Here is a 56,239-nt window from a genome sequence, read left to right as displayed (position 1 = left end):
GCGTGGCCCACCGTGGACGTGCTGCGTGAGCTGCAACTGCGCCATCTTCAGACGGTGCCGTTCGAGAACCTGTCGATCCACCTCGGCGAGGAGATCGTGCTGGAGGAGAAGCGGCTGTGGGACAAGGTGGTGGGCGCGCGACGGGGCGGGTTCTGCTACGAACTGAACGGGGCGTTCGGGGCGTTGCTCGGCGCGCTCGGCTTCGATGTGACGCGGCTCGCGGGTCGGGTCTACGGCAAGGAGGAGCGGCTCGGGATCCCCTACGACCACATGGCGCTGAAGGTGGGGACCGTGGACGGGGGCGCGTGGCTGGCGGACGTCGGTTTCGGGGCGCACAGCCACTATCCGCTGGCGTTCGAGGCGCGGGGTGAGCAGCTGGATCCGGCGGGTGTGTTCCGGGTCGTGGAGGCCGGGCCGGACGCGGCCGGGGTGCGGGGCGGGCACGACGTGGTGGAGGCGACGGACCTGGACGTCGTCATGGACGGCAGCCCGCAGTACCGGCTGGACCGGCGGCCGCGGGCGCTCGGCGACTTCGTGGCGGGGGCGTGGTGGCACAGCACCTCACCGGTCTCGCACTTCACGCAGTCGCTGGTGTGCTCACGGGTGACGGAGGAGGGAGGGCGGATCACGCTCAGCGGCCGTACGTTCAAGGCGACGGCGGCGGACGGGACTCGTGAGGAGCGGGAGTTGGGCACGGACGAGGAGGTGCTGCGGATGTACCGGGAGCGGTTCGGGATCGAGCTGGACCGGGTGCCGACGGTGAGCCCGCCCGAGCGCGGTCGCTGATTGCGGGTGCCCGAGAATGGCACCGTGAGCGATGTGAGACATGTGCTGGTGCTGCCCGACCGTGATGCGGCGGAGGAGGCCGCGGAGGCGCTCGGGGAGCGGTTCGGCATCGACGAGGAGCCGCGGCTGGTACGCGACGCGCTGGCCGGGGAGGACGATGCCGAGGACGCGCAGTGGCTCGTACTGCTGCGGGACGAGAAGGAGCGGCTGGACTCCGGGGAGCTGGACGAGTTCGCGGGGGAGTGGGACGGGTGGCGGGAGGAGCCGTAGCCGGCGGAGCCGTAGCTCGGTGACCGCGGGGACGTCGAGCGCGGGCGCGGCATCACGATCGAGGCCGGAAGGTGCCGCTGCTGTGGGTCTTCCCGCCTCGGCAGGGGATGTCAGTGGCGCGTGCCATCCTTGTCGCGATGGCCAAGAAGAGTGCGAACGACGATCCCCTCGCCCCCGTGACCCTCGCCGTGGGTCAGGAGGAGCTGCTGCTCGACCGTGCCGTGCGGGAGGTGGTGGTCGCCGCCAGGGCCGCCGACGCGGACACGGATGTGCGGGACCTGACCCCGGAGCAGTTGCAGCCCGGCACGTTGGCCGAGCTGACCAGCCCCTCGCTGTTCGCGGAGCGCAAGGTTGTCGTCGTACGCAATGCGCAGGATCTGTCGGCCGACACGATCAAGGACGTGACGGCGTATCTCGCGGCGCCCGCCGAGGAGATCACGCTGGTGCTTTTGCACGCCGGGCAGGCCAAGGGCAAGAAGCTGCTCGACGCCGCGCGCAAGGTGGGGGCGCGGGAGGTGGCGTGCCCGAAGATGACCAAGCCGGCGGACCGGCTGGCGTTCGTCCGGCAGGAGTTCCGGGCGACCGGACGGTCCGCGACACCCGAGGCCTGCCAGTCGCTGGTCGACGCCATCGGAAGCGATCTGCGTGAGCTGGCGTCCGCGGTGAGCCAGCTGGTCGCCGACGTCGAGGGGACCATCGACGAGGCCGTGGTCGGGCGGTACTACACCGGTCGGGCCGAGGCGTCGAGCTTCACCGTCGCCGACCGGGCGGTCGAGGGGCGGGCAGCGGAGGCGCTGGAGGCGCTGCGGTGGTCGCTGACGACGGGCGTGGCACCCGTCCTGATCACCAGCGCGCTCGCCCAGGGCGTGCGGGCCATCGGCAAGCTGTCCTCGGCCCGCGGTGGCCGTCCCGCCGACCTGGCGCGTGAGCTGGGCATGCCGCCCTGGAAGATCGACCGCGTCCGTCAGCAGATGCGGGGGTGGACGCCGGACGGAGTCGCGGTGGCGTTGCGTGCGGTCGCCGAGGCGGACGCGGGTGTGAAGGGCGGCGGGGACGACCCGGAGTACGCCCTGGAGAAGGCGGTGGTGACCATCGCGCGGGCCGCTCGGTCCAGAGGGCGGGGCTAGGGCCTGTCGTTTGGATCATGCCGGCCCGAGCGGGGCCTGGCACGCACATCTGCCGCGTTGTCGTCACTCGCCGACGCTCCGCGTCGACTCCCTCCTCCGCCTTGCAGCTGCACGCATCAGACCCCGCTCGGTCCAGAGGGCGGGGCTAGGCCCTGTCGCTCGGATCATGCCGGTGTCGCAGGGTCTGCCGGAGGCGCGGTACCTCGCAGCCGACCTGATCCAAACGGCAGGCCCTGGGGGAGGAGAGGAGAATCGGGCGTATCGGCCGTAAATCGCCGGACCGTACGGAAGGTGGCGATCGGACATGGCTGAACACCCGCACGCAACTCTCGTCCGCAAGGGCTACGAAGCCTTCGCCAGCGGTGACATGGACGCCCTTCGCGGGCTGATGACAACGGACTGCACGCAGCATGTGCCCGGCAGCCACGCGTTGTCGGGTGACTTCAAGGGCCAGGACGCGATCATCGAGATGTACGGCCGGCTCTTCGAGGAGACCGCCGGGACGATGCGGGTCGAACCGCGCACCATACTCGTCGACGGCCGGGGCCATGTGGTCGCCGTACACCACGTCACGGCGGATCGGCAGGGCAAGCGCCTCGACGAGGACGCGGCCATTGTCTTCCGTGTCGTGGGGGACAAGGTCAGCGATCTCGACGAGTGCGTCGCGGACATGGACCGGATGAACGACTTCTGGTCGTGACACCTGCCTGGATGGGCAGGGCCAAAACAAGCAGGGCCCAGGAGCAGGGGCCCCGGGACCAAGGGAATACCGAAGGCCCCGGCACCCGTCCTGGGGAAGGACGGTGGCCGGGGCCTTCGGTTCACGATGTTGAGCCCGTACCCGCGTGGCGAACGCAGGCCGCGTACAGGCTCGGGGTGCCGGACGGGAGCGGATGAGAGAGGGCCCGCTCGATTCCCTCCGGCGGTCAGATCAGAGAGTGTCAGCCCTTGAGGGAGGTGACCTTCGAAGCAAGCGCCGACTTCTTGTTGGCGGCCTGGTTCTTGTGGATGACGCCCTTGGAGACGGCCTTGTCGAGCTGACGCGCCGCAGCGCGCTGGTACTCGGTGGCCTTCTCCACGTCACCCGCGGCAGCGGCCTCGCGGGCCTTGCGGATCGCGGTCTTCAGGGAGGACTTGACGGCCTTGTTGCGCAGCCGAGCCTTCTCGTTGGTCTTGATCCGCTTGATCTGGGACTTGATGTTCGCCACGAATGAGCCTTTTCAGGTTCTGGTACGAGGCCGCACGCGACCCGTACCGGTGATTTTCTTGGGGTGTGCCTCGCGCTGAGAGGGCATGAGACACAGCCACCCAGGCTACCAGTGGGCCGGAGAATGGCCCAAACCGGTCCCAGTCCGCCGCCCATGGGACCATGGAGCCTACGTATAGATCCGACCCGAGGCATAAGGCGCCTCAAGAGACAGGACCCTGCGTGCCCGCGACCCCTAAGAATGTGCCCGAGCCGAGCCGTACCGACCCGGCTCTGATCCGCAATTTCTGCATCATCGCGCACATCGACCACGGCAAGTCCACGCTCGCCGACCGGATGCTCCAGCTGACCGGCGTGGTCGAGCAGCGGCAGATGCGTGCTCAGTACCTCGACCGTATGGACATCGAGCGCGAGCGCGGCATCACGATCAAGTCCCAGGCGGTGCGTCTGCCGTGGGCTCCCACCCACGACGAGAACAACACGCACATCCTCAACATGATCGACACCCCGGGGCACGTCGACTTCACCTACGAGGTCTCACGGTCGCTCGCCGCCTGCGAGGGCACCATCCTCCTCGTCGACGCCGCCCAGGGCATCGAGGCCCAGACCCTCGCCAACCTGTACCTGGCGATGGAGAACGACCTCCAGATCATCCCCGTGCTGAACAAGATCGATCTGCCGGCCGCGCAGCCCGAGAAGTTCTCCGAGGAGCTCGCCAACCTCGTCGGCTGCGAGCCCGGCGACGTGCTGAAGGTGTCCGCGAAGACCGGTCTCGGCGTCGAGGCGCTGCTGGACAAGGTCGTCGCCGAGATCCCGCCGCCGGTCGGCGTCCAGGACGCGCCCGCGCGCGCCATGATCTTCGACTCGGTCTACGACTCCTACCGCGGTGTCGTGACCTACGTCCGTGTCATCGACGGCCAGCTCAACAAGCGCGAGCGCATCAAGATGATGTCGACCGGCGCCACCCATGAGCTGCTGGAGATCGGGACGAACTCGCCCGAGATGCTGCCCGCCGACGGCCTCGGCGTCGGCGAGGTGGGCTATCTGATCACCGGAGTGAAGGACGTCCGCCAGTCCAAGGTCGGTGACACCGTCACCAGCCAGCACAAGGGCGCCACGGAGGCGCTGGGCGGGTACAAGGACCCCAAGCCCATGGTCTTCTCCGGTCTCTATCCGCTGGACGGCTCCGACTACCCCGAGCTGCGCGAGGCCCTGGACAAGCTCCAGCTCAACGACGCCGCGCTCGTCTACGAGCCGGAGACCTCCGCGGCCCTCGGCTTCGGCTTCCGCGTCGGTTTCCTGGGTCTGCTGCACCTCGATGTGATCCGGGAGCGGCTGGAGCGCGAGTTCGGCCTCGACCTGATCGCCACCGCGCCCAACGTGGTCTACCGGGTCGTGATGGAGGACGGCAGCGAGCACACCGTCACCAACCCGAGCGAGTTCCCCGAGGGCAAGATCAACGACGTGTACGAGCCCGTCGTACGCGCCACGATCCTCGCGCCGAGCGAGTTCATCGGCTCGATCATGGAGCTGTGCCAGACCCGGCGCGGCACCCTGCTGGGCATGGACTACCTCTCCGAGGACCGGGTGGAGATCCGCTACACCCTGCCACTCGCCGAGATCGTCTTCGACTTCTTCGACCAGTTGAAGTCCAAGACGCGCGGGTACGCCTCGCTGGACTACGAGCCCACCGGCGAGCAGACCTCCAGCCTGGTCAAGGTCGACATCCTGCTGCACGGCGACAAGGTGGACGCCTTCTCGGCGATCACCCACAAGGACGCCGCGTACGCGTACGGGGTGCGCCTGGTCGCCAAGCTGCGCGAGCTCATCCCGCGGCAGGCCTTCGAGGTGCCGATCCAGGCCGCCATCGGCTCCCGGGTCATCGCCCGCGAGACCATCCGCGCCATCCGCAAGGACGTCCTCGCCAAGTGCTACGGCGGTGACATCTCCCGTAAGCGCAAGCTGCTGGAGAAGCAGAAGGAAGGCAAGAAGCGGATGAAGATGGTGGGTTCCGTGGAGGTTCCGCAGGAGGCCTTCATCGCCGTGCTGAGCAGCGATGACAGCGCGGGGTCGGGCAAGGGCAAGAAGTAACCGCAGGTAAGACCGGGTGACCCGGCAAATCGCCGCAACAGGGGTCCGCCGTACGAAAGTGCGGTGGGCCCCTGTATGTGTCGGAGGTGACGATCTGGAGGAAGTGACAGGCCGCGGGCTCTTACGCACCGGGCCGCCGACCTTTACTCTGATCCCTGCTCGATAGTTACTCGCGAGTTAAACAACGCGAGTGGAACCAGCCGCACGTCAGCCGCACAGTCGCGGGCCCCGGAGGATGTCGTGAGCGACACACAGACACTGATCGAGAACCGTCCGCCGAGCGTGGCGGCCCTCTTCCTGGAGCGTGTGGCGGCCACACCGGACGCCGAGGCATACCGCTATCCCGTCGCACCGCCCTCGGGGCAGGGCGCGGACGAGTGGAAGTCGCTGAACTGGGCGCAGGCCGCGGAGCGCGTCTACGCCATCGCGGCCGGGCTCATCGAGCTGGGCGTCCAGCCCGAGCAGCGGGTGGCCCTCGCCTCCTCCACCCGGATCGAGTGGATACTGGCCGACCTGGGCATCATGTGCGCCGGCGCGGCGACGACCACGGTCTATCCGCAGACCAACGCCGAGGAGTCGGCGTTCATCCTCTCCGACTCCGAGAGCCGGGTGCTGATCGCCGAGGACGCGGCGCAGCTGGCCAAGGCGGTCGAGAAGCGCGCCGAGCTGCCGAACCTCACCCATGTCGTGGTGATCGACCCGGCCGGCGTCGAGACCGCCGACTGGATCCTCACCCTCCCCGAGCTGGAGGCCCGTGGCGCGGCCCGGCTGGAGAAGGACCCCGAGCTGATCAAGCAGCGGGTCGGCGCGATCACCAAGGACCAGCTGGCCACCCTGATCTACACCTCCGGCACCACCGGCCGCCCCAAGGGCGTACGGCTGCCGCACGACAACTGGTCGTACATGGCGAAGGCGATCGCCGCGACCGGTCTGGTCGGCGCGGAGGACGTGCAGTACCTGTGGCTGCCGCTCGCGCACGTCTTCGGCAAGGTGCTCACCTCCGGCCAGATCGAGGTCGGGCACGTCACCGCCGTCGACGGCCGCGTCGACAAGATCATCGAGAATCTGCCGGTCGTGCAGCCGACGTACATGGCGGCCGTGCCGCGCATCTTCGAGAAGGTCTACAACGGGGTCGCCGCCAAGGCCCGCGCCGGCGGCGGCGCCAAGTACAAGATCTTCCAGTGGGCCGCCGAGGTCGCCCGCGAGTACGCCAAGGTCACCCAGGACAACTTCCGGCGCACCGGCAGCCACTCCGCGCCCTTCGGCCTCGCCGCCAAGCACAAGGTCGCCGACACCCTCGTGTTCGCCAAGATCCGCGAGGCCTTCGGCGGCAACCTGCGCGCCTGTGTCTCCGGCAGTGCCGCGCTCGCGCCGGAGATCGGCTACTTCTTCGCCGGCGCCGGTATCCACATCCTGGAGGGCTACGGCCTCACCGAGTCCTCGGCCGCGTCCTTCGTGAACCCGGGCGAGGCCTACCGCACCGGCACGGTCGGCAAGCCGCTGCCCGGCACCGAGGTCCGTATCGCCGACGACGGCGAGATCCTGCTGCGCGGCCCCGGCATCATGGAGGGCTACCACGGGCTGCCTGACAAGACCGCCGAGGTGCTGGAGGCCGACGGCTGGTTCCACACCGGTGACATCGGCGAGCTGTCGCCCGACGGCTATCTGCGGATCACCGACCGCAAGAAGGACCTCATCAAGACGTCCGGCGGCAAGTACATCGCGCCCGCCGAGGTCGAGGGACAGTTCAAGGCGGTCTGCCCGTACGTCTCCAACATCCTGGTGCACGGGGCCGACCGGAACTTCTGCACGGCACTGATCGCGCTGGACGAGGTCGCGATCCTCCAGTGGGCCGAGGAGAACGGGCTCGGCGGAAAGCCGTACGCCGACGTGGTGGCCGCGCCGACGACCGTGGCGATGGTCGAGGGATACGTCAAGCAGCTCAACGAGGGCTTGCAGAAGTGGCAGACCATCAAGAAGTTCCGGCTGCTGCCGCGTGACCTCGACGTCGAGCACGGGGAGATCACGCCCAGCCTGAAGCTGAAGCGGCCGGTCGTGGAGCGGGAGTACAAGCACCTGATCGACGAGATGTACTCGGGTACGCGCGAGGCCTGAGGGGTGGTGGGGGATCGCGTGGCGGCCGCCGGTCAGGCGTCGCCGGTCGCGCGGTCCCTCGCACCTGCGAGGGGTCGGGCACAGCGCCCCTCATCCGACCAGACGGCGTATCTCATGGACCCTCGCCCGCAGGTCGGTCAGGTCCGGGTCGGTGTCGGAGAGCTGTTCCTCCAACGCCGCCAACTGGGCGCTCAGCTCCTTGCTCTGGAGATGCTCACGGCTCAGCAGGCGCTCCAGCTGCCGTTTCTTGCGGTGCAGGTCCAGGAAGACCGTCACCTTCGCGCGTAGCACCCAAGGGTCGAACGGCTTGGTCAGATAGTCGGCGGCGCCCGTGGCGTAGCCGCGGAAGGCGTAGCCGGGCTCGTCCTCCGCGCCGGTCAGGAATATGATCGGGACGTCCTTGGTCTGGTCGAGGCGTTTGATGTTGGCGGCCGTCTCGAAGCCGTCCATGCCTGGCATCCGTACGTCGAGCAGGACCAGCGCGAAGCGCCGGCGCAACAGTGCCTTCATCGCCTCCTCGCCCGAACGCGCGCGGACGAGCGGCTCGTTGAGGGACCCCAGTACCGCTTCCAGCGCGATCAGGTTGTCCTCCATGTCGTCGACAAGGAGGATGCCGGCACGTTCGTCGGTCATTGCCTCAGCGCTCATGGTGAGTTGGCCTCATTCAGTCGTCGGCGGAACCGCCGTTTCCGTGGTGGCGTCCGGCGCCGTACCGGCCGCGCCCTCGGGGTCCAGGAGGTCGCAGACGACGGTGAGCAGCTGATCCACGTCCACCGGTTTCGGTACGTAGTCATTGGCGCCCCGGGCGATGGACTTCTCCCGGTCCCCGGGCATGGCCTTCGCGGTCAGCGCGACGATGGGCAGGTCCGTCCAGCGAGGGGTGCGGCGGATGGCGGAGATCGTCTCGTATCCGTCCATCTCCGGCATCATGATGTCCATCAGGACGAGTTCGACGTCCGGGGCGCGCTCCAGGGTCTCGATGCCCTCACGGCCGTTCTCCGCGTACAGGACCGGCATGCCGACCCGGCCCAGGACATGGGTGAGCGCGAAGACGTTGCGGATGTCGTCGTCCACGATCAGCACCCGCCGGCCCGGCAGCACCCGGCCCGCGCGTCCGGTCTGCCACGCCTCCAGCTTGGTCGGCGTCGGCCACGAGTCGTCCGCGTCGTGCGAGGCCTGGAACGGCTCGGCCGACAGCTGCTCCGGCACCGGCAGCGGACGGTTCTCAAGGGCCGGGCCGGTGGCGGCGTGACCGGGGCTGACGACCGGGACGTACAGCGTGAACGTGGAGCCCTTGCCGGGCTCGCTCTCGGCGACGATACGGCCGCCCAGCAGGCCGGCGATCTCGCGGCTGATGGACAGGCCGAGGCCGGTGCCGCCGTACTTGCGGTTGGTCGTGCCGTCGGCCTGCTGGAACGCCTCGAAGATCACCGGGAGCTTCTCCGCCGCGATGCCGATCCCGGTGTCGGACACCGCGAACGCGATCACCTCGTCGCCCTCGCGGACGTACTGGTGGTCGGGGTCCTTCACCCGGTTCACGCGCAGCTCGACCTTGCCCGAGGCGGTGAACTTGATCGCGTTGGAGAGGAGGTTGCGCAGGATCTGCTGGAGGCGCTGCTCGTCCGAGTACATCTCGCGCGGTACGTCCTCGCCGACCGCCACGTCGAAGGCCAGCCCGCGGTCCAGGGTGAGCGGGCGGAACGTGGCGTGGACGTAGTCGAGCAGCTTGATCAGCGGCAGCCGCTTCGGGCGTACGTCCATCCGGCCGGCCTCGATCTTGGACAGGTCCAGGATGTCGTTGATCAGCTGGAGCAGGTCCGAGCCGGAGCGGTGGATCGTCGTCGCGAACTGCACCTCCTGGTCGGAGAGATGGCCGTCCGGGTTGTCCGACAGCAGACGGGCCAGGATCAGCAGTGAGTTCAGCGGTGTGCGCAGCTCGTGCGACATGTTCGCGAGGAACTCCGACTTGTACTGGGACGACGTCGCCAGCAGGGCCGCCTTCTCCTCCAGTTCGGCGTTCGAGCGCTGCAACTCCGCCTGCTGCATCTGGAGTTCGTCCGAACGTTCCTGGAGCTGCATGGCCAGCCGCTGGGACTCGCCCAGCAGGGACTCCGTACGGGAGTTGGCGATGATCGTGTTGATCGCGACGGCGATGGTGTTCACGAACTGGTCGAAGAACGCCAGGTGCACATCGGAGAAGCGGGAGAAGGATGCCAGCTCGATCACCCCGAGCAGCTTGTCCTCGAAGAGGATCGGGATGATCACGACGCTGGACGGTGCCGCCTCGCCCAGCCCGCTGTTGATCTTGATGTAGTCCGGCGGTGCCTCCTCGACGAGAATCCGCTTCTTCTCGCGGGCCGCCTGCCGCACCAGGCCGTGCACCGGGAGGCCGCCGGTCTCGATGGTCGTGCCCTGGGCCGAGCCGTACCCCGCGATGAACGCCAGCCCCTTCGCCGGAACGGTGGTGCGCAGCGCGGCGCTCTCCTCGTCCGGGTCGGCCAGGAAGAACGCGCCGTACTGGGCGTTCACCAGTGGTGTCAGCTCGCGCAGCAGCAGGTCGGCGACCTCCATCAGGTCGCGGTGGCCCTGCATCAGGGCGGCGAGCCGGGCCAAGTTCGACTCCAGCCAGTCCTTGGCGCGGGTCGTCTCGCGCAGGTTGGCCACCATCAGGTTGATGTTGTCCTTGAGCTCGGCCACCTCGCCGCGGGTCTCGACCGTGATCGAGCGGGACATGTCGCCCTGGGCCACCGCGGAGGCGACCTCGGCGATCGCCCGGACCTGGGTGGTCAGGTTCGACGCCAGCTCGTTCACGTTGGTCGTCAGGCGCTTCCAGGTGCCGTACACGCCCTCCACCCGGGCCTGGCCGCCGAGCTGGCCCTCGGAGCCCACCTCGCGGGCCACGCGGGTGACCTCGGAGGAGAAGGAGGAGAGGGTGTCGACCATCGTGTTGATGGCGGTCTTCAGCTCCAGGATCTCGCCGCGCGCGTCCACGTCGATCTTCTTGGAGAGGTCGCCGTTGGCGACGGCGGTGGTGACCTGGGCGATGTTGCGGACCTGCGAAGTCAGGTTGTCCGCCATGTAGTTGACGTTGTCGGTCAGATCCCGCCAGACACCGGAGACGCCCAGCACCTGGGCCCGGCCGCCGAGCCGGCCGTCGGTGCCGACCTCGCGGGCGACACGCGTGACCTCGTCGGCGAAGGCACGCAGCTGCTGGACCATCGTGTTGACGGTGTCCTTCAGTTCGAGGATCTCGCCGCGCGCGTCGACGGTGATCTTCTTGGACAGGTCGCCGTTGGCCACGGCGGTCGTCACCTGCGCGATGTTGCGGACCTGCGAAGTCAGGTTCAGCGCCATGAAGTTGACGTTGTCGGTGAGGTCCTTCCAGACGCCGGAGACGCCTCGCACCTGGGCCTGACCGCCGAGGTTGCCCTCGGTGCCGACCTCGCGGGCGACCCTGGTGACCTCGTCGGCGAAGGCGGAGAGCTGGTCCACCATCGTGTTGATGGTCGACTTCAGCTCCAGGATCTCGCCCTTCGCCTCCACCGTGATCTTCTTGCCGAGGTCGCCCTGGGCGACGGCGGTGGAGACCAGGGCGATGTTGCGGACCTGCGAAGTCAGATTGTCCGCCATGAAGTTGACGTTGTCGGTGAGGTCCTTCCAGACGCCGGAGACGCCTCGCACCTGGGCCCGGCCGCCGAGGTTGCCCTCGGTGCCGACCTCGCGGGCGACGCGGGTGACCTCGTCGGCGAAGGCGGAGAGCTGGTCCACCATCGTGTTGATTGTCGACTTGAGTTCGAGGATCTCGCCCTGCGCGTCCACCGTGATCTTCTGCGACAGGTCGCCGTTGGCCACGGCCGTCGTCACCTGGGCGATGTTGCGGACCTGGGAGGTCAGGTTCGACGCCATGAAGTTGACGTTGTCGGTGAGGTCCTTCCAGACCCCGGAGACCCCTCGCACCTGAGCGCGCCCGCCGAGCTGCCCTTCCGTGCCGACCTCGCGGGCCACGCGGGTGACCTCGTCGGCGAAGGCGGACAGCTGGTCCACCATCGTGTTCACGGTCAGCTTCAGTTCCAGCAGCTCGCCGGTCGCCTCGACGGTGACCGTGCGGGTCAGGTCGCCGCGGGCCACGGCCGTCGTCACCGCCGCGATGTCCCGCACCTGGGCGGTCAGCCGGGACGCCATCGCGTTGACCGCCTCGGTCACGTCCCGCCAACTGCCCGACAGACCCGTCACCTTGGCCCGGCCACCGAGCCGGCCCTCGGTGCCCACCTCGCGGGCCACCCGCGTGACCTCGCCGGTGAACAGGGAGAGCTGGTCGACCATCTTGTTCACGGCCCGCCCGAGCCGGCGCAGGTCACCGCGTAACTGGCGGCTGCCGTCGTGCAGGTCGACGCGCTGGGTCAGGTCGCCGCCGGCCACCGCGTCGAGAACACGCGTAGCGTTCGCCGCCGGCGCCACCAGGGCGTCGAGCACATGGTTGACATCGTTGACGCGGGTCGTCCAGTCGCCCGGCCCGGGGCTCGCCGACAGCCGTTCGTCGAGGCGGCCGTGCCGGATCAACTCCCTTTTGACCCGCTGCACTTCACCGTTGAAGTGGGTGCTGCGGTCCATGATCTGGTTGAACACGGCCGTCAGCTCGGCCACCACTCCCTCACCGGTCTCCGGGAGCCTGCGGAAGTCGCCGTCCCGGGCCGCGGTCATCGCGGCGAGCAGCGGGCGCAGCTCCGATGCTCGAATTTGACCGTCTTTCTGTCCGTCTTCGAGCACACGCGTAGCACGGTTCTCACTCATGGCGGCCCACTTCGGTAACTCGGTGCTTATGGGCGTGGCCAGTCTGTCACTCTGTCGGCGTCCGCTGAGGCGTATTCGTGCGAACCGTTCGGGGAGCTGTAGATGGGGGCCATTCCGGCGCAACGGGAGACCGTCACCCGTGCCTGTGATGCGCCTGCGCAGGAGACCGGGCGCGCGATGACCCGCACCACGCTCCCCGGCACCCCTCTCTCCCCGGGCTCCGCTCGCACTCTTGTACGCAACGCCCTCACCGAATGGGCCGCCTCCGGTCTCCCCGGCACCGAGCACCTGAGCGACCGCCTCGTCGACGACGCGGTCGTGGCCGTCAGCGAACTCGTCACCAACGCCGTGGTGCACGCCGGTACCGATCTGGAGCTCACCTGCCACCTGGACGACACCGGCGCCCTGCTCGTCGAGGTCCTCGACCACCACCCCTCGCGCGCCCCCCGCGACGGCGAGCCGGAGACGCCGTACGAGACCCCGGAGTACGGGCGCGGGCTGCGGCTGGTGTCACGGCTCGCGGAGTCGTGGGGCGTCACCTATCGCACCGGCGCCAAGACCGTGTGGGCGCGGCTGCCCGCCGAGGACCCCGTGGCGGCCAAGGACGGCATAGAGGCGTACGCCGAGGAGCGCGCGCTGGAGCGTGGGCTGCGCGTCGCCGAGATCCTCGCGCCCGAGCCTCCCCCGCACTCGAATCCGCTCGATCGCGGGTACCCCCATCGCGCCGAGCGGGAGCGGGACTGGCTCAACCGGGGCGCCCTGTCCTTCCTCGCCGAGGCTTCCGACCTGCTGGCCGGGCAGCTCGACGAGAACCTCGTCGCCGCGCTCGCCGGGCAGCTGATCGTGCCGCGGCTCGCGGACTGGTGCGCGGTGTGGCTGGAGGACGAGGTCGCCGGGCGCTGGGGGTACCCCCGCTCCGGCGAGGCGGCGGGCGGGGCCGGCTGGGCGGCGGACGGCACCGCGGGCACCGGACCACGGCTCGCCCGGGTCTGGCACAGCGCCGAGAACCTCATCGAGGAGCTGCGCCGGACCCTGGAGAAGGAGCCGCCGCTGCCGGCCGACCACCACCGCACCGGGCCCGTCCCCTATCCCTGGCCGGGCGAGGCGCTCGGCGCACGCCACGCGCACGGCACGGCGCTCGCGTACCGCCTGATCGCGGGCGGTCACCCGCTGGGCACGCTGGTCATCGGGCGCAGCGATCTGGTGCGTTTCCCCGACGAGGTCACCGGGCTCGTGGAGGACCTCAGCCGCCGTGTGGCCCTCGCCATCGGGGCGGCCCGCCAGTACGCCCGCCAGGCCACCATCAGCCGGGTCCTCCAGCGCGGGCTGCTGCCCGGCGCCGTCGCGGAGATCCCCGGAGTGGCCAGTGCGCTGGTCTACGAACCCTGCGACAAGGGCGGTCCGAGCGGCGACTTCTACGACCTGTTCCCGGCCCGCGACGGCCGCTGGTGCTTCGCCATCGGTGACGTCCAGGGCAAGGGCCCCGAGGCGGCGGTGGTGATCGGCATCGCGCGCCCCTGGCTGCGTCTCCTGGCCCGCGAGGGCTACCGCGTCTCCGACGTCCTCGACCGCCTCAACCAGCTGCTCCTCGACGACGCCACCGAGGCCGCCGACGCCGCCGCCCGCGCCCTGGCCGGCCCGGCCCCGCCCGGCGACGGCCCGCAGACCCGCTTCCTGTCCCTGCTCTACGGCGAGCTGACCCCCTTCGAGGGCGGCATCCGCTGCACCCTCGCCTCCGCGGGCCACCCGCTGCCGCTGCTGCTGGGCGAGGACGGCGAGGTGCACACCGTCGCCCAGCCCCAGACCCTCCTCGGCGTCGTCGAGGACGCGACCTACACCAGCGAGACCTTCGAGCTGCGCTCCGGCGACACCCTGCTGTGCGTCACGGACGGGGTGACGGAGCGGCGCAGTGGCTCCCGCCAGTTCGACGACGGTGACGGCCTCGCGGCGGCGCTGGCCGGTTGTGCGGGGTTGAACGCCGAGCTGATTGCGGAGCGGATCCGGAGGCTGGTGCACGAGTTCGGGGGGCGTCCGCCGGAGGACGATCTGGCGCTGCTGGTGCTTCAGGCCGAGTAGTGCGGCGGGTACGGGACAATGGAACCCATGCCTTCCGCACTTCCCGACGGCGAGCCCGTCCCCGCCGACGGCGCGCTGCCGCCGACCGCACTCGCCGACGCCGCCGACCGCCCCCTCGGCTTCTACCTGCATGTCCCGTACTGCGCGACCCGCTGCGGCTACTGCGACTTCAACACCTACACGGCGACCGAGCTGCGCGGCACGGGCGGTGTGCTGGCGTCCCGCGACAACTACGCGGATACGTTGACCGACGAGATCCGCCTCGCCCGCAAGGTCCTCGGTGACGACCCCCGCGAGGTCCGCACGGTCTTCGTCGGCGGCGGTACGCCCACCCTGCTGGCCGCCGACGATCTCGTACGGATGCTGGGGGCGATCCGCGACGAGTTCGGACTCGCGCCGGACGCGGAGATCACGACGGAGGCGAACCCGGAATCCGTCGATCCGGCGTATCTGGCCCGGCTGCGGGAGGGCGGCTTCAACCGGATCTCCTTCGGCATGCAGAGCGCGAAGCAGCACGTACTGAAGGTGCTCGACCGCACGCACACGCCGGGCCGGCCGGAGGCGTGCGTGGCCGAGGCACGGGCGGCGGGCTTCGAGCACGTGAACCTGGATCTGATCTACGGCACACCGGGCGAGTCGGACGACGACTGGAGGGCGTCGCTGGAGGCGGCGATCGGCGCCGGGCCGGACCACGTCTCGGCGTACGCCCTGATCGTCGAGGAGGGCACCCAGCTGGCCCGCCGTATCCGCCGGGGCGAGGTCCCGATGACGGACGACGACGTGCACGCGGACCGCTATCTGATCGCGGAGTCGGCGCTGTCGGAGGCGGGCTTCGACTGGTACGAGGTGTCCAACTGGGCGACCTCGGAGGCGGGGCGCTGCCTGCACAACGAGCTGTACTGGCGGGGCGCGGACTGGTGGGGCGCGGGCCCCGGGGCGCACTCGCACGTGGGCGGCGTGCGCTGGTGGAACGTGAAGCATCCGGGGGCGTACGCGGCGGCGCTGGCGGAGGGACGGTCTCCCGGCGCCGGGCGCGAGCTGCTGTCGGAGGAGGACCGGAGGGTCGAGCGGATCCTGCTGGAGCTGCGGCTGAGGGAGGGGGTGCCGCTGGAGCTGCTGCGGGAGGAGGGGCTGGCGGCTTCCCGGCGGGCGTTGGGGGAGGAGCTGCTGGAAGCGGGGCCGTACGAGGAGGGGCGTGCGGTGCTGACGTTGCGGGGGCGGTTGTTGGCGGACGGGGTGGTCAGGGATTTGGTGGACTGATCACTCGGGTGGGTGAATCAGTGCTGAACGCCGGTTCGGCCCCTAACCTGGTTCGTAGGCCGCCGCTAACAGGACGCGGCGGATGTGGAGGGCCACGGAGATGACCGCTGTGGACGAGCGCGGGATGACCAAGTACTTCGAGGAGCTTGAGCCTCCCGAGGGCGTCAAGGTCGAGCTCCTCCGGGGGGAAATCGTGATGATGGCCGCTCCCGATCTGGTGCACAACCGGATCGTGGTGGACGTGCAGGACCAGATCCCGCGCAAGCCCTGGGAACGACTCCAGACGACGGACCTGGACATCTTCGACGAGGCCAGCGAGCCCATTCCGGACCTCGTGGTGCTGGAACGCGGTGTGGCCCCAGCCTCGGGCAACCTCGTGCCGTCCCAGCTGGTCACCTTGGTGGTCGAGGTGGTTTCGAAGACGAGCGTCGACCGGGACTACGGGCTCAAGCGTTCCATCTACGCGGCCGGCAGGATTCCCGCCTACCTGATCATCGACCCGATCATGGCGCACTGTGTTCTGCTCACCGACCCCATCGGCGATGGAGATCAAGCCGACTATCGCGGGCAGTGGATTACGAAGTTCGGTGACCCCGTGCCGCTCGAAGTGATCGGTGTGGAGCTGGACACGAGCGAGTTCGGAATCCTCACCGGGGTCAGGCGTCACCGGCTGCCGTGACGAAGTCGATCAACTCCTCCACCCGCCCCAACAACTCCGGCTCCAGGTCTTTGTAAGACCCCACCCGCCCCAGAATCGCCTGCCATACCGCCCCGGTGTTGTCCGACGGCCACCCCAGCGCCCGGCACACCCCGGTCTTCCAGTCCTGCCCGTGCGGGACGCGCGGCCACCCCGCGATGCCCAGTGACGCCGGCTTCACCGCCTCCCAGATGTCGATGTACGGGTGGCCCACGACCAGCGCGTGCTCGCTCGTCACCGACTGCGCGATACGCCACTCCTTCGTGCCCGGCACCAGGTGGTCGACCAGGACACCCAGCCTTGCGTCCGGACCCGGTGCGAACTCGGCCACGATCGACGGCAGGTCGTCGACGCCCTCCAGGTACTCCACCACCACGCCCTCGATGCGCAGGTCGTCGCCCCACACCTTCTCGACCAGCTCGGCGTCGTGCCGGCCCTCGACATAGATACGGCCCGCGCGGGCCACCCGGGCGCGAGCGCCGGGGACGGCGACGGAACCCGACGCGGTGCGGGTGGGGCGTGCCGGAGCCGCCCCCGACGGCCGTACGAGGGTCACGACCTTGCCCTCCAGCAGGAACCCCCGCGGCTCCAATGGGAACACCCGGTGCTTGCCGAAGCGGTCCTCCAGGGTCACCGTGCCCGCCTCGCAGCGGATCACCGCGCCGCAGAAACCGGTGCCGGGCTCCTCGACCACCAGGCCGGGCTCCGCCGGTACCTCGGGGACGGGCTTGGGCTTCTTCCAGGGCGGGGTCAGGTCCGGGGAGTACTGGCGCATTCGAGTGACGATAGGAGAAGCCGCCCGACCTTCACCGCGACACGCCGAATCTCGACGCGAGCTCGTCCCGCTGCCGTCGTACGAACCCCGCGTCCACCACCGCTCCGTGACCGGGCACGTACAGCGCGTCCTCGCCGCCCAGGGCCAGCAGACGGTCCAGGGCGGCCGGCCAGTGGGACGGTACGGCGTCGGAGCCGGCCTGGGGTTCGCCGGACTCCTCCACCAGATCGCCGCAGAAGACCACCTCCCGGTCACCGGCCACCTCGCCCGGCACCAGCACGGCCAGGTCGTGGGCCGTGTGGGCGGGGCCCACGTTCGCCAGCAGCACCTGGCGGCCGCCGCCCAGGTCGAGGGTCCACTCGCCGCTCACCTGGTGGTGCGGGCGGATCAGCGCGTCCACGGACTCCTCCGCCGCCGCCATGTCCAGGCCGTTGCGGACCGCGTCGTCACGCAGCTCCGCGCGCGCGTGCCGTCCGTCGAGGACCGTCTCCATGCCCACCGGGCCGTACACCTCGGTGCCCGCGAACGCCGCCGCCCCGAAGACATGATCGAAATGAGGATGGGTCAGCGCGAGATGAGTCACACGGTGACCCGCGAGCCACTGCGCCTGCGTACGCAACCGCGCGCCCTCCGCCAGCGACGACCCGGCGTCCACGAGCAAGGCCGTGCCCTCCCCGACGACCAGCCCGGCCGTGCAGTCCCAGACCGGAAGCCGACACCGGCCGACCCCCGAAGCCAGCCGCTCCCACCCCAGCTCTTCCCAAGTCACCGTCATACGGCGACGCTAGCCAAGAGGCCCCCGCCGAGCACGGCGGACCTGGCCCGGCCTTGCCCGGGGCGTACCCCACCGCCGTACACTGGCCGGGGACAGCTGGCACTCGGACGGACAGAGTGCCAGGAAAGGTGCCAAGGGAACCGACTTCTGGAGGTGCGCGCGACATGCTGAGTGAACGCAGGCTCCAGGTGCTGCGCGCCATCGTCCAGGACTATGTCGGGACCGAGGAGCCGGTCGGGTCGAAGGCCCTGACCGAGCGGCATAACCTCGGCGTCTCCCCGGCCACCGTGCGCAACGACATGGCGGCCCTGGAGGACGAGGGCTTCATCGCCCAGCCGCACACCAGTGCCGGGCGCATCCCGACCGACAAGGGCTACCGGCTGTTCGTCGACAAGCTCGCCGGCGTCAAGCCGATGACCCCGCCCGAGCGCCGCGCCATCCAGAACTTCCTGGACGGCGCGGTCGACCTGGACGACGTGGTGGCCCGGACCGTACGGCTGCTCGCGCAGCTCACCCGGCAGGTCGCCGTCGTGCAGTACCCGTCGCTGACCCGGTCCACCGTCCGTCATGTCGAGCTGCTCTCGCTCGCGCCCGCGCGCCTGATGCTCGTCCTGATCACGGACACCGGGCGGGTCGAGCAGCGGATGATCGACTGCCCGGCGCCCTTCGGTGAGAGTTCGCTCGCCGATCTTCGCGCGCGGCTGAACAGCAAGATCGCGAGCCGGCGCTTCACCGATGTGCCCCGGCTCGTCGAGGATCTCCCCGAGGCCTTCGACATCGAGGACCGGGGCACCGTCTCGACCGTGCTCTCCACCCTCCTGGAGACGCTCGTCGAGGAGAACGAGGAGCGGCTGATGATCGGCGGCACCGCCAATCTCACCCGCTTCGGACATGACTTCCCCCTCACCATCCGGCCGGTGCTCGAGGCACTGGAGGAGCAGGTCGTGCTCCTCAAGTTGCTTGGCGAGGCCGGGGATTCGGGCATGACCGTGCGCATCGGGCACGAGAACGCCTACGAGGGACTCAACTCCACGTCCGTCGTGTCGGTGGGCTACGGTTCGGGCGGCGAGGCAGTCGCCAAGCTCGGCGTGGTCGGACCGACCCGCATGGATTACCCGGGAACGATGGGAGCGGTACGCGCAGTGGCACGTTACGTCGGACAGATCCTGGCGGAGTCGTAAGTGGCCACGGACTACTACGCCGTGCTCGGCGTGCGTCGCGACGCGTCGCAGGAAGAGATCAAGAAGGCCTTCCGGCGGCTCGCCCGCGAGCTGCACCCGGACGTCAACCCGGACCCGAAGACCCAGGAGCGGTTCAAGGAGATCAACGCCGCTTACGAGGTGCTGTCGGACCCGCAGAAGAAGCAGGTCTACGACCTCGGCGGCGACCCGCTGTCCCAGGCGGGCGGCGCCGGTGGCGCGGGCGGCTTCGGCGCGGGTGGCTTCGGCAACTTCTCGGACATCATGGACGCGTTCTTCGGTACGGCGTCCCAGCGCGGTCCGCGCTCGCGCACCCGGCGCGGCCAGGACGCGATGATCCGGCTGGAGGTCGAGCTCGACGAGGCCGCCTTCGGCACCACGAAGGACATCCAGGTCGACACGGCCGTCGTCTGCAACACCTGTAACGGTGAAGGTGCCGCGCCCGGCACCTCCGCCCAGACGTGTGACATGTGCCGCGGCCGCGGTGAGGTGTCGCAGGTGACCCGGTCCTTCCTGGGCCAGGTCATGACGTCCCGGCCCTGCCCGCAGTGCCAGGGCTTCGGCACCGTCGTCCCGACCCCGTGCCCCGAGTGCGCGGGCGACGGCCGTGTCCGGTCCCGCCGGACGCTCACGGTGAAGATCCCGGCCGGTGTCGACAACGGCACCCGGATCCAGCTCGCCGGCGAGGGCGAGGTCGGGCCCGGTGGCGGTCCCGCCGGTGACCTCTACGTCGAGATCCACGAGCTGCCGCACTCGACCTTCCAGCGGCGCGGCGACGACCTGCACTGCACGGTGACGATCCCGATGACCGCGGCGTCCCTCGGCACGAAGGTGCCGCTGGAGACGCTGGACGGCATGGAGGAGGTCGACATCCGGCCCGGCACCCAGTCCGGCCAGTCGATCCCGCTGCACGGTCGCGGTGTGACGCATCTGCGCGGCGGCGGACGCGGCGACCTCATCGTGCACGTCGAGGTCCAGACCCCGACCAAGCTGGACCCGGAACAGGAGCGCCTGCTGCGCGAGCTGGCCAAGCTGCGGGGCGAGGAGCGACCTACGGGACAGTTCCAGCCTGGGCAGCAGGGGTTGTTCTCGCGGTTGAAGGACGCCTTCAACGGTCGCTGACGTGAGCTGTGGGCCGGCCGCTGGGGGTCCGGGGGTCGGCCCCCGGGTGGGCACAGTCGGCCTGGGCAGCAGGGGTTGTTCTCGCGGTTGAAGGACGCCTTCAACGGTCGCTGAGTCCTCGGGCTGTGGCGGCCTGTGCCAAGCGGCGCACCGGATTCGGACTTGTTCGGAGGACGTGACAACATGCGGTCATGTCCTCCGCACTGACCGATCTCTTCCCGCGTCCGATCGTGCAGGCCCCCATGGCGGGCGGCGTCTCCGTGCCGCAGCTCGCCGCCGCCGTGTCCGAGGCCGGGGGGCTGGGGTTTCTCGCCGCCGGGTACAAAACCGCCGACGGGATGTACCAGGAGATCAAGCAGTTGCGGGGGCTGACCCAGCGGCCCTTCGGCGTGAACCTGTTCATGCCGCAGCCCGAGTACGCCGACCCCGCGGCGGTGGACGTCTACGCGCATCAGCTGGCCGGGGAGGCCGCCTGGTACGAGGTCGAGCTGGGGGACCGCGACAGCGGACGGGACGACGGCTACGACGCCAAGCTCGCCGTGCTGCTCGACAACCCGGTGCCCGTCGTCTCCTTCCACTTCGGCGTGCCCAGCGGTGACGTACTGGAGTCCCTGCGCCGTGCGGGCACCCTCACCCTGGTCACCGCGACCACCCCGGACGAGGCCCTCGCCGTGGAGCGGGCCGGCGCCGACGCGGTGATCGTGCAGGGCGTCGAGGCCGGCGGCCACCAGGGCACCCACCGCGACAACCCCGAGACCGACGGCTCCGGCATCGGACTGCTGTCGCTCATCGCCCAGGTCCGCGAGACGGTGAGCCTTCCGCTCGTCGCCGCCGGCGGCATCATGCGCGGTAGCCAGATCGCCGCCGCCCTCGCGGCCGGTGCCGCCGCCGCACAGCTCGGCACCGCGTTCCTCGCCACCCCGGAGTCCGGCGCCAACGCCCTGCACAAGCAGGCGCTGACCAACCCCCTGTTCGTCCGCACCGAGCTGACGCGCGCCTTCTCCGGGCGTCCCGCGCGCGGCCTCGTCAACCGCTTCATGCGCGAGCACGGGCCGTACGCCCCCGCCGCCTACCCCGAGATCCACCACCTCACCTCGCCGCTGCGCAAGAAGGCCGCCGGGTCCGGCGACCCGCAGGGCATGGCCCTGTGGGCGGGACAGGGGCACCGCATGGCACGCGAACTGCCCGCCGGACAGCTCGTGGAGGTCCTGGCGGCCGAACTGGGCGCCGCCTCGACAGCGTTGTCGGTGTTCCCGCAGGGCGGTGCCGGACGATGACCGCGCCGGTGTTCGTCGTCGAGTCGTTGGAGCGGACCGCGCTGTCCGGCGGTGAGTACGTGCTCGACGGGCCCGAGGGACGGCACGCGGTCTCGGTGAAGCGGCTGCGGGCCGGCGAGGAGGTCGTCCTCACCGACGGACGGGGGCGCTGGGCCGAGGGGGTAGTCAAGGCGGCCGAGGGAAAGGACCGGCTGGTCGTCGACCTGGGCGCGGTGGCCGAGGAGCCGCCGGAGCTGCCCCGGATCACCGTCGTCCAGGCCCTGCCCAAGGGCGACCGCGGTGAGCTGGCCGTCGAGACCATGACCGAGACCGGCGTCGACGCGATCGTGCCGTGGGCGGCCGCCCGGTGCGTCACCCAGTGGAAGGGCGAGCGGGGCGCCAAGGCCCTCGGCAAGTGGCGGTCCACCGCCCGCGAGGCCGGCAAGCAGTCGCGCCGGGTGCGCTTCCCCGAGGTCATGGACGCGGCGACGACCAAGCAGGTCGCGGCACTTCTCGCCGGGGCCGACTTCGCCGCCGTACTCCACGAGGACCGCGACTACGGCAGCGAGCCGCTCGCGACCGCCGAACTGCCCGCCGAGGGCGAGATCGTGCTCGTCGTCGGGCCCGAAGGCGGCGTGGCGCCGGAGGAGTTGGCCCTCTTCGAGGAGGCGGGCGCGAAGGCGTACCGTCTGGGCCGTACCGTCCTGCGCACGTCCACCGCCGGGACCGCGGCGACGGCGCTGCTCCTCGGCCGTACCGGCCGCTGGTCCTGACCCCGGGAGGGACGTCCGCCGTGGAACTCGCCCAAGTACGACTGCTGGTCAGCGACTTCGCCGCGTGCTACCGCTTCTACGCCGACGTCCTCGGCCTCAAACCGCAGTCGGGCGCGACGAACGGGCCGTACGAGAAGTTCAGCCCCGTCACCGGCTCGGCGGGCATCGCGCTCCAGGACCGGGCGATGATGGCCGAGATCCTCGGCGAACTCGGCGACGACGCCACCGGCCACCGTTCCCTGGTCGTACTGCGGGTGGACGACCTGGACGCCTACTGCGCCCAGCTCACCGAACGCGGCACGCCCCTCCTGCACGGCCCCGCCCCCATGACCGACCGCATGCGCGTCGCCCACCTCAAGGACCCGGAGGGCAACGTGGTGGAGCTCCAGGAGTGGCTGCTGCTGCGCATCTGAGACCGACGGGCGCCACCGCTCCCGCGGTTGGGCAGGGAGTGGCCGTATGCGCTCTACCGCGTCGGCGGGGACAGTGGCAGGCTGCCGTCCCATGGGGGTTTTCGACAGGGTTCGGGGTCGCTCGGGGCGGCTGCCGCGTGGGGCGCGGGTGATGGGTGCCGCGGGGGTCGTGGTGCTCGCCCTCGGTGGGGCCGTCGGGTGTGATCCCGGGGGGCTGAACACCGCGACCGTGGCGTTCACGACCGATCAGACCGTGACCGCGGAGCTGGAGCGGCAGAAGGCCGATGTGCAGTGGCTCAACTGCACCGGCTCGTACGAGGGCGGTGGCGGCGACAGTTCGGCGACGGCCAGTGAGAACACCGTCGTCAAGGTGGACTGCGAGGGCGAGACCCGGGACGGCAAGGACATCACCGTCACCGGGCGGATCACCCGGGCCGTCAGCGGATCCTGTGTGCGCGGGGATCTCGTCGCCAAGATCGACGGCAAGGAGTGGTTCCACGTGAACGGGCTGGGCAACTGCGACGCCACGCCCTCGCCCGTCGATCCGGGCGGCGACGGCGGTCAGCAGCCGGGGCCCACCGTCACGGTGACCGTCACCAAGACCGTCTACTGCAAGCAGCACCCGAACTGCTGGCCGGAGGGCAAGTGACCCCACGGACGGGGGAGATGACCAAGTGATCCAAAGGACTGTCCTCGGACGTCGCCCCTGCTTATGGTGATCGGGTGACTCAGCCCGCGACCTCCGCATCGTCCTCGTATCTGCGGTATCCGCATCTGCACGGCGACCTGGTCGCCTTCACCGCCGAGGACGACGTGTGGCTCGCCCCGCTCGACGGCGGCCGGGCCTGGCGGATCAGCGCCGACAACGTGCCGGTCACCCGGCCGCGCATCTCGCCCGACGGGACGACCGTCGCCTGGACCTCCACCCGCGACGGCGCCCCCGAGGTGCACATCGCGCCCGTTGACGGTGGACCCTCCAAGCGCCTGACGCACTGGGGCAGTTGGCAGACCCGGGTGCGCCGCTGGACCCCCGACGGCAAGGTCCTCGCGATCAGTACCCGGGGCCAGGCGGGCAGCCGACGCACCTGGGCCCACACGGTCCCGCTCGACGGCGGTCCGGCCACCACCCTGCCGTACGGCCCCGTCGGCGACGTCGTGCACGGGCCGCACCTCGTGCTCGCCTCCGCGCCCATGGGCCTGGAGGCGGCCCGGTGGAAGCGCTACCGGGGCGGCACCGCGGGCAAGTTGTGGATCGACCGGGACGGGGACGGGGAGTTCGTACGGCTGCACGAGGAGCTGGACGGGAACCTCGAGGACCCCCTGTGGGTGGGCGAGCGGGTCGGCTTTCTCTCCGATCACGAGGGGGTGGGGGCGGTGTACTCGTCCCTGCCCGACGGCTCCGGGCTACGGCGGCACACCCCCGTCGACGGCTTCTACGCCCGGCACGCCGCGAGCGACGGCACCCGTGTCGTCTACTCCTGCGCCGGTGAACTGTGGCTCCTGGACGACCTCGACGGGGCCGAGCCGCGTCCGCTGGACATCCGGCTCGGCGGGCAGCGCACCGACCGGCAGCCGTACTCGCTGAACGCCGCCCGCGCGTTCGGGGAGGCCGCGCCCGACCACACCGCACGCGGCAGCGCCGTCGCCGTCCGGGGCGCGGTGCACTGGGTCACCCACCGCTCCGGTCCCGCCCGCGCGCTCGCCGCCGAGCCGGGGGTTCGCGCGAGACTGCCGCGCACCTTCCGCGCGGAGGGCGAGGAGTGGGTGGTGTGGGTGACGGACGCGGAGGGCGACGACGCGCTGGAGTTCGCGCCCGCGACCGGGCTCGCGCCGGGATCCACCCCGCGCAGGCTCGGCGCCGGGCAGTTGGGCCGCGTCCTGGAACTCGCCATGGCGCCCGACGGAAGCCGCGCCGCGGTCGCCTCCCACGACGGACGCGTCCTCCTCGTCGAACGGGAGAGCGGTGAGGTCCGCGAGCTCGACCGCAGCGCCGACGGCGACGTGTCCGGGCTGGTCTTCTCGCCGGACTCGGCCTGGCTCGCCTGGTCGCACCCCGGCCCGCGCCCGCTCAGCCAGCTCAAGCTCGCCAACACCACCGACCTGTCGGTCTCCGAGGCGACCCCGCTGCGCTTCCAGGACTACGCCCCCGCGTTCACACAGGACGGCAAGCACCTGGTCTTCCTGTCGACCCGCGCCTTCGACCCGGTCTACGACGAGCACGTCTTCGACCTCGCCTTCGTGGTCGGCTCCCGCCCGCACCTGATCACCCTCGCCGCGACCACGCCCTCCCCCTTCGGCCCGCAGCGCCACGGCCGCCCCTTCGACGCGCCGGACAAGGACGAGACCCCCGACAGCGAGGGCACCCCCACCACCCGCATCGACCTCGAGGGCCTCGCCGACCGGATCGTCCCGTTCCCGGTCGAGGCCGCCCGCTACACCCACCTGCGGGCCGCCAAGGACGGCGTGCTGTGGCTGCGGCACCCCGTGCGCGGCGCCCTCGGCGCCTCCCGGGCCACCCCCGACGACCCCGAGCCCAAGACCGAGCTGGAGCGCTACGACCTCCTCCAGCGCCGGGTGGAGCATCTCGCCGACGACGCCGACGACTTCGAGGTCAGCGGCGACGGCAAACGGGTGCTGCTGTGGACGGACGGCAGGCTCAAGGTCGTACCGAGCGACCGGCGGGCCTCCGGCGACGAGGACAGCGACACCAACATCACCGTGGACCTGACCCGCGTACGGCAGACGGTCGACCCGTCCGCCGAGTGGCGGCAGATGTTCGACGAGGCCGGCCGCATCATGCGGGACCACTTCTGGCGGCCGGACATGAGCGGCGTGGACTGGACGGCCGTACTGGACCGCTACCGCCCCCTGCTCGACCGGGTGGCCACCCACGACGACCTGATCGACCTGCTGTGGGAGGTCCAGGGCGAGCTGGGCACCTCGCACGCCTACGTCGCCGGGCGCGGCGGCTTCGGCGGCGGCCCCCGGCAGGGGCTGCTCGGCGCCGACATCTCCCTTCACGATGACGACAGTTGGCGTATCGACCGGATCCTGCCGTCGGAGACCTCCGACCCCGAAGCACGGGCGCCGCTGGCCGCGCCCGGGGTCGCGGTGCGCGCCGGGGACGCCATCGTGGCGGTGGCCGGGGTGCCGGTCGATCCGGTGACCGGGCCCGGACCGCTGCTCGTCGGTACCGCGGGCAAGGCGGTGGAGCTGACGATCTCGCCGGCCGGCGGCGGGGACGTACGGCACGCGGTGGTCGTACCGATCGCGGACGAGCAGCCGCTGCGCTACCACGCGTGGGTGGCGGACCGGCGGGCGTACGTCCACGAGAGGTCCGGCGGCCGGCTCGGCTATCTGCACGTCCCGGACATGCAGGCGCCGGGCTGGGCCCAGATCCACCGTGACCTGCGGGTCGAGGTGGCGCGGGAGGGCCTCGTCGTGGATGTCCGCGAGAACGGCGGCGGACACACCTCCCAGCTGGTCGTGGAGAAGCTGGCGCGGAAGATCGTCGGCTGGGAACTGCCGCGCGGGATGCGGCCGTACAGCTATCCGCAGGACGCCCCGCGCGGACCCGTGGTGGCGGTGGCGGACGAGTTCTCCGGTTCGGACGGGGACATCGTCAACGCGGCGATCAAGGCCCTCGGGCTCGGCCCCGTGGTGGGCACGCGCACCTGGGGCGGCGTGATCGGCATCGACAGCCGCTATCGCCTGGTCGACGGCACGCTCATCACCCAGCCGAAGTACGCGATCTGGCTGGAGGGCTACGGCTGGGACGTCGAGAACCACGGCGTCGACCCGGACGTGGAGGTGGTCCAGCGCCCGCAGGACTGGGCGGCGGGGCGGGACGCGCAGTTGGACGAGGCGATTCGCATCGCCCTGGAGAGCCTGGAGAACAGTCCGGCGAAAACACCGCCCGCTCTGCCGACCTGAGGGGCGCGGGCTGTGTCGACATGCGGCTCCGCCGCGTGGGCGCGATCAACCCCCACGAACCCGCACCCGGCGACGATACGATGCCCCCTGTAAACCGACCCGCTCAACCCCCGGAGGGAACATGGCAGGGGAACCGCAGGACGACTGCCTGTTCTGCAAGATCGTCGGAGGGCACGTCCCGGCGACGATCGTGCGGGAGACGGACACGACCGTCGCGTTCCGGGACATCAACCCCCAGGCGCCGACCCACATCCTGATCATCCCCAAGGCGCACCACGCGGACGCGGCCGCGCTCGCCACCGCCGAGCCGTTGCTCGCCGCGGACGTCCTGCGCGAGGCCCAGGCCGTCGCCGACGAGGAAAAGCTGGAGAGCTACCGCATCGTGTTCAACACGGGCACCGGTGCCGGCCAGACCGTCTTCCACGCCCACGCCCACCTCCTCGGCGGCCGCGGCATGCAGTGGCCCCCCGGGTAACTCGACATGTCCGTACGTGAATTGGTCGTCCTCGGAACCGCCAGCCAGGTCCCGACCCGGCACCGGAACCACAACGGCTATCTGCTGCGGTGGGACGGGGACGGCATCCTCTTCGATCCCGGCGAGGGCACACAGCGGCAGATGCTGCGGGCGGGGGTCGCCGCCCACGACCTGAACCGGATCTGTGTCACCCACTTCCACGGGGACCACTCGCTCGGGCTCGCCGGGGTGATCCAGCGGATCAACCTCGACAAGGTCCCGCACCCCGTCACCGCCCACTACCCGCGTTCCGGGCAGCGCTTCTTCGACCGGCTGCGCTACGCCACCGCCTATCGCGAGACCGTCGACCTCGGCCAGGCGCCGATCAGCGAGGACGGCGTCATCGCCGCCACCGGCGCCTACACCCTGGACGCCGCCCGGCTCTCGCACCCCGTCGAGTCCTACGGCTATCGCCTCGTCGAGCCCGACACCCGCCGCATGCTGCCCGAACGGCTCGCCGCGCACGGCATCAAGGGGCCGGACGTCGGACGGCTCCAGCGGGACGGGGAGCTCGGCGGGGTCTCGCTCGACGAAGTGAGCGAGATGCGGCGCGGTCAGCGGTTCGCGTTCGTCATGGACACCCGGCTGTGCGACGGGGTGTACACCCTCGCCGACGGCTGCGACATGCTCGTCATCGAGTCCACCTTCCTGGACGAGGACACCGAACTCGCCGTGGAGCACGGCCACCTGACCGCCGGTCAGGCCGCCCGCGTCGCGCTCGACTGCGGCGTACGGCATCTCGTGCTGACCCACTTCAGCCAGCGCTACACCGACCCCGACGAGTTCGAGCGGCAGGCACGTGACGCCGGCTTCGAGGGGGAGCTGACCGTGGCCCACGACCTACTGCGGGTACCGCTGCCGAAACGTCGGTAATACGGCCGTACGATGCTTTGATGTCCCTCCCCAAAGCAGAACTGCACCTCCACATCGAAGGCACCCTCGAACCCGAGCTCGCCTTCGAACTGGCCGCGCGCAATGGCGTCGAGCTGCCGTACCTGGACACCGACGAGCTCCGCAAGGCCTACCGGTTCGAGGACCTCCAGTCCTTTCTGAACCTGTACTACGAGCTCATGGCCGTCCTGCGCACCGAGCGGGACTTCGAGGACCTCGCGAACGCCTACCTGGCCCGTGCCGCCGCCCAGGGCGTGCGGCACGCGGAGATCTTCTTCGACCCGCAGGCGCACACCAAGCGGGGCCTGGAGCTGGGCACGGTCGTCGAGGGGCTGTGGCGGGCGCTGGGGAGCAGCGAGGCGAACCACGGCGTCTCCACCCGGCTGATCATGTGCTTCCTGCGCGACGACTCCGCCGAGTCGGCCATGGCGACGCTGCGGGCCGCCGAGCCGTATCTCGACCGGATCACCGGCGTCGGCCTCGACTCGGCCGAGGTCGGGCATCCGCCGGTGAAGTTCCGTGAGGTGTACGAGGCCGCCGCCGCGCTCGGTCTGCGGCGCGTCGCGCATGCCGGCGAGGAGGGGCCGCCCGCCTACATCACCGAGGCCCTCGACGTCCTCGGCGTCGAGCGGGTCGACCACGGGCTGCGCTGCATGGAGGATCCGGCGCTGGTCGAGCGGCTGGTGCGGGAGCGGGTGCCGCTGACGCTGTGCCCGCTGTCGAACGTGCGGCTGCGCACGGTCGACGTCCTCGCCGACCACCCGCTGCCCGCGATGCTGGATGCCGGGCTGATGTGCACGGTCAACTCCGACGACCCGGCGTACTTCGGCGGGTACGCCGGCGACAACTTCGACGCGGTGCGCTCGGCGCTCGGCCTCGATGGGGAACGGCTGCGGGAACTCGCCCGCAACTCCTTCCTCGCCTCCTTCCTGGAGGACGACGAGGAGTTGCGGGCGCGGTATCTCGCCGAGGTCGAGGGCTACGAGTTCAGGTAGCCGGCGTGAGGCGCTCGGGGGCGGCGGGCGCGGCCTCGACGGAGTCCAGGGGGATCTCGACGACCTCCACGACTTCGGTGATCTCGACGATCTCGACGGTCGCCGGGGAGCGCCTGCCCAGCGCCACCGCGGTCAGCGGTACGGCGATCACCAGCAGCCCCACCGCGAGGACCGCGCCCATCGCCGGGAACCCGGCCTGGGCCGACAGCACGCTCCCGGCCAGCGGGCCCGCCGCCGTGCCCAGCGACGACGCCGAGCCGACGAGGACCGCCCAGCGGCCGCGCGAGTCCAGGGAGGCGGCGAGGCCGATGACGTACGACAGGACGATCGGGTAGAGGGTGTTCCAGGCGATCTCGCCGGTCGCGAAGGTCGCGAGGTCGGTGGCGGACGCGCTCACCGCGATGCAGGCCGCGATGAGGACCGTGCCGCCGCCGATCGGCAGCGCGCGGCCGAGGCGCGGGCCGAGCGCGCCCGCACCCGTCACGCCGAGCAGCCCGGCGCCGAGCGCCACGGCGAACACCGCGCCCACCGTGGCCTCGGTCAGCTGTGCCTGCGTCAGTCCGATCCGGCCGCTGACGCCCCACAGGGAGTTCTGGGCGAGGGACCAGCACAGCATGCAGGCGGCGAGGACCAGGCCGGGGCGGCGGTGCGGGACACGGGAGGCGGCCCGTGACGCCTGGGGCTGCGGGGCGGCGCCCGAGGGCAGCCGGCTGGTCAGCGGCCATACGGCGAGTGCGGTGAGGGCGATGGCGGCCAGTGGCTGGCCGTGGCCCGCGCCGAGGTGCGGAACCGTGAGATAGACGGCCCCCGCGAGCGCGGAGACACCGAGCAGGCCGACCGTGGTGACCCGGTGCGGGTCGGGCTGGGCGGCGATGCGGGTGGCGGCGACCGCGGTGGCCGTACCGGATCCGAAGCCGCCGAGCAGGACGCCCAGGACGACGGCCGGAACGGCGTGTGCGAGAGCCGCGCCGCCGTAGCCGAACAGGGCCAGGGCGAGGCCGAAGCGGGCCAGCGCACGGGCGCCGATCCGGTCGACGCGGGAGGCCAGCAGGAAGCCGGCCGACGCCGAACTCAGCAGCAGCGCGCTGCCGACGGCGCCCGCCTGGGTGGGGGAGAGCGGAAGTCCGGAGTCGAGCCTGCCGACGACCGTCGGCAGCAGATAGGGGGCGAGGTACCCGGCCGTGAAAAGGGCGACGAGGGGCCAGGGAGTGGAGCGGGGGGCGAACACGGGCGTTCCCAGGGCATGCGAAAGGAGCGGCACAAGAAGGGGGAGGGGCGCAGGCCGTCGACGGACAGGAACGCGCGGGCAATTTGTATCAAGCAGGGGGACGTGCGAAAAAGCGGGGGCGGTGTGATCTGAGGCACGTTCTGTTTGGGGTGGGGCAACCCGGGTAGGAGTGCGGCCCTTGCCGACCCGGTGCAGGTGCTCTCACCTGCGCCAATGCACCGTCCCGCGCCCGCCGGGCACCGTCGCCTCGATCTTCGCCCTGATCTCCCGCATCACCGCGACGATCCGGTCCTCGTGCTCGGCCGACAGCCGGGCCACCGGCACCGAGCAACTGATCGCGTCCTGGGCCGGGGTGTCGTAGCGCAGGGCGAAGCCGAAGCCGACGATGCCGGTGACGCCCTCCTCGCGATCGACCGACCAGCCGCGCGCCCGCACCTCGGCGAGGTCCTCGGCGAGGGCCGCGGGGGTGGTACGGGAGTTGGGGGTGAGGGCCTGGTACGGGCCGTCGGGGAGGTCGCCGTCGGGCCGTTCGGCGAGCAGCGCCTTGCCCAGGGCGCCGGCATGGGCCGGGAGGCGCCGGCCGACCCTGCTGATCGTCCTGAGGTATTCGTGCGACTCGCGCGTCGCCAGATAGGCCACGTCCCGGCCGTCGAGCCGGCCCATGTGGATCGTCTCGCCCAGCGCGTCGGACGCCTCGTCGAGATAGGGGCGTACGAGACGGACGCGCGGGTCGGAGTCGAGGTAGCTGGTGCCGGTCAGCAGGGCGTGGATGCCGATGCCGTACAGGGAGCCGGTGACGTCGGTGCGGACCCAGCCGCGCGCGATCAGGGTCTGGAGCAGCGCGTACATGGAGCTGCGCGGCACGGCCAGTTCGTCGGCCAGCTCCTGGAGGCGTGCCGGGCGGTCGCCGCGCGCGGCGAGGAGTTCCAGCAGCTCGACCGTCCGCGCCGCCGACTTCACCTCGCGGACGCCGCCTGTCTCTGACATGCGCCGATGGTAATCGGGCCGAACGCGGGATTGACGGTGCTGGTTCGCGTATCTAATCTCGATTCTCATACATGGATGAGGTCTACATAGGGAGATGACGGGGAGATGGCGAGGGTGAGCCTCGAATCGGACACGGCCCGACGGCTGCGGGAGGGGATGGCGCGCGGCGTGCTGTCGTTCCCGCTCACGAGCTTCCACGAGGACGGCTCGCTGGACCCGGACGGCTTCCGCGCCCATGTCGCCGACCGGCTCGCCACCGGCCCCGGCGCCCTCTTCCCCGCCTGCGGCACCGGCGAGTTCTTCTCGCTGGACGAGGACGAGTACCGCCAGGTCGTCTCCGTCGCCGTCGAAGAGGCGGGCGGGCGGGTGCCCGTGGTCGCCGGGACCGGGTACGGCTGGGCGCAGGCCGTCCGCTTCGCCCGGATCGCCGAGGAGGCCGGCGCCGACGCCCTCCTGGTCCTGCCGCACTATCTGATCGCCGCGCCGCAGAACGGCCTGGTCGCCCAGCTGGAGCAGATCGCGGCGCGCACCCGCCTCCCGCTCATCGCCTACCAGCGCGGCCAAGTCGCCTTCACCGCCGAGTCGTTGCGGCGCATCGCGAGCCTCCCCGGCGTCATCGGCCTCAAGGACGGCCACAGCGACCTCGACCGCCTCCAGCGCCTCACCCTCGCCGCCCCCGAGGACTTCCTCTTCTTCAACGGCGCCCTCACCGCCGAGGTCCAGGCCCGCGCCTACGCCGCCGTCGGCGTCCCGGCCTACTCCTCCGCCGTCCACGCCTTCGCCCCCGAGATCGCGAACGCCTTCTTCGCCGCCCTCGCCGACGGCGACCACGGCACGGTCGACAAGCTGCTGCGCGACTTCTACATCCCGTTCGTCGAGCTGCGCGACCGGGTGCCGGGATACTCCGTGTCCCTGGTGAAGGCGGCGGCCCGGCTGCGCGGCCACCCCGTCGGCCCCGTACGCGCCCCGCTCACCGACCCGTCGGCCGCCGACCGCGCCGAGCTGCGCACCCTGCTCGCCGCCGGACTCGACCTCGTGGGGGCCGCCCTGTGAACCTCACCGTCCGGGACGTACGGCTGACCCCGGTCCTCGTCGCCGACCCGCCGCTGCTGAACACCCAGGGCGTCCACCAGCCGTACACACCCCGGCTGATCGTGGAGGTCGAGACGGCGGACGGGGTCGTCGGGGTCGGCGAGACGTACGGCGACACCAAGTACCTCGAGCTCGCCCGGCCGTTCGCGGGGAAGCTGATCGGCCGTCAAGTCAGCGACCTCAACGGCCTGTTCGCGTTCGCCGACGAGGTGGCCGTCGACCGGTCCCGGGTGTCCGGGCAGGTCGACGTCGGCGGGCTGCGCGGCGTCCAGACCACCGACAAGCTGCGGCTGTCCGTCGTCTCCGGCTTCGAGGTGGCCTGTCTCGACGCCCTGGGCAAGGCGCTCGGGCTGCCGGTGCACGCACTGCTCGGGGGCAAGGTGCGGGACGCGGTCGAGTACAGCGCGTACCTGTTCTACAAGTGGGCCGGCCACCCGGCGGGCGTGCGCGCGGAGAAGGACGACTGGGGTGCCGCGCTCGACCCGGACGGGGTCGTGGCGCAGGCGCGCCGGTTCAAGGAGCGGTACGGGTTCACGTCCTTCAAGCTGAAGGGCGGGGTCTTCCCGCCGGACGAGGAGATCGCGGCGATCCGGGCGCTCGCCGAGGCCTTTCCCGGGCACCCCCTGCGGCTCGACCCCAACGGGGCCTGGTCCGTGGAGACCTCGCTGAAGGTGGCGCGGGAGCTCGGGGACGTCCTGGAGTACCTGGAGGACCCGGCCCTCGGCACGGACGCCATGGCGGAGGTCGCCGCGCGCGGCGGGGTGCCGCTGGCGACCAACATGTGCGTGACGACGTTCGCCGAGATCAAGGAGGCCTTCGTCAAGGACGCCGTGCAGGTGGTCCTCTCCGACCACCACTACTGGGGCGGGCTGCGCAACACCCGGCAACTGGCCGCGATCTGCCACACGTTCGGCGTCGGGGTGTCCATGCACTCCAACACCCACCTGGGCATCTCCCTGGCCGCGATGACCCACGTGGCGTCGACCCTCCCCGGCCTCCACCACGCCTGCGACTCCCACTACCCCTGGCAGTCCGAGGACGTCCTCACCGAGCGCCTCACCTTCGACGCCGGCCGGGTCGCCGTGCCGGACGCGCCCGGTCTGGGGATCGAGCTGGACCGGGACCGGCTCGCGTCCCTGCACCGGCGCTGGCTGGATGACGACGGCTCGCTCAGGGACCGGGACGACGCGGCGGCGATGCGGGTGGCCGAGCCGGGGTGGCGGACGCCCGCGGTGCCGCGCTGGTAGCGGCCGTCCCACCGGCCCGGACGGCGGGCCCGGGCAAGATCGCGGTGGCGTTGTCAGTGGGGTGGTGCACACTGGCCAGATCAGCACCACCTCAGGGAGCGCACCGTGATCACGCCCGCTGTGCCCACCGGAAAGGGAGCCTCGGCCCAGGGGCCGTCGGCCAAGGCGACGGGGCCGTACCGCAGGGCCCAGGTCGATCCACTCGCCGGGCTGCGCGCGCCCGCCGACCCGCCCTGGGACGTGTACCTCACGGGCACGGTCTTCCTGGACATCATCTTCACCGGGCTCGACTCGGCCCCGGTGCGCGGGACCGAGTCCTGGGCGCGGGGGATGGGCTCCAGCCCGGGCGGCGTCGCGAACATGGCCTCCGCCCTGGCCCGCCTCGGCCTGAAGACGTCCCTCGCGGCGGCCTTCGGCGACGACCACTACGGCGACTACTGCTGGGACGCGCTGGAGCAGGGCGAGGGCATCGACCTGTCCCCGTCGCGCACGGTCCCGGGCTGGCACTCACCGGTGACGGTCTCGATGGCGTACGAGGGCGAGCGCACGATGGTCTCGCACGGCCACGAGCCGCCCCCCGAGGAGCCGGCGCCCGACTGCCCGCCCCGCGCCCGCGCCGCCGTGGCCTCCCTGGTGCCGGGCACCCGCGCCCCCTGGATCGCCCAGGCCGCGAGCAAGGGCACCCGCGTCTTCGCCGACGTGGGCTGGGACGACACCGGCGCGTGGGACCTGGCCGGACTGGCCGACCTGGAGCACTGCGAGGCGTTCCTGCCGAACGCGCAGGAGGCCATGCGGTACACGGGCACCGACTGCCCCCGCAAGGCGGCCCAGGCCCTGACCGCGCACGTGCCGATGGCGGTGGTCACCCTCGGCGCGGACGGCGCGTACGCGGTGGACGGCAGGACCGGGGAGACGGCGGAGGTCCCCGCCATCGCCGTCGAGGCACTGGACCCGACGGGCGCCGGTGATGTCTTCGTGGCCGGTTTCGTCACCGGCACCCTGGCCGAGTGGCCGCTGGCCGACCGGCTGGCCTTCGCGGGGCTCACGGCCGCCCTTTCCGTCCAGGAGTTCGGCGGCTCCCTGTCCGCCCCGAGCTGGGCCGAGATCGGTGCCTGGTGGCGCCAGGTCCAGTCCCTCGACGGGCAGGACCCCGAGGCGCTGCACCGGTACGCGTTCCTTGCGGACCTGGTGCCGGAGGAGGCGGGCAGACCCTGGCCGTTGCGCAGGGCGGTGCCGACGATCGGGTTCAGACGGTCGGCGTGAGGACGGTCGGGTGTGCGAGCGGGCGCCTTCCGGGCTCAGCTCGGCGGCGCCGGCGTCAGCACCACGAAGTCCGCGCCCGACGGGTCCACGCACACCGCCAGCCGGCCGACACCCTCGGCGTCCTCCGGCCCCATCTGCACACTGCCGCCGTTCTCCACGGCCCTGGCGACGGCCGCGTCGCAGTCGTCGACGTTGAAGACCGGGTGCCAGTAAGGCAGCCCGTTCGCCAGCGCGAGGTTCTCCGGGGGGAGCTCCATCAGGCCGCCCTGCATCCGGTCCTCGGACAGCCCGGCGGGCGTGATGAGGGTGTACGCGCCTCCGCCGCCCGGCAGTTCCATATCGCTGTACTGCCAGCCGAAGACCCCGCCGTAGAACTCCTTCGCGGCCGAGGCGTCGGTCGTGTACAGCTCGGTCCAGGACAGCGAGCCCGACTCGTCCGCCAGCTCGAAGCCCGCGTTCTTCCCCGGCTGCCACACGGCGAACTGCCCGCCCAGCGAATCGCTGAACTGCGCCATTCGACCCCAGTCGTCGAGGTCCATCGGCTCCACCCGCACGGTGCCGCCCGCGCTCCGGACGGACTGCGCCGCGGCGTCCGCGTCCGTGACGGTGTAGTAGATCATCCAGGCCGACCGCGCCCCCTCCTCGGTGAGCCTGCCGAGGCCGGCGACGGTCTTGCCGTCCTTCTTGAACATCCCGCCTTCGAAGTCCTCGTCCTCGCCCATGGACTCGTACTCCCAGCCGAGCACCGCTCCGTAGAAGGCCGCGGAGGACCGCACGTCGGGAGCGCCGAGGTCGAGCCAACAGGGGGAGCCGGGCGCCTGGTCGGTGGTGATCATGACGATTGCCTTTCGCCGGTCCTGTATGTCCTCAGCCTGACATCCGGCACCGACAACCGCCCCTCGGCCGCGCATCGGGCGCCCAGCCGTCCGGCGCTGGTTACCATCCGGCCATGAGCGACGACGCGGACACCGCGGTACGCAACGAACTCGCCGCCCGCGCGGACGACTGGGCGGCGGCCATGCTCTCCAACGACCCCGCGCGGATCGCCGACTTCATGGCCGGGGACTGGGCCATCGTCTCGGAGTCGGGCGTCTCCACCCGCGAGGAGTTCCTCGCCCACATCGAGTCCGGCGACCTGACCCACTCGGCCTTCCGGATCGTCGGCGACCCCAGGGTCCGGGTGCACGGCGACTCGGCGGTGGTCACGGCCCGGATCACGAACACCGCCCACTACAGGGGCGAGCGCTTCGACGCCGACGAGTGGACGACCGACGTGTTCGTGAGGCGAGGCGAGCACTGGCTCTGCGTACTCAGCCACATCACGGCGGCCGTCGAGCGCTGAGCGGAGCCCTGAGCCGTCACCGCGTGAGCGGGGCCCTCAGCCCGCCGTCACCGTCGTACGCACCGCCCCGTCCGGCCCCGCCACCAGCACCGGAGTGTCCGGCCCGCCGAGGTCCCGCACCGCGGCCCGGTCCTCGTCGGACGCGCCTTCGGACTCCGTCACGACCGCCGCGGCCTCCAGCGAGGTCGCGCCCGAGGCCACCGCCATCGCCACCGCCGTCCGCAGCGCGCTCAGCTTCAGGGAGTCCAGGGCGACGGTCCCGGCGACATACGTACGGCCCGTCTCGTCCCGTACGGCGGCCCCCTCGGGCACACCGTTGCGGGCCCGTGCGGAACGGGCCAGGGTGACGATCTTGCGGTCCTCGGGGTCGAGCGCGCTGGTGTCGGTCATGAGCTGAGCATACGTAGCGCCGCCGGGCCTACCCGGCCACGGGGTACATCGCCCCGCGCCGGCCCTCCGGGGACGCCAGCCACTCCAGTTTCGCCGCCGTGTTCGCCTCGTCCAGGGGCGTGTGCAGGACGATCGACAGATCGGGCCGGACCGGCATCTGCATCACGGTCGACTCCATGCACAGCAGCCCGACCAGCGGATGGTCCAGCTCCTTGCGGATCTGACCGGCGTCCTCGATGTCCCGTCGCTCCCACAGCTCGTTGAACTCCGTGCTGGACGCCTTCGCCTCGGCCAGCACCGCCTGGAACCCCTCGTCGTCGGGCGAGGCCGAGCAGAGCGCGCGGAACTGCGCCACGACCGTGGCCGCGTTCGCGTCCCAACTCCTCGACCGGGTCCGGTACATCGGATCGGTGAAGAAGTCGATCAGACAGTTCCACCGCTTCCCGGGCCGCATGCCGAGCACGGTCGCCGCCGCCTCGTTGTGCAGCACGCCGTTGTAGTACTTGTCCATGATGTGCGCCGGATACGGCATCCACGCGTCGATCAGCCGCCGCAGCCCGTCGCACATGTCCTGCTTCTCGGGCGCCACTTCGGCCATCGGCGGATTCAGCCCGGCCAGCAGATACAGATGCCGGCGCTCGGCGTTGCTCAACCGCAGCACCCGGGCGACGGAGTCCAGCACCTGGGGCGAGACGGAGATCTCCCGCCCCTGCTCCAGCCACTGGTACCAGGAGGCGCCCACCCCGGCGAGCACCGCGACCTCCTCGCGACGCAACCCCGGCGTACGGCGCCGCGCGCCACCGTCCGGCAGCCCCGCCTCGCCCGGTGTCACCCGGGCCCGCCGGCTCATCAGGAACTCACGCAGCTCGCGCCGCCGATGGCTCTTCAGCGCCCCCTCGGACACGTACCGATCCCCCTCGCCCCGTTGCCTGGTGGTGCCACCACCAGCACAACTTGCCGCTCCCCACGGCTATTCCGACGCCCGCAGGATCTGACCATGGCGATCGACACCACCACGTCAACCCCCGCTCCCACACCCGCCCCGACCACGCCCGACACCCCCCGGATGTCGACGCGCGACAAACTCGTCCTGTTCGTCCTGTGCGCCGCCCAGTTCATGGTGGCGCTCGACTTCTCGGTCCTGAACGTCGCCCTCCCCGTCCTCGGCGCCGACCTCGGCATGAGCCAGTCGGCGCTCCAGTGGGCGGTCACCGCGTTCGCGCTGCCGTCCGGCGGCTTCCTGCTGCTGTTCGGCCGCATCGGCGACCTGTACGGCCGCCGCAGACTGTTCCTCACCGGCCTCGCCCTGTTCGCCGCCGCCTCGGTGCTCGCGACGTTCGCCTGGGACCCGGCATCCTTCCTCGCCGGACGCGCGCTCCAGGGTCTCGGCGCGGCGGTCATCGTCCCGACCGGCATGTCACTGCTGACCACCACCTTCGCCGAAGGCCCCGCCCGCGACCGCGCGCTCGGCATCTCGGGGACGCTGATGTCCCTCGGCTTCACCATCGGCGTGGTCGCGGGCGGCGTCCTGACCGACGCGCTCGGCTGGCGCTCCACGATGGGCCTGCTGGCGGTCTTCGCACTGGTCGTGCTGCCGCTCGCGCCCGGCCTGCTGCCCGAGTCGCGCACCCCGAGCCGCCCGCACCTGGACGTGCCGGGCGCGGTGACGGTCACCGGCGGTCTGCTGTCCCTGATCTACGCCCTGACGACGGCCGCCGACCGCGGCTTCGCCCACGCCGACGTCATCACCACGCTCCTCGCCGGCCTCGCGCTCCTGGTGGCCTTCGCGATCGTCGAGTCCCGCGCCGAGGCACCGCTGGTCTCCCTGCCGATGCTGCGCCGCCGCACGGTGGCGTGGGGCAACCTGGGCGGTCTGGTCACCTTCTCGATGATGTCGACCGTGGTCTTCGTCCTCACCCTGTACCTCCAGGAGATCCTGCACCTGTCGGCCTGGCAGACGGGCCTGGTCTTCGGCGTCCAGGGCGTGGTCTCGGTGGTCGCGGGCACGCTCACCCCGCGCTTCGTCAGCCGGCTCGGCGCCAGGCGCACCCTGGTGCTCTCGCTCGCGGGTCAGGGCGCCTTCGTCGCGGGCCTGCTGTTCCTGAACACCCACACCTGGTCGGTCTGGCTCGTCACCGCCGCCGTCTCGCTGGCGAGCATGTTCCACCTCGGCGCGATCATCTCCTACGGACTGACGGTCACCTCAGGCGTCCCCGACGAGGAACAGGGCCTGGCCACCGGCCTGGTCACCTCGACCCAGCAGATCGGCATCACCGTCGGCATCCCGCTGCTGGGCGTCCTCGCCACCACGTCCGAGGACCTGATGTCCGGCACCCGCACGGTGCTGGCCCTGAACGCGGCGATCGTCATCGGCACCGCGGCCCTGGTCGCCCTCGGCCTGCGCACCCGGCGGACGGCCCGCTCAGGGGCGGTCGAGACGGAGCCGCTCGGCTCTCGGTAGCCCCGCCACGACGAGGTCGTACGAGTCCTCGACGAGCTCCCGGACGACCTGGTCCGGGAGCTCGCCGTCGACCGTCACCGTGTTCCAGTGCCGCTTGTTCATGTGCCAGCCGGGGACGATCAGCCCCGGGTACTCCCCGCGCAGCCGGACCGCGTCCTCGGGGTCGCACTTCAGATTGACCGTCAGGGGCCGCGCGTCCAGGTTGGTCAGAGCGAAGAGCTTGCCGAGCACCCTGAAGACCGAGGTCTCGGGGTTGAACGGGAAGTCCTCCACGCTCGCGTTGAAGGACAGGCAGAACGCGCGCAGCTCCTGGGGGCTCACTCCGGCTTCGTCTCCCCGTCCGGGGGCATGGCGGGGCCCACCGGCTCCACCAGCACGGTCACGATCTTGTTCCGGCGGCCGGCCGCCGCCTCCGCCGTCAGCCGCAGTTCCCGGCCGTCGGGCAGCTCGACCACGGACGACGCCCCGGCGATCGGCACCCGGCCGAGCGCCTTGGCGAGCAGGCCGCCGACGGTCTCCACATCCTCGTCGTCGTACTCGTCGAGCCCGTACAGCTCGCCCAGGTCGGTGATGTCCAGCCGGGCGGTGACGCGGTAGCGGTCCTCGCCCAGCTCCTCCACCGGGGGCAGCTCACGGTCGTACTCGTCGGTGATCTCGCCGACGATCTCCTCGAGGATGTCCTCGATGGTGACGATGCCCGCGGTGCCGCCGTACTCGTCGATGACGACGGCGACGTGATTGCGCTCCTTCTGCATCTCGCGCAGCAGGTCACCGGCGTTCTTGGTGTCCGGCACGAAGACGGCCGGCCGCATCGCCGTCGACACCAGCTCGCTCTCCGCGTCCCGGGAGATGTGCGTCTTGCGGGTCAGGTCCTTCAGATACACCATCCCGACCACGTCGTCCTCGCTCTCCCCGACCACGGGGATACGGGAGAAGCCGGAGCGCAGGGCGAGGGTGAGGGCCTGGCGGATGGTCTTGTAGCGCTCGATGACGACGAGGTCGGTGCGCGGGACCATGACCTCGCGGACGAGCGTGTCGCCCAGCTCGAAGACGGAGTGCACCATCCGGCGCTCCTCGTCCTCGATCAGCGACTCCTTCTCGGCGAGGTCGACCAGCGCGCGCAGCTCCGCCTCCGAGGCGAAGGGGCCGCGGCGGAAGCCCTTGCCGGGAGTGAGGGCGTTGCCGATGAGGATCAGCAGATACGGGATCGGCCCCATGATCCGCGCGAGCGGCAGCAGCACGTACGCCGCCGCCGTCGCCGTGTTCAGCGGGTGCTGGCGGCCGATGGTGCGCGGGGAGACCCCGACGGCGACGTACGACACCAGGACCATGACCGCTATCGCGACCAGCAGGGCCTCGGTGGTACTGCTGAACTCCTTCAGACAGGCGTACGTCACCAGCGCCGCCGCGGCCATCTCGCAGGCCACGCGCACCAGCAGAGCCACGTTCAGATAGCGCGTCGGGTCGGCGGCGACCAGCGCCAGCTTCTCGCTGCCACGCCGACCGCTGCGGACGGCCTCCTCGGCGCGGAAGCTGGAGACGCGCGCCAGGCCCGCCTCCGCGCAGGCGGCGAGCCAGGCGACGACCACCAGGGCGATGGCGCCAAAGACCAGGGGCAGACTCATGACACGGTCGGGGCCGGGGAGGGGCCGGTCAGCCCTTTCTCCGCGCGCCAGCCGTCCACGATGGCCGCCTGGAGACCGAACATCTCGGCCTTCTCGTCGGGCTCCTCGTGGTCGTACCCGAGGAGGTGCAGCACACCGTGGACGGTGAGCAGCTGGAGCTCCTCGTCCATGGTGTGCTGCGTGGGCGCCTCGGCCCCCTGCTTCGCGGCGACCTCGGGGCACAGCACGATGTCACCGAGCAGCCCCTGCGGCGGCTCGTCCTCGTCCTTCGTGGGCGGCCGCAGCTCGTCCATGGGGAAGGACATGACATCCGTCGGCCCCGGCAGGTCCATCCACTGGATGTGGAGCTGCTCCATGGCGTCGGCGTCCACGACGATCACCGAGAGCTCGGAGAGCGGGTGGATGCGCATCCGCGCGAGCGCGTAGCGGGCGATGTCGAGGATCGCCTGCTCGTCGACCTCGGTTCCGGATTCGTTGTTGACGTCGATCGACATGGTCGTGCGTGTTCTCTACTTCCCCTTGTGCCCGGCTTTGCCGCGGCCCTTGTGTGTGCCGTTCTGGGTGCCGTGTCTGCTGTCGTACTTCTCGTAGGCGTCGACGATACGGCCGACCAGCTTGTGCCGGACGACATCCTGCGACGACAGCCGGGAGAAGTGGACGTCGTCGAGGCCTTCCAGGATGTCCTGGACCTGCCGCAGACCGGACTTGGTGCCGTCCGGGAGGTCGACCTGGGTCACGTCACCGGTGATGACGATCTTCGATTCGAAGCCGAGGCGGGTGAGGAACATCTTCATCTGCTCGGGGCTGGTGTTCTGGGCCTCGTCGAGAATGATGAATGCGTCGTTCAGCGTGCGACCGCGCATGTACGCGAGCGGCGCGACCTCGATGGTCCCGGCGGCCATCAGCCTGGGGATGGAGTCGGGGTCGAGCATGTCGTGCAGCGCGTCGTACAGCGGGCGCAGATACGGGTCGATCTTCTCGTACAGCGTGCCCGGCAGGAAGCCCAGCCGCTCACCGGCCTCGACCGCGGGACGGGTCAGGATGATGCGGTTGACCTGCTTGGACTGAAGGGCCTGTACGGCCTTGGCCATCGCGAGGTAGGTCTTGCCCGTACCGGCGGGGCCGATGCCGAAGACGATCGTGTGCTTGTCGATCGCGTCGACATAGCGCTTCTGGTTGAGGGTCTTCGGGCGGATCGTGCGGCCGCGGGAGGAGAGGATGTTCTGGGTGAGCACCTCGGCCGGGGTCTCCTCCGGTCCCTCCCCGTTCTCACTCGCTCTGAGCATGGCGATCGAACGTTCCACTGCGTCCTCCGTCATCGGTTGCCCGGTGCGGAGCACCAGCATCATCTCGTCGAACAGGCGCTGTATGAGGGCCACTTCCGCGGAGTCGCCGACCGCGCTGATCTCGTTGCCCCGGACGTGGATGTCGGTCGCCGGGAAGGCCTTCTCGATCACGCGCAGAAGGGAGTCGCCGGACCCCAGCACGGTCACCATGGGGTGCTGGGCGGGGACGGTGAACTGTGCTCTCGCCTGCCCCTGCGCGGGTGTGTGAGCTGTGGGTGTCTGAGTCATGGGCCGGCTCGTAGGCCTTGCTCGTCCTCCTCGATACGACTCGCCCGCCACATGGGCGGCCTGGCGATTTCAAGGGTACGCCGGGGGACTGACATCGCTGTAGGACTTTTCGGCTGGGGGCTGCCGCCCCCAGACCCCCGCTTCGGCCCTGAACGGGCCTCGTCCTCAAACGCCGGACGGGCTGAGAAACCCAGCCCCTCCGGCGTTTGAGGAGCGGGGTCTGGGGCGGAGCCCCAGACACGGGGAAAGTCGTCAGAAGCCCAGCTTGCGCAGCTGGCGGGGATCCCGCTGCCAGTCCTTCGCCACCTTCACGTGCAGGTCCAGGAAGACCGGCGTCCCCAGCAGCGCCTCGATCTGCTTGCGGCTCTTGATGCCGACGTCCTTCAGCCGCTTGCCCTTGGGGCCGATGATGATCCCCTTCTGGCTGGGCCGCTCGATGTAGACGAACGCGTGGATGTCGAGGAGCGGCTTGTCGGCGGGGCGGTCCTCGCGGGGCAGCATCTCCTCCACCACGACGGCGATCGAGTGCGGCAGCTCGTCGCGGACGCCTTCCAGCGCGGCCTCCCGGATCAGCTCCGCGATCATGATCTGCTCGGGCTCGTCGGTGAGCTCGCCGTCCGGGTAGAGGGCCGGCCCCTCAGGCAGCAGCGGAACGATCAGATCGGCCAGCAGATCCACCTGCTTGTCGCCGACCGCCGAGACCGGCACGATCTCGGCCCACTCGAAGCCCAGCTCCTTGCCGAGCTGGTCGATCGCGATGAGCTGCTCGGCGAGGGTCTTGCCGTCCACGAGGTCGGTCTTGGTGACGATCGCGATCTTCGGCGTCTTCTTGATCGACGCCAGTTCCTTCGCGATGAAGCGGTCGCCGGGGCCGAGCTTCTCGTTCGCCGGCAGACAGAAGCCGATCACGTCCACCTCGGCCCAGGTGGTGCGTACGACGTCGTTCAGCCGCTCGCCCAGCAGCGTGCGCGGCTTGTGCAGTCCGGGGGTGTCGACCAGGATCAGCTGGGCGTCGGGCCGGTGCACGATCCCTCGCACCGTGTGCCGCGTGGTCTGCGGCTGGTTCGCGGTGATCGCCACCTTCTGGCCGACCAGAGCATTCGTGAGGGTGGACTTGCCCGCGTTGGGGCGGCCCACGAAGCAGGCGAAGCCGGCGCGGTGGGGTCCCTGAGACGAGGGCGACGGCTCGGATGACTGACTGCGAACGCTCATGACGCCCATTCTCCCTGATCCACAAGCCCCGGCCGTACAAGGGAGCGAGCGCACCCCGGCCGCCCGCTCCGGGGGAAACCCCGGACCTTCCGGCGCGCACCGGGACCGCCTACGATCACCGCGTGAAGCTCATCACCGCGATCGTCAAGCCCCACCGGCTCGACGAGGTCAAGGCCGCTCTCCAGGGGCTCGGCGTGCACGGTCTGACCGTGACCGAGGCGAGCGGCTACGGCCGTCAGCGCGGGCACACCGAGGTGTACCGCGGCGCGGAGTACCGGGTCGACCTGGTGCCGAAGATCCGCATCGAGGTCGTCGTCGAGGACGCGGTGGCCGACGACGTCATGGACGCCGTCGTGGCGGCCGCCCGCACCGGCAAGATCGGCGACGGCAAGGTCTGGGCGCAGCCCGTCGAGACGGTCGTACGGGTGCGGACGGGCGAGCGCGGCCCCGACGCGCTGTAACAAGCGCCGGGACCGCGCCCTGCGAAGCGCGTCCCGCGCCTCAGTCGAACACGAACGGGCCCGGCGACTGCGGCCCCGTCGCCGTGCAGGTGATGGTGATGCCGAAGACGGTCATGGTCAGCGAGCCGCCGAAGGCCTCCAGGCTGTCCCCGGAGGCGACGGTGCCGGGCAGCGGGCCGACCTGAACGGGGTCACCGGCGGCCATCGCCGGGTTCTCCGTGGCGGTGAAGGTGGTGGTGCCGCCGCCCGCCTTCACCAGGGTGAGCGTCGAGGTGATCGAGTCCTCCGCCAGCGCGAGCGGCGCGGTGATCGCGGAGGAGCTGAGGGTCATGGTGGCGGCGGTGCCGTCCTGCGTGGCGGTGAGGGTGGCCTCGCCGCCGCCGAAGCTGCCGCAGTCGGCCGTGAGCGTCGCGGTGGTGGGGGGACGGCGAAGGCGGCCGGCGCGAGGGCCAGGCCGGTGACCGCGAGGGTCCCGGCCACGAGCGCCGCACCTGCTCCGATGCGCGTTCGTCTCATGGGGAATCGCTCCCTTTCGGGGGTGGGGGAATTCGGTGTGCGTGGGGGATGAGCCGGCAGGTGGGTGCGAACACGCTGCGCGGCGACCGAATCTGACGGTCCGTCGGAACCGTCGTTCCCATTGATGCGCGTGGGACGAGGGTCGGCAAGGGTGAATTCCGGCCTCCATTACTGGAGGGTCAACTTCCGGATGTGGTTCAGCTCTTGCTGGGCGAGAGGTCCTGCAATCCCACCACCCGGAGCAACTGGAGCCGCTCGTAGGCCTCCGTGCCGGGGCGGGCGGAGTGGACGACCAGGAGGTGGTGGTGCTCGTGGCTGATCATGACCTCGCAGTCCAGCTCCAGCAGGCCGACCAGGGGATGCGCGAACCGCTTGGTCGCCCGGTTCCGCTGGGACACCTCGTGCTCGTCCCAGAGCCGGGCGAACTCCGCGCTCCCCGCGCGCAGTTCGGCGACCAGCGCGGCCGGTTCCGGGTCGTCGGGCCGGGCGGCGGCCACCGCGCGCAGGGTGGACACCTGGGTGCGCGCGTGGCTCTCCAGATCCTCCGGCGGGAAGAGCGTGCGCGCGGCCGGGTCGAGGAAGAAGAGACGCACCAGATTGCGCTCGCGGGGCGGGCGGGACATCACGTCACCGACCAACGCCTTGGCCATCGCGTTCTGCGCGAGCACCTCACCGCAGTCGTTCACCACCTGCGCCGGTGTGTCGTGCAGCCGGTCCAGGATCAGCAGCAGCCCCGGACGGACATGCGCCGACGCCGTCTCGCGCCGCGGCGGCTCCTCGCCGGCCAGGTGGAACAGGTGGTCCTGCTCCACGTCGGTCAGGCGCAGCGCGCGGCCCAGCGCGGTCAGCATCTGACGGGACGGGCGAGGCCCCCGGGACTGTTCCAGCCGGGTGTAGTAGTCCACCGACATGCCCGCCAGCTGCGCCACCTCCTCGCGGCGCAGACCGGGCGTACGACGCCGGGAGCCCGCTGTGAGGCCCACGTCCGAGGGGGCCAGGCGGGCGCGGCCGCGGCGCAGGAAGTCGGCGAGTTCGGCTCGGTTCACCTCTCCAGCCTGCGCCGGCGGCGGCGCGTTATCCAGGGACTGCCGATCCCCTGATCAACGGGTCTCTCCCGCTCGCCCCGGCCCCGTCCGAGGCTGGTCGGTGACGAGAGGAGCAGATCATGCTGACGTTGGTGACGGGTACGACGGGACAGGTCGGCCGGCGCTTCGTGCCGAGGCTGCTGGCCCAGGCCAGGCCGGGGGAGCGGGTACGGGTGCTGGTGCGGGACTCGGCGCGGGGCGAGCCGTTCGCCGAGCTGGGCGCCGAGGTCGTGGTCGGCGACCTGCGGGACGCGGAGGCGCTCGGCAAGGCGGTCGCCGGGGTGGACGCGGTCGTGAACGTGGCGGCGGCCTTCCGCGGGGTGCCGGACGAGGAGGCGTGGGCGGTCAACCGGGACGCGGCCGTGGAACTGGGCCGCGCCGCGCGGGCGGCCGGCGTGCGGCGCTTCGTGCAGGTCAGCACCGGACTCGTGTACGGCACGGGGCGGGGCCGCCCGCTCACCGAGGACGACGAGAGCCGGCCCGGCGGATCGATGTGGGGCGCCTACCCCGAGTCCAAGGCGCGGGCCGAGCGGGAGCTGCTCGCCCTGGAGGACCTGGACGTGCGGGTCGGCCGGCTCCCCTTCGTCTACGGCGAGGGCGACCCGCACCTCGGCCAGGTCCTGATGTGGGCCCGGAACTGGGCGGCCGCCCAGCGGCTCCAGATGGGCCATCACGTGGACGTCGCCCAGGCCCTGCTGCGCATCCTGCACGCACCGGGCATCGCCGGCCGCGTCTACAACATCGCGGACGACGCCCCCGTCACCGCGGTGGAGCTGCACCAGCTCAACGGCGTCGACGTCCCCGCCGACCTGTACGACCGCACGGACCCCGACCCGTGGCAGACGATCACCTCCACGGACCGTATCCGCCGGGAGCTGGGGTACCGCCCGGTGTACCCGTCGGTCTACACCGCCAGGGACGCCGGAGCCCTCTGACCGGACCGCCGGTGGCCCCTGCCGGGCTGCCTGGACGCATCCCTGACCACCGGCCGGCTCCAGCCCCCGGACAGGCCACGCCCAGCACAATGGTCGGCATGAGCACGCCTTCCTGCCCCTGCGGGCAGTCCCAGCCCTACGACAAGTGCTGCGGCCGCTACCTCTCCGGCGCCGCCGCCCCGACCGCCGAGGCACTCATGCGGTCGCGCTACAGCGCCTTCGTGAAGGGCGATGTGCCGTACCTGCTGCGGACCTGGCATCCGCGGACCCGGCCCGAGCGGCTGGAGCTCGATCCGCGGATGCGGTGGACCGGGCTGGAGATCCTCGGCACGATGGACGGGTCGGCCTTCCACACCACGGGGACCGTCACCTTCCGCGCCTCGTACCGGGGCGGCTCGCTGCACGAGCGGAGCCGGTTCGAGCGGGTCGACGGGGCCTGGGTGTACGTGGACGGGGAGTTCCTGGAATAGGGGGCGGACTCCCGCCCCCTCCCGGCGGCCCCCTACTCCACGCCCCGGATCCGCCCCACCAGCACCGCCCCCGCCAGCCCCACCCCGGCCGCCACCAGGTACAGCACCCGGTATCCGCCCAGGTAGGTGACGATCGGGGCGGCCAGGGCCGGGGCCGCGACCTGGGGCAGGGCGTTGGCCACGTTGATGACGCCGAGATCCTTGCCCCGGTCCAGGGCCTTCGGCAGGACGTCCGTCATCAGGGCGAAGTCGACCGACATGAACACCCCCAGGGCCACGCCCAGCAGCGCCGCCACGACGATCGCGCCCGGCCAGGTCTGCCAAACGGCCAGCAGGGCCGTGGCCGCCGCCATCAGCGCCCCGGACCACCGCACGAAGGGCTTGCGGCGGCCCACGCGGTCCGACCACACGCCGGCCACCACGACCGTCGCCAGCAGCGCCACGCTGTCCACCGCGGTGAGGATCAGCACGCCCTGCTCGGGGTCGTCGTGGTGCAGACGGTCCCGCAGGTAGTACAGGAGGTAGAGGAGCACCAGCGCGTTGCTGAGGTTGATCAGGAAACGGGTCAGCCAGGCCCAGCCGAAGTCCGGGTAGCGGCGCGGGCTCAGCCAGAAGCCGCGGGCGAACGAGCGCCGGTCCCACACCGGCCGGTCCGCGACCCCCAGCCGGAGGTCCGGGTAGCGCAGGACGTACGGCAGCACCCCCGCCGCCGTGAACACCGCGCACGCCGCATACCCCGCCGCGATCCCGCCCACCGCCGTCGCCAGCCCCGTACCGGCGACCGCCCCGAGGATCTGTGCCGCCCCCAGCCAGCCGCCCACCACGCCCCGTTGCCGGCGCGGCACCCGGTCCGGCACGGCCGCCGTGACCGCCGCGAAGGCCGCGTTCAGCGTCAGCTGGACCAGGCACCAGCCGACCGCCATCGTCCACAGCCCGTCCGCCCCCGCGAGCAGCAGCAGCGACAGCGCACCGCCCGCCGCCCCGGCCACGATCCACGGCGTACGGCGCCCCCAGCGGGCCGTGGTGCGGTCCGACAGGGCGCCGAAGAACGGGTTGGCCAGCAGTGACACGGCCGCGCCCACGCCCGTCACCCAGGCCAGCAGGGTCTCCTTCGACATCCCCGTACCGGGTGCGAAGTCCTCCGACTGCTGGGCCAGCAGGATCTGGAGCGGGCCGTACCAGCCCACCCAGATCGCCACGTTGGCCAGCGAGAGCGCCGCCGTCCAGCCCCGGCCGACCCGGTCCGTGGGCTCGGCGAGGGCGTCGACCGTCATCCCCGCGCCCGGAGCACGTCCCGGAGCCAGCCGTACGACGCCTTGGGCGTGCGCGCCTGCGTCTCGTAGTCGACGTGTACCAGCCCGAAACGGCGCGCGTACCCCTCGGCCCACTCGAAGTTGTCCAGCAGCGACCAGACGAAGTATCCGCGGACGTCCACCCCCGCCTCCACCGCCCGGTGCAGGGCACGGATGTGGCCGTCCAGGTAGGCGATCCGCGCCTGGTCGTCGACGCCCTCGTAGGAGCAGCCGTTCTCGGTGATGACCACGGGCGGCAGCCGGTCGCCGTAGCGCTCACGGAAGCCGGTGAGCAGCTCCGTCAGGCCCTCGGGGACCACCGGCCAGCCGAAGTCCGTCGTCGGCACCCCCTCGATCTCCCGTACCGAGAAGGGCAGTTCGGCCGGCATGCGCACCCCGCCGAACTCGATCTCGGTGCCCTGCGGCGCGCCCACGCGGGTCGGCGCGTAGTAGTTGACGCCGTAGAAGTCGAGGGGTTCCGCGATGACCTTCAGGTCCGCCTCGACGTCGCCCGGCATCAACTCGCCCAGCCCCGCCGGATATTCACCCAACAGGAGCGGATCGGCGAACAGGCGGTTCAGGAGCACGTCGTAGAAGTCCGCCGCCTCCCTGTCCGCCTGTTCCTCCGACGCCGGCCAGGTCGGCCCGTGCGAGTTGGCGATCCCGATGTCCCTGGCGCCGGCCGCGCGCAGGGCCCGTACGGCGAGACCGTGGGCCAGGAGTTGGTGGTGGGCGACCGGGAGGGCGTCGAAGAGAAGCTGCCTGCCGGGCGCGTGGGTGCCGAGGGCGTGGCCCAGGAGGGTGTGCTCTGCGGGTTCGTTGAGGGTGATCCACTTCTGGACGCGGTCGCCCAGCCGCTCGGCGACCACCGACACGTACTCGGCAAAACGGGCGGCCGTGTCCCGCTCCAGCCAGTCCAGCGCGACCGGCAGATCCCAGTGGAACAACGTCGGCACCGGCGCCACGCCCACGGCGCACAGCTCGTCCACCAGACGGTCGTAGAAGTCGAGGCCCTTCGGCGAGTTCACCCGCGGCCACGAGATCGAGAAGCGGTACGCGTCCACGCCCAGGCCGGCCAGCAGCGCCACGTCCTCGCGGTAGCGGTGGTAGTGGTCGCAGGCCACCTCGGCCGTGGAGCCGTCCTTCACCGTTCCCGGCTCGGCCGTGAAGGCGTCCCACACGGACCGCTCGCGCTCGTCCACCGCGCCCTCGATCTGGTGGGCGGACGTCGAGACGCCCCACAGGAAACCGGCCGGGAACCGGGGTATCGGTGTCGTCGCACCGCGCTCATCGATCGCCATGCGCCGGATCATCCGTACCGGCGGTAAGGGAAGTCAACGGCCGGGCGTGAACTGCCTGTTACGCCCCTTCCTTCAGCACCCTGGAGATCAGCTTGCGCTGCTCGTCGGTGAGCCGGGGGTCCGAGCAGTACACCGTCCTGCCGTCCACGGTGATCTGGTAGCTGAACCCGTCCGGAACCCCGATCGGAGGCGTGCCCCGGCCGGACGCGACCGCGCTCTCGGCCAGGGTCTGCCACTCCTGGGCGTCGGGCCGCCCCGAGGTGTCCACCTCGGCGTGCCGCTCGATGCCCGCGAATCCGCCCGTGCGCCGTACCAAAATACGCATGGGTCCCTGTCTAGTACGCCGTCACGGGATCCGCACCCCGACCTGCTCCCACGCCTTCTGCACGGCCTGGAGCTCCTCGCCGCCGTCGCCGAAGCGCTCGCGCGCGGCCTTGACGGTCAGCTTCGCGAAGTCGGTGAACATGGCACGGTCCGACAGCTCGCCGCCGGTCAGGACGTCGTACCAGATCTGGCCCGCCTTCTCCCAGGCGTGGCCGCCGAGGGCGGTGGCGGCCAGGTAGAAGGCGTGGTTGGGGATGCCGGAGTTGATGTGGACACCGCCGTTGTCGCGCCCGGTGCGGACGTAGTCGTCCATCGTGGCGGGCTGCGGGTCCTTGCCGAGCACGTCGTCGTCGTACGCGCTGCCCGGCTCCTTCATGGAGCGCAGGGCCTTGCCGGAGACGCTCGGGGCGAGCAGGCCCGCGCCGATCAGCCAGTCGGCCTCGGCGGCGGTCTGGCCGAGTGTGTACTGCTTGATCAGCGCGCCGAAGACGTCCGACATGGACTCGTTCAGGGCACCCGGCTGGCCGTAGTACGTCAGGTTGGCCGTGTACTGGGTGACGCCGTGGGTGAGCTCGTGGCCGATGACGTCGATCGGGATGGTGAAGTCGAGGAAGATCTCGCCGTCACCGTCGCCGAACACCATCTGCTCGCCGTTCCAGAAGGCGTTGTTGTAGTTCTCGTCGTAGTGGACGGTCGCGTCCAGGGGCAGGCCGTCGCCGTCGATGGAGTGGCGGGCGTACGCCTTGAGGAACAGGTCGAAGGTGGCGCCGAGGCCGGAGTAGGCGCGGTTGACCGTGGCGTCCCGGCCGGGGTCGGCGCCCTCGGCACGCACCTCGGTGCCGGGCAGGGCGGTGCCGTGCCGGGCGTCGTAGATGGTGCGCAGCGGCTGGTCCGACGGGGCCTTGGCGGTCGGGGCGGCGGCGAGGGCGAACTCGGTCGTGACACGGCGCCTGCCGCGCAGCTCGCTGTCGCGCATCAGGGTCCGGCGAGCCGGGCCGGAGAGTGCGGGGTCGTCGTTCCGGGCCAGCTTGTCGAGGACGTGGGGCGGTACGACGGTGCAGAAGACGGGCTCGAAGCCCCCGTTTGTCGTCATGTGCGGCACCCTTGCACTGCGTTAGCTGGCTGTCACTAGCCGCAACCATGATTGGTGAAATATACGGATAGGGAGCCGCACTCTCTGTGACGAAGTGGTATGGCGCACATTTGCCCTATTCGTCCCACCGGTTCCGCATACTGATACAGCGCCCCGCATCCGGAGAGGCTCGGCTAGCATGCTTCGCATCATGCGTTTCGGGCTGCTTCTTCTTAGCTGCCGCGGCGAGGGCCTGTAGTCCAGGTCGACTCCCTCCCCGCGGAGCTTCGCGTTGCGTCGTCGGCCGTCCTTCCGGACATCCTGAGGAGCCCGCAGACATGGCGAACCGCCAGCAGCCCAGCACCATGCCGATCCACAAGTACGGCCGCTACGAGCAGGTCGACATCCCCGACCGGACCTGGCCGGGCCGGCGTGTCACCACCGCCCCCCGCTGGCTCTCCACCGACCTGCGCGACGGCAACCAGGCCCTGATCGACCCGATGTCGCCCGAGCGCAAGCGCCGGATGTTCGACCAGCTGGTCAAGATGGGCTACAAGGAGATCGAGGTCGGCTTCCCGGCGTCGGGCCAGACGGACTTCGATTTCGTACGATCGATCATCGAGGAGCCCGGGGCGATCCCCGACGACGTCACGATCTCCGTACTGACGCAGGCCCGCGAGGACCTGATCGAGCGGACCGTGGAGTCCGTGAAGGGCGCCAGGCGGGCGACCGTCCACCTGTACAACGCCACGGCTCCTGTCTTTCGCCGCGTGGTCTTCCGTGGCTCCAAGGACGACATCAAGCAGATCGCCGTGGACGGCACGCGGCTGGTCATGGAGTACGCCGAGAAGCTGCTGGGCCCGGAGACCGAGTTCGGCTACCAGTACAGCCCGGAGATCTTCACCGACACCGAGCTGGACTTCGCGCTGGAGGTCTGCGAGGCGGTCATGGACGTCTGGCAGCCCGGTCCGGGGCGCGAGATCATCCTCAACCTGCCCGCCACGGTGGAGCGTTCGACGCCGTCCACGCACGCGGACCGCTTCGAGTGGATGGGCCGCAACCTGTCCCGCCGTGAGCACGTCTGCCTGTCGGTCCACCCGCACAACGACCGCGGTACGGCCGTCGCCGCCGCCGAGCTGGCCCTGATGGCCGGCGCCGACCGCATCGAGGGCTGTCTGTTCGGACAGGGCGAGCGCACCGGCAACGTCGACCTGGTCACCCTGGGCATGAACCTCTTCTCCCAGGGCGTCGACCCGCAGATCGACTTCTCCGACATCGACGAGATCCGTCGTACGTGGGAGTACTGCAACCAGATGGAGGTCCACCCGCGCCACCCGTACGTGGGCGACCTGGTCTACACGTCCTTCTCCGGCTCCCACCAGGACGCCATCAAGAAGGGCTTCGACGCGATGGAGGCCGACGCGGCCGCTCGCGGGGTCACCGTCGACGACATCGAGTGGGCGGTGCCGTACCTGCCGATCGACCCGAAGGACGTCGGCCGCTCCTACGAGGCGGTCATCCGGGTCAACTCGCAGTCCGGCAAGGGCGGTATCGCGTACGTCCTGAAGAACGACCACAAGCTGGACCTGCCGCGCCGGATGCAGATCGAGTTCTCCAAGCTGATCCAGGCCAAGACGGACGCCGAGGGCGGCGAGGTCACCGGCGGTGACATCTGGGCGGTGTTCCAGGACGAGTACCTGCCGAACCCGGAGAACCCCTGGGGCCGGATCCAGGTCCGCAACGGCCAGTCGACGACGGACACCGACGGCGTGGACACGCTGAAGGTGGAGGCCACCGTCGACGGCGTCGACACCGTCCTGACCGGTACCGGCAACGGTCCGATCTCGGCCTTCTTCGACGCCCTGACGAAGATCGACATCGACGCCCGGCTGCTGGACTACCAGGAGCACACGATGAGCGAGGGCGCGTCCGCGCAGGCCGCGTCGTACATCGAGTGCGCGATCGACGGCAAGGTGCTCTGGGGTATCGGGATCGACGCCAATACGACGCGTGCCTCGCTGAAGGCCGTCGTCTCGGCCGTCAACCGGGCGGGGCGCTCCGCCGGGGGACACCGGTAGGTCGTGCCGCGGTAGGTCGTGGGTCCGGCCCGGCAGCGTCGGGGGCCGGTCGCGCAGTTCCCACGCCCGTTGCCGGGCGCTGCCCGGCCGCTGTTCAGAGGGCCCCGCTCGCCGATTCCCGGTGGGCGGGGCCGTCCGTTTTCGGCCATTGGCCTGTGCAGGTCACGGAAAGGTCTCGTCCAGGGTGCTGACTCCACGCGCGTGATGTGGCTAACATCACGCAAGCGCGGCGACGTTGCCGCGGGGTTTCGCGGAGGTGCGACGTGCTGCCAGGACGGGGACGAAACGGCCGTGCCGCCGGGCTTGCGCGCATCCTGGGCACCCGCACCGCATGGTCGGCCGTGGGTGACGGGGAGTTCTTCTGCCCGGGCTGCGGCGGGGACCGCAACTACCAGCGGCTGAGCGGACAGCGCCGCTTCACCTTCCTCGGGGTGCCGGTGCTGCCCCGTGGCGAGAGCGCGCCCGTCGTGGAGTGCGCCGCCTGCCGCCGCCACTTCGGCACCGACGCCCTGGATCACCCGACGACCACCCGCTTCTCCGCGATGCTGCGCGACGCCGTCCACACCGTCGCCCTCGCGGTACTGGCGGCGGGCGGCACCTGCGCCCGTCCGTCCCTGGAGACCGCCGCTGCCACGGTGCGCGCGGCCGGCTTCGACGACTGCACCGAGGACCAGCTGAACGCGCTGGTCGAGGCCCTGGCCGCCGACACCGGACGGGTCTTCTCCGAGCCTTGCGGCGCCGGCCTCGCGATAGAGCTCCACGAGGCCCTGGACCCCCTCGCCCCGCACCTGGCCCCCGCCGGCCGTGAATCGATCCTCCTCCAGGGAGCCCGCATCGCCCTGGCCGACGGCCCCTACACACCCGCCGAGCGCGACGTCCTCGCGACGGTCGGCGCCGCCCTCACCATCTGCGGCGAGGATGTGACCCGGCTGCTGGCGGCGGCGGCACGGACGCCTTCCTAGCGCACGGCGGTCAGAGGCTGCCGGATGTCGGGCCCGGACACGGGCGCCTCGGCCCGAGCGCCGCGCTCCTCGTCGAACTGGGTGCCGCTCATCGCGATCAGCAGGACGACGATGGCGACGAGCACCTGGAGACAGGCGCTGACGACGGCGCGCAGCCGGTACAGCAGAACCGCCGTCAGCAGGATCACGCCGCCGGCGATGCCCACGTACAGCCAGTTCGGGGTCAGGTTGATGTCGGAGTTGTCCGCGGCCGGGTCGAACGGCTGCCAGCCGCTGTAGTCGATGCCGGCCAGGACGGCCACGATCGTCCCGACGACGTCGAGGACCAGCAGCCCGACGGCCAGCGCGATGTCCCCGGCGACGGGCAGCCACCGGCGTCCGGTGCGCGGGGGCGGCACATTGGCACCGCGGAACTGCGGGAGGCCCGAGGGCCGTCCGGGGCCGAGGCCGGAGCCGGGGTCGGTCATGGGGACCAGCTTCCCTCGAAATCGGGGCCGGGGCCTGAGTACGCGTACTCAGGCCCCGGCGTCATACGGATGTCAGCCGTGCACCAGCGGCGAACCCTGGAGTTCCTTGGTGAAGGCGCCCTTGCCGTCACCTTCGATGTCGTACACGATCGTCGAGTCCGTCGACCACCACAGCTCACCGTCGTAGGTGGTGGACGGCGCGACGCAGGTGTTCGCGGGCTCGATCGCGAACCACGAGTAGTTGTCGTTGACGAGCTTGGTCAGGTCGCAGGTCTTCGACGTGACGACGTGGTCCTCGGTGGTCTTGGTCAGACGCTCCTCGATCCGCGTGGTGATCTTGAAGCTGGTGAACCTCTTGGAGTTGTCCTCGACCTGGTCCACCATGATCTGCCACCACACGACCGACTTGCCGGTCATCTGGCCGGAGTGCGTCGCGGTGTTCTCGACGTTGTAGAGGGAGTGCGGCTTGTTGCCGGGGAACGTCAGCTCGAAGCTCGAGGTGGCGCTCGCCGCCGAGGCCGGCGCCGCGGTCAGGGCGAGAAGGGCGAGGGCGGCGGTGCCGGTCGCCAGTGCGGTGGAAACGGCCTTCTTCATATCGGTGCTCCTCAGGGTGGAGGCGGTGGGCTACAGGCCCATGCCGGTGAAAGTGCGCTCCAGGGAGTCGGCGTAGAGGCGGGCGCCGCCGATCTTCGGGTGGAACGACTGGGCGGACAGTCCGTAGTTCTTGAGAATCGGGTAGTCCGTGGCCGGTTGGTCCGAGTCCACGAGCGTCTTGACGATGCCGTGGACGGTCTCGGGGTCACCGCAGACGGCCTTGCCCGCGAAGTTCTGCTTCGGGTTGGAGAACCAGGCCTTCACGCCCTTGGCCTTGGCGTCGTCCACAGCGCCCTGCATGGCGGTCGCGAGCGATCCGGCCACACTGCCCAGCCAGTCCGTGGACGAGGCGGACAGCCCGATCTGGCCGATGCCCGGGATCGTGACGCTCAGGCACGCGCCCCGGTCCTCGATCAGCGGCGGGTAACCCATCAGCGCGATCTTGGCGTTGGGTGCCTTCGCGGCGATCTCCGTGAGGACCTTGGTGATGTCCGGCCGGACGATCTCGTTGATGACGCCGGTCGCGGCCTTCTCCAGCGGTTGTCCGATGAACTTGCGGTCACGGCCGCCGACGGACTGATCGACGTCGCCCTCTTCGAAGGTCTTGTCCTTGCAGTTGCCGCCGTTGAACGCGACCAGGCACTTCTGGATGACGTCCGCGAAACGGGCGTCGTTGCCGCCGATGGAGAGGGTGACCAGGGTGGTGTGCTGGTCGATGTAGCCCTTGTCGATCTGCGGCAGCTCACCGCCGTTGGACTGCACCACGCCGTTGTGCACCATGTTGTAGGTGCGGGCGCCGGAGCAGGCGATCAGGTGGTAGTCCATGGCGGTGCCGTAGCTGTCGGCCAGGGCGCCGATGGACTGTGTGCGGCCCGGGATCTTCGCCTGGCGCGACCACGCCTGGGTGGAGCGGTGGCAGGCGTTGCGGGTCTTGTCGTTCTGCTCGTCCAGGTAGTTGGTCTCCGGGTAGTAGTCCCGGTTGCCCTCGGACGCGCCCTCACCGGAGGAGTACGAGTCGCCCATGGCGACCACGAAGTCCTTCGGCTTGGCCGACAGCGGCTGGAAGGCCACGGAGTCCCAGGCGATGTCCTCGTCCCCGGTGCCGTCCTGGGCGTCGGTGTCGAGGCTCACCGACGGGGTGCCGGTGAAGTTGAAGACGCCAAGGTCGACCCACTTGTTCGCGCGGATCCGCTGC

52 protein-coding genes and 1 pseudogene (2 of these 53 cut by a window edge) are annotated in these 56,239 nt (G+C 70.9%); 29 read left to right on the top strand and 24 right to left on the bottom strand.

Annotated elements, in window-relative coordinates:
* The 4 genes from ACIQWG_RS10895 to ACIQWG_RS10880 form a co-directional block, all read left to right on the top strand.
* Window positions 1-786, top strand: the 3' portion of a protein-coding gene (locus ACIQWG_RS10895) for an arylamine N-acetyltransferase (RefSeq protein WP_404093083.1). The gene continues 54 nt to the left of window position 1, outside the view; only the last 786 of its 840 coding nucleotides appear in the window; its start codon lies off the left edge, out of view; it ends in the stop codon at window positions 784-786.
* A gap of 24 nt (window positions 787-810) precedes the next feature.
* A complete protein-coding gene (locus ACIQWG_RS10890; protein ID WP_404093082.1) occupies window positions 811-1,056 on the top strand; it encodes a hypothetical protein in 246 nt (81 codons plus the stop codon).
* Window positions 1,057-1,193: 137 nt separating this feature from the next.
* The gene (gene holA / locus ACIQWG_RS10885) at window positions 1,194-2,183 is read left to right on the top strand and encodes a DNA polymerase III subunit delta (RefSeq protein ID WP_404093081.1); all 990 of its coding nucleotides are present in this window, start codon (window positions 1,194-1,196) and stop codon (window positions 2,181-2,183) included.
* Between the two features lie 304 nt (window positions 2,184-2,487).
* A complete protein-coding gene (locus tag ACIQWG_RS10880) occupies window positions 2,488-2,883 on the top strand; it encodes a nuclear transport factor 2 family protein (RefSeq protein WP_404093078.1) in 396 nt (131 codons plus the stop codon).
* A 241-nt stretch (window positions 2,884-3,124) separates the two neighbouring features.
* On the opposite strand, the gene rpsT is transcribed toward ACIQWG_RS10880, so the two are convergent.
* Window positions 3,125-3,391: a 30S ribosomal protein S20 gene (gene rpsT, locus ACIQWG_RS10875; RefSeq protein WP_099499233.1), complete on the bottom strand. Its 267-nt coding sequence runs from the start codon at window positions 3,389-3,391 to the stop codon at window positions 3,125-3,127.
* A gap of 221 nt (window positions 3,392-3,612) precedes the next feature.
* Here rpsT and lepA point away from each other — a divergent pair, with 221 nt between their 5' ends.
* Together lepA and ACIQWG_RS10865 are read left to right on the top strand one after the other, a co-directional pair.
* Window positions 3,613-5,481, top strand: a complete 1,869-nt coding sequence (lepA, locus tag ACIQWG_RS10870; protein ID WP_404093075.1) for a translation elongation factor 4 — start codon at window positions 3,613-3,615, stop codon at window positions 5,479-5,481.
* 240 nt (window positions 5,482-5,721) lie between these two features.
* A complete protein-coding gene (locus ACIQWG_RS10865; protein WP_404093073.1) occupies window positions 5,722-7,596 on the top strand; it encodes an AMP-dependent synthetase/ligase in 1,875 nt (624 codons plus the stop codon).
* Window positions 7,597-7,686: 90 nt separating this feature from the next.
* On the opposite strand, the gene ACIQWG_RS10860 is transcribed toward ACIQWG_RS10865, so the two are convergent.
* Together ACIQWG_RS10860 and ACIQWG_RS10855 are read right to left on the bottom strand one after the other, a co-directional pair.
* Window positions 7,687-8,244, bottom strand: a complete 558-nt coding sequence (locus ACIQWG_RS10860) for a two-component system response regulator (RefSeq protein ID WP_404093070.1) — start codon at window positions 8,242-8,244, stop codon at window positions 7,687-7,689.
* Window positions 8,245-8,256: 12 nt separating this feature from the next.
* Window positions 8,257-12,387, bottom strand: coding sequence for a HAMP domain-containing protein (locus tag ACIQWG_RS10855; RefSeq protein WP_404093068.1), 4,131 nt, complete (start codon window positions 12,385-12,387; stop codon window positions 8,257-8,259).
* A 102-nt stretch (window positions 12,388-12,489) separates the two neighbouring features.
* Between ACIQWG_RS10855 and ACIQWG_RS10850 the strand changes: the two genes are divergently transcribed.
* From ACIQWG_RS10850 to ACIQWG_RS10840, 3 genes are all read left to right on the top strand, one after another.
* Window positions 12,490-14,463 (top strand): SpoIIE family protein phosphatase, encoded by a 1,974-nt coding sequence (locus ACIQWG_RS10850; protein ID WP_404093066.1) that lies wholly within the window; start codon window positions 12,490-12,492, stop codon window positions 14,461-14,463.
* Between the two features lie 27 nt (window positions 14,464-14,490).
* A complete protein-coding gene (gene hemW, locus ACIQWG_RS10845; RefSeq protein ID WP_404093063.1) occupies window positions 14,491-15,723 on the top strand; it encodes a radical SAM family heme chaperone HemW in 1,233 nt (410 codons plus the stop codon).
* Between the two features lie 100 nt (window positions 15,724-15,823).
* The gene (locus ACIQWG_RS10840) at window positions 15,824-16,402 is read left to right on the top strand and encodes a Uma2 family endonuclease (RefSeq protein WP_404093061.1); all 579 of its coding nucleotides are present in this window, start codon (window positions 15,824-15,826) and stop codon (window positions 16,400-16,402) included.
* On the opposite strand, the gene ACIQWG_RS10835 is transcribed toward ACIQWG_RS10840, so the two are convergent.
* Together ACIQWG_RS10835 and ACIQWG_RS10830 are read right to left on the bottom strand one after the other, a co-directional pair.
* Window positions 16,380-17,195, bottom strand: coding sequence for a DUF3097 domain-containing protein (locus tag ACIQWG_RS10835; protein ID WP_404093059.1), 816 nt, complete (start codon window positions 17,193-17,195; stop codon window positions 16,380-16,382). The genes ACIQWG_RS10840 and ACIQWG_RS10835 overlap by 23 nt on opposite strands.
* Window positions 17,196-17,226: 31 nt before the next feature.
* Window positions 17,227-17,970, bottom strand: a complete 744-nt coding sequence (locus ACIQWG_RS10830; protein ID WP_404093057.1) for an MBL fold metallo-hydrolase — start codon at window positions 17,968-17,970, stop codon at window positions 17,227-17,229.
* Between the two features lie 164 nt (window positions 17,971-18,134).
* Here ACIQWG_RS10830 and hrcA point away from each other — a divergent pair, with 164 nt between their 5' ends.
* From hrcA to ACIQWG_RS10780, 10 genes are all read left to right on the top strand, one after another.
* Window positions 18,135-19,151 carry a heat-inducible transcriptional repressor HrcA gene (gene hrcA, locus ACIQWG_RS10825; RefSeq protein WP_404093055.1) on the top strand — a complete coding sequence of 339 codons (1,017 nt, stop codon included), beginning with the start codon at window positions 18,135-18,137 and terminating at the stop codon, window positions 19,149-19,151.
* Window positions 19,152-20,291 (top strand): molecular chaperone DnaJ, encoded by a 1,140-nt coding sequence (dnaJ, locus tag ACIQWG_RS10820; protein WP_404093052.1) that lies wholly within the window; start codon window positions 19,152-19,154, stop codon window positions 20,289-20,291.
* Window positions 20,292-20,482: 191 nt separating this feature from the next.
* Window positions 20,483-21,568, top strand: coding sequence for a nitronate monooxygenase (locus tag ACIQWG_RS10815; protein ID WP_404093050.1), 1,086 nt, complete (start codon window positions 20,483-20,485; stop codon window positions 21,566-21,568).
* Window positions 21,565-22,320, top strand: coding sequence for a 16S rRNA (uracil(1498)-N(3))-methyltransferase (locus tag ACIQWG_RS10810; RefSeq protein WP_404093048.1), 756 nt, complete (start codon window positions 21,565-21,567; stop codon window positions 22,318-22,320). Before ACIQWG_RS10815 ends, ACIQWG_RS10810 begins: the two co-directional genes overlap by 4 nt.
* A gap of 20 nt (window positions 22,321-22,340) precedes the next feature.
* The gene (locus ACIQWG_RS10805) at window positions 22,341-22,733 is read left to right on the top strand and encodes a VOC family protein (RefSeq protein ID WP_404093045.1); all 393 of its coding nucleotides are present in this window, start codon (window positions 22,341-22,343) and stop codon (window positions 22,731-22,733) included.
* A gap of 91 nt (window positions 22,734-22,824) precedes the next feature.
* Entirely contained in the window at window positions 22,825-23,382 is a 558-nt protein-coding gene (locus ACIQWG_RS10800; protein WP_404093042.1) for a hypothetical protein, read from the top strand.
* Window positions 23,383-23,456: 74 nt separating this feature from the next.
* Window positions 23,457-26,666 (top strand): S41 family peptidase, encoded by a 3,210-nt coding sequence (locus ACIQWG_RS10795; protein ID WP_404093040.1) that lies wholly within the window; start codon window positions 23,457-23,459, stop codon window positions 26,664-26,666.
* Window positions 26,667-26,787: 121 nt separating this feature from the next.
* Complete coding sequence (locus tag ACIQWG_RS10790; protein WP_404093038.1) at window positions 26,788-27,141, top strand: histidine triad nucleotide-binding protein; 354 nt, start codon at window positions 26,788-26,790, stop codon at window positions 27,139-27,141.
* A 6-nt stretch (window positions 27,142-27,147) separates the two neighbouring features.
* Window positions 27,148-28,053 carry a ribonuclease Z gene (locus ACIQWG_RS10785; protein WP_404093037.1) on the top strand — a complete coding sequence of 302 codons (906 nt, stop codon included), beginning with the start codon at window positions 27,148-27,150 and terminating at the stop codon, window positions 28,051-28,053.
* A gap of 20 nt (window positions 28,054-28,073) precedes the next feature.
* Window positions 28,074-29,066 carry an adenosine deaminase gene (locus ACIQWG_RS10780; protein WP_404093034.1) on the top strand — a complete coding sequence of 331 codons (993 nt, stop codon included), beginning with the start codon at window positions 28,074-28,076 and terminating at the stop codon, window positions 29,064-29,066.
* Here the strand turns inward: ACIQWG_RS10780 and ACIQWG_RS10775 are convergent.
* On the bottom strand, window positions 29,059-30,294 hold the full coding sequence (locus ACIQWG_RS10775; protein WP_404093032.1) for an MFS transporter: 1,236 nt from the start codon (window positions 30,292-30,294) through the stop codon (window positions 29,059-29,061). The genes ACIQWG_RS10780 and ACIQWG_RS10775 overlap by 8 nt on opposite strands.
* Window positions 30,295-30,495: 201 nt before the next feature.
* The gene (locus ACIQWG_RS10770) at window positions 30,496-31,281 is read right to left on the bottom strand and encodes an IclR family transcriptional regulator (RefSeq protein ID WP_404093030.1); all 786 of its coding nucleotides are present in this window, start codon (window positions 31,279-31,281) and stop codon (window positions 30,496-30,498) included.
* 114 nt (window positions 31,282-31,395) lie between these two features.
* Between ACIQWG_RS10770 and ACIQWG_RS10765 the strand changes: the two genes are divergently transcribed.
* The 3 genes from ACIQWG_RS10765 to ACIQWG_RS10755 all read left to right on the top strand — a co-directional run bounded on the left by ACIQWG_RS10765 (window position 31,396) and on the right by ACIQWG_RS10755 (window position 34,883).
* Window positions 31,396-32,334, top strand: a complete 939-nt coding sequence (locus ACIQWG_RS10765) for a 5-dehydro-4-deoxyglucarate dehydratase (protein WP_404093028.1) — start codon at window positions 31,396-31,398, stop codon at window positions 32,332-32,334.
* On the top strand, window positions 32,331-33,620 hold the full coding sequence (locus ACIQWG_RS10760; protein WP_404093026.1) for a glucarate dehydratase family protein: 1,290 nt from the start codon (window positions 32,331-32,333) through the stop codon (window positions 33,618-33,620). The genes ACIQWG_RS10765 and ACIQWG_RS10760 overlap by 4 nt, the downstream gene beginning before the upstream one ends.
* Before the next feature lie 105 nt (window positions 33,621-33,725).
* Window positions 33,726-34,883: a carbohydrate kinase family protein gene (locus ACIQWG_RS10755; RefSeq protein ID WP_404093025.1), complete on the top strand. Its 1,158-nt coding sequence runs from the start codon at window positions 33,726-33,728 to the stop codon at window positions 34,881-34,883.
* Window positions 34,884-34,918: 35 nt separating this feature from the next.
* On the opposite strand, the gene ACIQWG_RS10750 is transcribed toward ACIQWG_RS10755, so the two are convergent.
* Complete coding sequence (locus tag ACIQWG_RS10750) at window positions 34,919-35,719, bottom strand: VOC family protein (protein WP_404093022.1); 801 nt, start codon at window positions 35,717-35,719, stop codon at window positions 34,919-34,921.
* Between the two features lie 113 nt (window positions 35,720-35,832).
* Here ACIQWG_RS10750 and ACIQWG_RS10745 point away from each other — a divergent pair, with 113 nt between their 5' ends.
* Entirely contained in the window at window positions 35,833-36,225 is a 393-nt protein-coding gene (locus ACIQWG_RS10745; protein WP_404093019.1) for a nuclear transport factor 2 family protein, read from the top strand.
* A gap of 36 nt (window positions 36,226-36,261) precedes the next feature.
* Here the strand turns inward: ACIQWG_RS10745 and ACIQWG_RS10740 are convergent, their stop codons facing one another.
* Complete coding sequence (locus tag ACIQWG_RS10740) at window positions 36,262-36,615, bottom strand: cytidine deaminase (protein WP_404093016.1); 354 nt, start codon at window positions 36,613-36,615, stop codon at window positions 36,262-36,264.
* A 28-nt stretch (window positions 36,616-36,643) separates the two neighbouring features.
* The gene (locus ACIQWG_RS10735) at window positions 36,644-37,465 is read right to left on the bottom strand and encodes a helix-turn-helix transcriptional regulator (RefSeq protein ID WP_404093561.1); all 822 of its coding nucleotides are present in this window, start codon (window positions 37,463-37,465) and stop codon (window positions 36,644-36,646) included.
* Between the two features lie 147 nt (window positions 37,466-37,612).
* Here ACIQWG_RS10735 and ACIQWG_RS10730 point away from each other — a divergent pair, with 147 nt between their 5' ends.
* A complete protein-coding gene (locus ACIQWG_RS10730) occupies window positions 37,613-39,076 on the top strand; it encodes an MFS transporter (protein WP_404093014.1) in 1,464 nt (487 codons plus the stop codon).
* Here ACIQWG_RS10730 and ACIQWG_RS10725 read toward each other — a convergent pair.
* The 5 genes from ACIQWG_RS10725 to era form a co-directional block, all read right to left on the bottom strand.
* Window positions 39,038-39,397, bottom strand: a complete 360-nt coding sequence (locus ACIQWG_RS10725) for an MmcQ/YjbR family DNA-binding protein (protein WP_404093011.1) — start codon at window positions 39,395-39,397, stop codon at window positions 39,038-39,040. The genes ACIQWG_RS10730 and ACIQWG_RS10725 overlap by 39 nt on opposite strands.
* Window positions 39,394-40,701: a hemolysin family protein gene (locus tag ACIQWG_RS10720; RefSeq protein WP_404093009.1), complete on the bottom strand. Its 1,308-nt coding sequence runs from the start codon at window positions 40,699-40,701 to the stop codon at window positions 39,394-39,396. Before ACIQWG_RS10720 ends, ACIQWG_RS10725 begins: the two co-directional genes overlap by 4 nt.
* Complete coding sequence (ybeY, locus tag ACIQWG_RS10715) at window positions 40,698-41,195, bottom strand: rRNA maturation RNase YbeY (RefSeq protein WP_404093007.1); 498 nt, start codon at window positions 41,193-41,195, stop codon at window positions 40,698-40,700. The genes ACIQWG_RS10720 and ybeY overlap by 4 nt, the downstream gene beginning before the upstream one ends.
* A 15-nt stretch (window positions 41,196-41,210) precedes the next feature.
* On the bottom strand, window positions 41,211-42,275 hold the full coding sequence (locus tag ACIQWG_RS10710; protein ID WP_404093004.1) for a PhoH family protein: 1,065 nt from the start codon (window positions 42,273-42,275) through the stop codon (window positions 41,211-41,213).
* A 252-nt stretch (window positions 42,276-42,527) separates the two neighbouring features.
* Complete coding sequence (era, locus tag ACIQWG_RS10705; protein WP_404093002.1) at window positions 42,528-43,496, bottom strand: GTPase Era; 969 nt, start codon at window positions 43,494-43,496, stop codon at window positions 42,528-42,530.
* Between the two features lie 113 nt (window positions 43,497-43,609).
* Between era and ACIQWG_RS10700 the strand changes: the two genes are divergently transcribed.
* Window positions 43,610-43,948 (top strand): P-II family nitrogen regulator, encoded by a 339-nt coding sequence (locus tag ACIQWG_RS10700; RefSeq protein ID WP_404092999.1) that lies wholly within the window; start codon window positions 43,610-43,612, stop codon window positions 43,946-43,948.
* 40 nt (window positions 43,949-43,988) lie between these two features.
* Here the strand turns inward: ACIQWG_RS10700 and ACIQWG_RS10695 are convergent.
* A pseudogene (locus ACIQWG_RS10695) lies at window positions 43,989-44,464 on the bottom strand (hypothetical protein).
* Window positions 44,465-44,661: 197 nt separating this feature from the next.
* Entirely contained in the window at window positions 44,662-45,510 is an 849-nt protein-coding gene (locus ACIQWG_RS10690) for a helix-turn-helix transcriptional regulator (protein WP_404092997.1), read from the bottom strand.
* A gap of 119 nt (window positions 45,511-45,629) precedes the next feature.
* Here ACIQWG_RS10690 and ACIQWG_RS10685 point away from each other — a divergent pair, with 119 nt between their 5' ends.
* Together ACIQWG_RS10685 and ACIQWG_RS10680 are read left to right on the top strand one after the other, a co-directional pair.
* Complete coding sequence (locus ACIQWG_RS10685; RefSeq protein ID WP_404092994.1) at window positions 45,630-46,484, top strand: NAD-dependent epimerase/dehydratase family protein; 855 nt, start codon at window positions 45,630-45,632, stop codon at window positions 46,482-46,484.
* A 98-nt stretch (window positions 46,485-46,582) separates the two neighbouring features.
* Window positions 46,583-46,954: a YchJ family protein gene (locus tag ACIQWG_RS10680; RefSeq protein ID WP_404092991.1), complete on the top strand. Its 372-nt coding sequence runs from the start codon at window positions 46,583-46,585 to the stop codon at window positions 46,952-46,954.
* A 32-nt stretch (window positions 46,955-46,986) separates the two neighbouring features.
* Here the strand turns inward: ACIQWG_RS10680 and ACIQWG_RS10675 are convergent, their stop codons facing one another.
* The 4 genes from ACIQWG_RS10675 to ACIQWG_RS10660 are packed head-to-tail and all read right to left on the bottom strand — an operon-like array spanning window position 46,987 to window position 50,964.
* The gene (locus ACIQWG_RS10675) at window positions 46,987-48,228 is read right to left on the bottom strand and encodes an MFS transporter (protein ID WP_404092989.1); all 1,242 of its coding nucleotides are present in this window, start codon (window positions 48,226-48,228) and stop codon (window positions 46,987-46,989) included.
* Window positions 48,225-49,559 carry a GH1 family beta-glucosidase gene (locus ACIQWG_RS10670; protein WP_404092987.1) on the bottom strand — a complete coding sequence of 445 codons (1,335 nt, stop codon included), beginning with the start codon at window positions 49,557-49,559 and terminating at the stop codon, window positions 48,225-48,227. The genes ACIQWG_RS10675 and ACIQWG_RS10670 overlap by 4 nt, the downstream gene beginning before the upstream one ends.
* Before the next feature lie 46 nt (window positions 49,560-49,605).
* Window positions 49,606-49,872 carry a protealysin inhibitor emfourin gene (locus tag ACIQWG_RS10665; RefSeq protein WP_404092984.1) on the bottom strand — a complete coding sequence of 89 codons (267 nt, stop codon included), beginning with the start codon at window positions 49,870-49,872 and terminating at the stop codon, window positions 49,606-49,608.
* Window positions 49,873-49,893: 21 nt separating this feature from the next.
* Window positions 49,894-50,964 carry a M4 family metallopeptidase gene (locus ACIQWG_RS10660; protein WP_404092981.1) on the bottom strand — a complete coding sequence of 357 codons (1,071 nt, stop codon included), beginning with the start codon at window positions 50,962-50,964 and terminating at the stop codon, window positions 49,894-49,896.
* A gap of 317 nt (window positions 50,965-51,281) precedes the next feature.
* On the opposite strand from ACIQWG_RS10660, the gene leuA reads away from it, so the two are divergent.
* Both leuA and ACIQWG_RS10650 read left to right on the top strand, forming a co-directional pair.
* Complete coding sequence (gene leuA / locus ACIQWG_RS10655; protein WP_404092979.1) at window positions 51,282-53,021, top strand: 2-isopropylmalate synthase; 1,740 nt, start codon at window positions 51,282-51,284, stop codon at window positions 53,019-53,021.
* Between the two features lie 263 nt (window positions 53,022-53,284).
* Window positions 53,285-53,983, top strand: a complete 699-nt coding sequence (locus tag ACIQWG_RS10650; RefSeq protein ID WP_404092976.1) for a TerB family tellurite resistance protein — start codon at window positions 53,285-53,287, stop codon at window positions 53,981-53,983.
* Here the strand turns inward: ACIQWG_RS10650 and ACIQWG_RS10645 are convergent.
* The 3 genes from ACIQWG_RS10645 to ACIQWG_RS10635 form a co-directional block, all read right to left on the bottom strand.
* Window positions 53,980-54,450 carry a DUF6234 family protein gene (locus ACIQWG_RS10645; protein WP_404092973.1) on the bottom strand — a complete coding sequence of 157 codons (471 nt, stop codon included), beginning with the start codon at window positions 54,448-54,450 and terminating at the stop codon, window positions 53,980-53,982. The genes ACIQWG_RS10650 and ACIQWG_RS10645 overlap by 4 nt on opposite strands.
* Before the next feature lie 72 nt (window positions 54,451-54,522).
* Window positions 54,523-55,044: a hypothetical protein gene (locus ACIQWG_RS10640; protein WP_404092971.1), complete on the bottom strand. Its 522-nt coding sequence runs from the start codon at window positions 55,042-55,044 to the stop codon at window positions 54,523-54,525.
* A 30-nt stretch (window positions 55,045-55,074) separates the two neighbouring features.
* A protein-coding gene (locus ACIQWG_RS10635) for an SGNH/GDSL hydrolase family protein (RefSeq protein ID WP_404092969.1) crosses the window boundary here: on the bottom strand, window positions 55,075-56,239 show its end. The gene runs 2,903 nt beyond the window's last position; only the last 1,165 of its 4,068 coding nucleotides appear in the window; the start codon falls outside the window, past its right edge — the gene reads right to left on this strand; the stop codon is at window positions 55,075-55,077.

It is taken from the genome of Streptomyces sp. NPDC098781 (genome assembly GCF_044759995.1).
GTDB lineage: Bacteria > Actinomycetota > Actinomycetes > Streptomycetales > Streptomycetaceae > Streptomyces.
This window is presented reverse-complemented; position numbering and strand designations above follow the sequence as displayed.

Bases quoted from the DNA above. Each gene is read 5' to 3' on its own strand.
- ACIQWG_RS10840 (WP_404093061.1), top strand. From the start codon at position 15,824: ATGACCGCTGTGGACGAGCGCGGGATGACCAAGTACTTCGAGGAGCTT.
- ACIQWG_RS10835 (WP_404093059.1), bottom strand. From the start codon at position 17,195: ATGCGCCAGTACTCCCCGGACCTGACCCCGCCCTGGAAGAAGCCCAAG.
- ACIQWG_RS10800 (WP_404093042.1), top strand. From the start codon at position 22,825: ATGGGGGTTTTCGACAGGGTTCGGGGTCGCTCGGGGCGGCTGCCGCGT.
- hrcA (WP_404093055.1), top strand. From the start codon at position 18,135: ATGCTGAGTGAACGCAGGCTCCAGGTGCTGCGCGCCATCGTCCAGGAC.
- holA (WP_404093081.1), top strand. From the start codon at position 1,194: ATGGCCAAGAAGAGTGCGAACGACGATCCCCTCGCCCCCGTGACCCTC.
- ACIQWG_RS10710 (WP_404093004.1), bottom strand. From the start codon at position 42,275: ATGACTCAGACACCCACAGCTCACACACCCGCGCAGGGGCAGGCGAGA.
- ACIQWG_RS10855 (WP_404093068.1), bottom strand. From the start codon at position 12,387: ATGAGTGAGAACCGTGCTACGCGTGTGCTCGAAGACGGACAGAAAGAC.
- ACIQWG_RS10660 (WP_404092981.1), bottom strand. From the start codon at position 50,964: ATGACGACAAACGGGGGCTTCGAGCCCGTCTTCTGCACCGTCGTACCG.
- ACIQWG_RS10880 (WP_404093078.1), top strand. From the start codon at position 2,488: ATGGCTGAACACCCGCACGCAACTCTCGTCCGCAAGGGCTACGAAGCC.
- leuA (WP_404092979.1), top strand. From the start codon at position 51,282: ATGGCGAACCGCCAGCAGCCCAGCACCATGCCGATCCACAAGTACGGC.
- hemW (WP_404093063.1), top strand. From the start codon at position 14,491: ATGCCTTCCGCACTTCCCGACGGCGAGCCCGTCCCCGCCGACGGCGCG.
- ACIQWG_RS10740 (WP_404093016.1), bottom strand. From the start codon at position 36,615: ATGACCGACACCAGCGCGCTCGACCCCGAGGACCGCAAGATCGTCACC.
- ACIQWG_RS10730 (WP_404093014.1), top strand. From the start codon at position 37,613: ATGGCGATCGACACCACCACGTCAACCCCCGCTCCCACACCCGCCCCG.
- ACIQWG_RS10645 (WP_404092973.1), bottom strand. From the start codon at position 54,450: ATGACCGACCCCGGCTCCGGCCTCGGCCCCGGACGGCCCTCGGGCCTC.
- ACIQWG_RS10750 (WP_404093022.1), bottom strand. From the start codon at position 35,719: ATGATCACCACCGACCAGGCGCCCGGCTCCCCCTGTTGGCTCGACCTC.
- ACIQWG_RS10860 (WP_404093070.1), bottom strand. From the start codon at position 8,244: ATGAGCGCTGAGGCAATGACCGACGAACGTGCCGGCATCCTCCTTGTC.
- ACIQWG_RS10830 (WP_404093057.1), bottom strand. From the start codon at position 17,970: ATGACGGTGACTTGGGAAGAGCTGGGGTGGGAGCGGCTGGCTTCGGGG.
- ACIQWG_RS10810 (WP_404093048.1), top strand. From the start codon at position 21,565: ATGACCGCGCCGGTGTTCGTCGTCGAGTCGTTGGAGCGGACCGCGCTG.
- ACIQWG_RS10745 (WP_404093019.1), top strand. From the start codon at position 35,833: ATGAGCGACGACGCGGACACCGCGGTACGCAACGAACTCGCCGCCCGC.
- ybeY (WP_404093007.1), bottom strand. From the start codon at position 41,195: ATGTCGATCGACGTCAACAACGAATCCGGAACCGAGGTCGACGAGCAG.
- ACIQWG_RS10815 (WP_404093050.1), top strand. From the start codon at position 20,483: ATGTCCTCCGCACTGACCGATCTCTTCCCGCGTCCGATCGTGCAGGCC.
- ACIQWG_RS10665 (WP_404092984.1), bottom strand. From the start codon at position 49,872: ATGCGTATTTTGGTACGGCGCACGGGCGGATTCGCGGGCATCGAGCGG.
- ACIQWG_RS10680 (WP_404092991.1), top strand. From the start codon at position 46,583: ATGAGCACGCCTTCCTGCCCCTGCGGGCAGTCCCAGCCCTACGACAAG.
- ACIQWG_RS10790 (WP_404093038.1), top strand. From the start codon at position 26,788: ATGGCAGGGGAACCGCAGGACGACTGCCTGTTCTGCAAGATCGTCGGA.
- ACIQWG_RS10685 (WP_404092994.1), top strand. From the start codon at position 45,630: ATGCTGACGTTGGTGACGGGTACGACGGGACAGGTCGGCCGGCGCTTC.
- ACIQWG_RS10850 (WP_404093066.1), top strand. From the start codon at position 12,490: ATGGGGGCCATTCCGGCGCAACGGGAGACCGTCACCCGTGCCTGTGAT.
- ACIQWG_RS10770 (WP_404093030.1), bottom strand. From the start codon at position 31,281: ATGTCAGAGACAGGCGGCGTCCGCGAGGTGAAGTCGGCGGCGCGGACG.
- ACIQWG_RS10720 (WP_404093009.1), bottom strand. From the start codon at position 40,701: ATGAGTCTGCCCCTGGTCTTTGGCGCCATCGCCCTGGTGGTCGTCGCC.
- ACIQWG_RS10670 (WP_404092987.1), bottom strand. From the start codon at position 49,559: ATGATCCGGCGCATGGCGATCGATGAGCGCGGTGCGACGACACCGATA.
- ACIQWG_RS10675 (WP_404092989.1), bottom strand. From the start codon at position 48,228: ATGACGGTCGACGCCCTCGCCGAGCCCACGGACCGGGTCGGCCGGGGC.
- ACIQWG_RS10780 (WP_404093034.1), top strand. From the start codon at position 28,074: ATGTCCCTCCCCAAAGCAGAACTGCACCTCCACATCGAAGGCACCCTC.
- ACIQWG_RS10785 (WP_404093037.1), top strand. From the start codon at position 27,148: ATGTCCGTACGTGAATTGGTCGTCCTCGGAACCGCCAGCCAGGTCCCG.
- ACIQWG_RS10735 (WP_404093561.1), bottom strand. From the start codon at position 37,465: ATGAGCCGGCGGGCCCGGGTGACACCGGGCGAGGCGGGGCTGCCGGAC.
- ACIQWG_RS10640 (WP_404092971.1), bottom strand. From the start codon at position 55,044: ATGAAGAAGGCCGTTTCCACCGCACTGGCGACCGGCACCGCCGCCCTC.
- era (WP_404093002.1), bottom strand. From the start codon at position 43,496: ATGGGCGTCATGAGCGTTCGCAGTCAGTCATCCGAGCCGTCGCCCTCG.